This is a genomic window from Bradyrhizobium sp. HKCCYLS3070 (genome assembly GCF_051167575.1).
In the GTDB taxonomy this organism is placed as follows: Bacteria; Pseudomonadota; Alphaproteobacteria; order Rhizobiales; family Xanthobacteraceae; genus Bradyrhizobium.
The window spans coordinates 791,737-848,884 of record NZ_JBNPTI010000002.1; the positions used below are offsets into that span (position 1 = coordinate 791,737).

At 65.7% G+C, this 57,148-nt stretch carries 48 protein-coding genes and 1 pseudogene (2 of these 49 running past the window's edge); 32 read left to right on the forward strand and 17 right to left on the reverse strand.

Features of this window, described 5'->3' with window-relative positions:
* A protein-coding gene (locus ACQR03_RS12295; RefSeq protein ID WP_316171358.1) for a hypothetical protein crosses the window boundary here: on the reverse strand, positions 1–603 show its 5' portion. The gene continues 219 nt to the left of window position 1, outside the view; 603 of the gene's 822 nt are visible here — the first part of the coding sequence; it begins with the start codon at positions 601–603; its stop codon lies off the left edge, out of view.
* A 283-nt stretch (positions 604–886) separates the two neighbouring features.
* Between ACQR03_RS12295 and ACQR03_RS12300 the strand changes: the two genes are divergently transcribed.
* From ACQR03_RS12300 to ACQR03_RS12325, 6 genes are all read left to right on the forward strand, one after another.
* Positions 887–1,432, forward strand: coding sequence for a hypothetical protein (locus ACQR03_RS12300; protein ID WP_316171359.1), 546 nt, complete (start codon positions 887–889; stop codon positions 1,430–1,432).
* 108 nt (positions 1,433–1,540) lie between these two features.
* A complete protein-coding gene (locus ACQR03_RS12305) occupies positions 1,541–1,864 on the forward strand; it encodes a hypothetical protein (protein WP_316171360.1) in 324 nt (107 codons plus the stop codon).
* 870 nt (positions 1,865–2,734) lie between these two features.
* Positions 2,735–3,355 carry a glutathione S-transferase family protein gene (locus ACQR03_RS12310; RefSeq protein WP_434841389.1) on the forward strand — a complete coding sequence of 207 codons (621 nt, stop codon included), beginning with the start codon at positions 2,735–2,737 and terminating at the stop codon, positions 3,353–3,355.
* A 161-nt stretch (positions 3,356–3,516) separates the two neighbouring features.
* Positions 3,517–4,110: a biliverdin-producing heme oxygenase gene (locus tag ACQR03_RS12315; RefSeq protein WP_434841228.1), complete on the forward strand. Its 594-nt coding sequence runs from the start codon at positions 3,517–3,519 to the stop codon at positions 4,108–4,110.
* A complete protein-coding gene (locus tag ACQR03_RS12320; protein ID WP_434841227.1) occupies positions 4,107–6,638 on the forward strand; it encodes an HWE histidine kinase domain-containing protein in 2,532 nt (843 codons plus the stop codon). The genes ACQR03_RS12315 and ACQR03_RS12320 overlap by 4 nt, the downstream gene beginning before the upstream one ends.
* 295 nt (positions 6,639–6,933) lie before the next feature.
* A complete protein-coding gene (locus ACQR03_RS12325) occupies positions 6,934–7,962 on the forward strand; it encodes a hypothetical protein (protein ID WP_434841226.1) in 1,029 nt (342 codons plus the stop codon).
* A gap of 3 nt (positions 7,963–7,965) precedes the next feature.
* Here the strand turns inward: ACQR03_RS12325 and ACQR03_RS12330 are convergent, their stop codons facing one another.
* On the reverse strand, positions 7,966–9,099 hold the full coding sequence (locus ACQR03_RS12330) for a site-specific DNA-methyltransferase (protein ID WP_434841225.1): 1,134 nt from the start codon (positions 9,097–9,099) through the stop codon (positions 7,966–7,968).
* Positions 9,100–9,483: 384 nt separating this feature from the next.
* On the opposite strand from ACQR03_RS12330, the gene ypfJ reads away from it, so the two are divergent.
* Together ypfJ and moaB are read left to right on the forward strand one after the other, a co-directional pair.
* Complete coding sequence (gene ypfJ / locus ACQR03_RS12335; protein ID WP_315717256.1) at positions 9,484–10,404, forward strand: KPN_02809 family neutral zinc metallopeptidase; 921 nt, start codon at positions 9,484–9,486, stop codon at positions 10,402–10,404.
* 9 nt (positions 10,405–10,413) lie between these two features.
* Positions 10,414–10,977 (forward strand): molybdenum cofactor biosynthesis protein B, encoded by a 564-nt coding sequence (gene moaB, locus ACQR03_RS12340; RefSeq protein ID WP_315739947.1) that lies wholly within the window; start codon positions 10,414–10,416, stop codon positions 10,975–10,977.
* A gap of 40 nt (positions 10,978–11,017) precedes the next feature.
* On the opposite strand, the gene ACQR03_RS12345 is transcribed toward moaB, so the two are convergent.
* From ACQR03_RS12345 to ACQR03_RS12360, 4 genes are all read right to left on the reverse strand, one after another.
* Positions 11,018–11,440 carry a hypothetical protein gene (locus ACQR03_RS12345; RefSeq protein ID WP_316171363.1) on the reverse strand — a complete coding sequence of 141 codons (423 nt, stop codon included), beginning with the start codon at positions 11,438–11,440 and terminating at the stop codon, positions 11,018–11,020.
* A gap of 119 nt (positions 11,441–11,559) precedes the next feature.
* Complete coding sequence (locus tag ACQR03_RS12350) at positions 11,560–12,489, reverse strand: bifunctional helix-turn-helix transcriptional regulator/GNAT family N-acetyltransferase (RefSeq protein WP_316226369.1); 930 nt, start codon at positions 12,487–12,489, stop codon at positions 11,560–11,562.
* A gap of 64 nt (positions 12,490–12,553) precedes the next feature.
* Positions 12,554–13,126, reverse strand: a complete 573-nt coding sequence (locus ACQR03_RS12355) for a glycosyl transferase (protein WP_316167468.1) — start codon at positions 13,124–13,126, stop codon at positions 12,554–12,556.
* A gap of 176 nt (positions 13,127–13,302) precedes the next feature.
* Entirely contained in the window at positions 13,303–15,720 is a 2,418-nt protein-coding gene (locus ACQR03_RS12360) for a phosphoketolase family protein (protein WP_434841224.1), read from the reverse strand.
* Between the two features lie 190 nt (positions 15,721–15,910).
* Between ACQR03_RS12360 and ACQR03_RS12365 the strand changes: the two genes are divergently transcribed.
* The 4 genes from ACQR03_RS12365 to ACQR03_RS12380 all read left to right on the forward strand — a co-directional run bounded on the left by ACQR03_RS12365 (position 15,911) and on the right by ACQR03_RS12380 (position 20,206).
* Positions 15,911–17,089 carry a PA0069 family radical SAM protein gene (locus ACQR03_RS12365; RefSeq protein WP_315717250.1) on the forward strand — a complete coding sequence of 393 codons (1,179 nt, stop codon included), beginning with the start codon at positions 15,911–15,913 and terminating at the stop codon, positions 17,087–17,089.
* A 19-nt stretch (positions 17,090–17,108) separates the two neighbouring features.
* Entirely contained in the window at positions 17,109–17,558 is a 450-nt protein-coding gene (locus ACQR03_RS12370; RefSeq protein ID WP_315826969.1) for a VOC family protein, read from the forward strand.
* Between the two features lie 75 nt (positions 17,559–17,633).
* Entirely contained in the window at positions 17,634–18,488 is an 855-nt protein-coding gene (locus ACQR03_RS12375; protein ID WP_434841223.1) for a ribonuclease HII, read from the forward strand.
* A 209-nt stretch (positions 18,489–18,697) separates the two neighbouring features.
* Positions 18,698–20,206, forward strand: a complete 1,509-nt coding sequence (locus tag ACQR03_RS12380; protein WP_434841222.1) for a glycosyltransferase family 39 protein — start codon at positions 18,698–18,700, stop codon at positions 20,204–20,206.
* 111 nt (positions 20,207–20,317) lie between these two features.
* On the opposite strand, the gene ACQR03_RS12385 is transcribed toward ACQR03_RS12380, so the two are convergent.
* Positions 20,318–21,136: a uracil-DNA glycosylase gene (locus ACQR03_RS12385; RefSeq protein ID WP_434841388.1), complete on the reverse strand. Its 819-nt coding sequence runs from the start codon at positions 21,134–21,136 to the stop codon at positions 20,318–20,320.
* Positions 21,137–21,441: 305 nt separating this feature from the next.
* Here ACQR03_RS12385 and ACQR03_RS12390 point away from each other — a divergent pair, with 305 nt between their 5' ends.
* The 3 genes from ACQR03_RS12390 (at position 21,442) to ACQR03_RS12400 (ending at position 26,203) form a co-directional block, all read left to right on the forward strand.
* Complete coding sequence (locus ACQR03_RS12390) at positions 21,442–23,100, forward strand: electron transfer flavoprotein-ubiquinone oxidoreductase (RefSeq protein ID WP_316200693.1); 1,659 nt, start codon at positions 21,442–21,444, stop codon at positions 23,098–23,100.
* A 241-nt stretch (positions 23,101–23,341) separates the two neighbouring features.
* A complete protein-coding gene (locus tag ACQR03_RS12395) occupies positions 23,342–25,138 on the forward strand; it encodes a tetratricopeptide repeat protein (protein WP_434841221.1) in 1,797 nt (598 codons plus the stop codon).
* A 162-nt stretch (positions 25,139–25,300) separates the two neighbouring features.
* On the forward strand, positions 25,301–26,203 hold the full coding sequence (locus ACQR03_RS12400; protein WP_315810694.1) for a 4-(cytidine 5'-diphospho)-2-C-methyl-D-erythritol kinase: 903 nt from the start codon (positions 25,301–25,303) through the stop codon (positions 26,201–26,203).
* A 189-nt stretch (positions 26,204–26,392) separates the two neighbouring features.
* Here ACQR03_RS12400 and ACQR03_RS12405 read toward each other — a convergent pair whose 3' ends face one another.
* The gene (locus ACQR03_RS12405) at positions 26,393–27,403 is read right to left on the reverse strand and encodes a polyprenyl synthetase family protein (protein WP_315717243.1); all 1,011 of its coding nucleotides are present in this window, start codon (positions 27,401–27,403) and stop codon (positions 26,393–26,395) included.
* Between the two features lie 151 nt (positions 27,404–27,554).
* Between ACQR03_RS12405 and ACQR03_RS12410 the strand changes: the two genes are divergently transcribed.
* The 8 genes from ACQR03_RS12410 (at position 27,555) to ACQR03_RS12445 (ending at position 34,693) form a co-directional block, all read left to right on the forward strand.
* A complete protein-coding gene (locus ACQR03_RS12410; protein ID WP_006613556.1) occupies positions 27,555–27,782 on the forward strand; it encodes a DUF2007 domain-containing protein in 228 nt (75 codons plus the stop codon).
* The gene (locus ACQR03_RS12415) at positions 27,775–28,539 is read left to right on the forward strand and encodes a tRNA1(Val) (adenine(37)-N6)-methyltransferase (RefSeq protein WP_315750427.1); all 765 of its coding nucleotides are present in this window, start codon (positions 27,775–27,777) and stop codon (positions 28,537–28,539) included. The genes ACQR03_RS12410 and ACQR03_RS12415 overlap by 8 nt, the downstream gene beginning before the upstream one ends.
* Before the next feature lie 242 nt (positions 28,540–28,781).
* Entirely contained in the window at positions 28,782–29,684 is a 903-nt protein-coding gene (locus tag ACQR03_RS12420) for a S49 family peptidase (protein ID WP_315717239.1), read from the forward strand.
* A gap of 105 nt (positions 29,685–29,789) precedes the next feature.
* Positions 29,790–29,981, forward strand: coding sequence for a hypothetical protein (locus ACQR03_RS12425; RefSeq protein ID WP_315717238.1), 192 nt, complete (start codon positions 29,790–29,792; stop codon positions 29,979–29,981).
* 128 nt (positions 29,982–30,109) lie between these two features.
* Positions 30,110–31,057, forward strand: coding sequence for a glycine--tRNA ligase subunit alpha (locus tag ACQR03_RS12430; protein ID WP_315810692.1), 948 nt, complete (start codon positions 30,110–30,112; stop codon positions 31,055–31,057).
* A 286-nt stretch (positions 31,058–31,343) separates the two neighbouring features.
* Positions 31,344–31,775: an endonuclease domain-containing protein gene (locus ACQR03_RS12435; RefSeq protein ID WP_315826963.1), complete on the forward strand. Its 432-nt coding sequence runs from the start codon at positions 31,344–31,346 to the stop codon at positions 31,773–31,775.
* A gap of 3 nt (positions 31,776–31,778) precedes the next feature.
* Positions 31,779–34,097, forward strand: a complete 2,319-nt coding sequence (glyS, locus tag ACQR03_RS12440; RefSeq protein WP_316193410.1) for a glycine--tRNA ligase subunit beta — start codon at positions 31,779–31,781, stop codon at positions 34,095–34,097.
* A gap of 2 nt (positions 34,098–34,099) precedes the next feature.
* Positions 34,100–34,693, forward strand: a complete 594-nt coding sequence (locus tag ACQR03_RS12445; RefSeq protein WP_316193409.1) for a class I SAM-dependent methyltransferase — start codon at positions 34,100–34,102, stop codon at positions 34,691–34,693.
* Positions 34,694–34,864: 171 nt separating this feature from the next.
* On the opposite strand, the gene ACQR03_RS12450 is transcribed toward ACQR03_RS12445, so the two are convergent.
* Positions 34,865–35,218, reverse strand: a complete 354-nt coding sequence (locus ACQR03_RS12450; protein ID WP_315717233.1) for a DUF1236 domain-containing protein — start codon at positions 35,216–35,218, stop codon at positions 34,865–34,867.
* Positions 35,219–35,466: 248 nt separating this feature from the next.
* Between ACQR03_RS12450 and ACQR03_RS12455 the strand changes: the two genes are divergently transcribed.
* The 3 genes from ACQR03_RS12455 to ACQR03_RS12465 all read left to right on the forward strand — a co-directional run bounded on the left by ACQR03_RS12455 (position 35,467) and on the right by ACQR03_RS12465 (position 40,612).
* Positions 35,467–35,622, forward strand: a complete 156-nt coding sequence (locus tag ACQR03_RS12455) for a DUF3096 domain-containing protein (RefSeq protein WP_012042558.1) — start codon at positions 35,467–35,469, stop codon at positions 35,620–35,622.
* 106 nt (positions 35,623–35,728) lie between these two features.
* Positions 35,729–38,692, forward strand: a complete 2,964-nt coding sequence (gene ppdK / locus ACQR03_RS12460) for a pyruvate, phosphate dikinase (protein WP_315717231.1) — start codon at positions 35,729–35,731, stop codon at positions 38,690–38,692.
* Between the two features lie 438 nt (positions 38,693–39,130).
* A complete protein-coding gene (locus ACQR03_RS12465) occupies positions 39,131–40,612 on the forward strand; it encodes a cell wall hydrolase (protein ID WP_434841220.1) in 1,482 nt (493 codons plus the stop codon).
* A 4-nt stretch (positions 40,613–40,616) separates the two neighbouring features.
* Here the strand turns inward: ACQR03_RS12465 and ACQR03_RS12470 are convergent, their stop codons facing one another.
* Both ACQR03_RS12470 and ACQR03_RS12475 read right to left on the reverse strand, forming a co-directional pair.
* Entirely contained in the window at positions 40,617–42,962 is a 2,346-nt protein-coding gene (locus ACQR03_RS12470; RefSeq protein WP_434841387.1) for an ABC transporter substrate-binding protein, read from the reverse strand.
* A gap of 152 nt (positions 42,963–43,114) precedes the next feature.
* Positions 43,115–44,008 carry a hypothetical protein gene (locus tag ACQR03_RS12475; RefSeq protein WP_315826958.1) on the reverse strand — a complete coding sequence of 298 codons (894 nt, stop codon included), beginning with the start codon at positions 44,006–44,008 and terminating at the stop codon, positions 43,115–43,117.
* A 334-nt stretch (positions 44,009–44,342) separates the two neighbouring features.
* Between ACQR03_RS12475 and ACQR03_RS12480 the strand changes: the two are divergent.
* Positions 44,343–44,584, forward strand: a pseudogene (locus ACQR03_RS12480) (IS630 family transposase); the annotation flags it as partial.
* Positions 44,585–44,840: 256 nt separating this feature from the next.
* On the opposite strand, the gene ACQR03_RS12485 reads toward ACQR03_RS12480, so the two are convergent.
* Entirely contained in the window at positions 44,841–46,439 is a 1,599-nt protein-coding gene (locus ACQR03_RS12485; protein ID WP_315826957.1) for an L-aspartate oxidase, read from the reverse strand.
* Between the two features lie 358 nt (positions 46,440–46,797).
* Between ACQR03_RS12485 and ACQR03_RS12490 the strand changes: the two genes are divergently transcribed.
* From ACQR03_RS12490 to ACQR03_RS12510, 5 genes are all read left to right on the forward strand, one after another.
* A complete protein-coding gene (locus ACQR03_RS12490; protein ID WP_316183778.1) occupies positions 46,798–48,045 on the forward strand; it encodes an MFS transporter in 1,248 nt (415 codons plus the stop codon).
* Between the two features lie 64 nt (positions 48,046–48,109).
* Entirely contained in the window at positions 48,110–49,096 is a 987-nt protein-coding gene (gene acuI / locus ACQR03_RS12495; protein WP_434841219.1) for an acrylyl-CoA reductase (NADPH), read from the forward strand.
* 114 nt (positions 49,097–49,210) lie between these two features.
* Complete coding sequence (locus ACQR03_RS12500; RefSeq protein ID WP_315826955.1) at positions 49,211–49,879, forward strand: hypothetical protein; 669 nt, start codon at positions 49,211–49,213, stop codon at positions 49,877–49,879.
* Positions 49,880–50,055: 176 nt separating this feature from the next.
* Entirely contained in the window at positions 50,056–50,289 is a 234-nt protein-coding gene (locus ACQR03_RS12505; RefSeq protein WP_315717224.1) for a DUF6894 family protein, read from the forward strand.
* Between the two features lie 650 nt (positions 50,290–50,939).
* Positions 50,940–52,628, forward strand: a complete 1,689-nt coding sequence (locus ACQR03_RS12510) for a methyl-accepting chemotaxis protein (protein WP_316167488.1) — start codon at positions 50,940–50,942, stop codon at positions 52,626–52,628.
* 12 nt (positions 52,629–52,640) lie between these two features.
* Here the strand turns inward: ACQR03_RS12510 and ACQR03_RS12515 are convergent, their stop codons facing one another.
* From ACQR03_RS12515 to ACQR03_RS12535, 5 genes are all read right to left on the reverse strand, one after another.
* A complete protein-coding gene (locus tag ACQR03_RS12515; RefSeq protein WP_434841218.1) occupies positions 52,641–55,322 on the reverse strand; it encodes a DUF2339 domain-containing protein in 2,682 nt (893 codons plus the stop codon).
* A gap of 188 nt (positions 55,323–55,510) precedes the next feature.
* Positions 55,511–56,017 carry a tyrosine phosphatase family protein gene (locus ACQR03_RS12520; RefSeq protein ID WP_315717221.1) on the reverse strand — a complete coding sequence of 169 codons (507 nt, stop codon included), beginning with the start codon at positions 56,015–56,017 and terminating at the stop codon, positions 55,511–55,513.
* Positions 56,018–56,118: 101 nt separating this feature from the next.
* Positions 56,119–56,343 carry a hypothetical protein gene (locus ACQR03_RS12525; protein WP_315717220.1) on the reverse strand — a complete coding sequence of 75 codons (225 nt, stop codon included), beginning with the start codon at positions 56,341–56,343 and terminating at the stop codon, positions 56,119–56,121.
* Positions 56,340–56,579 carry a hypothetical protein gene (locus ACQR03_RS12530; protein WP_315717219.1) on the reverse strand — a complete coding sequence of 80 codons (240 nt, stop codon included), beginning with the start codon at positions 56,577–56,579 and terminating at the stop codon, positions 56,340–56,342. Before ACQR03_RS12530 ends, ACQR03_RS12525 begins: the two co-directional genes overlap by 4 nt.
* A gap of 1 nt (position 56,580) precedes the next feature.
* Positions 56,581–57,148: the 3' portion of an HD family hydrolase gene (locus ACQR03_RS12535; protein WP_315717218.1), read on the reverse strand. 50 nt of this gene lie beyond the right edge of the window; only the last 568 of its 618 coding nucleotides appear in the window; its start codon lies off the right edge, out of view; its stop codon occupies positions 56,581–56,583.

The following is a 57,148-nucleotide window of genomic DNA, read 5'->3' on the forward strand; positions in this document are numbered from 1 at the left end:
GATCACCACGAACTTGACGTGATAGGACAGCACGTCTTGCTTGAACGTGTCGCCGGCGTCCTTGGGCAATGCCGAGGACGGGAGCGCTAGTTCGGATTGCAGCCGGTCGCGCAGCCATTCCGAGATGCCCAATTGGCTCTCGAGGAGGAAGGACGAACCGTGAAATGATGGACGGTCTTGAGCGCACGTGCCGCCGGGAAAATTCCGAAGCTTGTCGAGATTCCAGTAGTTTCCAAATTTGTCTTCGCGCGTACCTTGGGAAGAGAGCGTACCGCCGAGGCCGAGCGAACGTGATTGACTGTCCGCGAGAGGTTCGATGAAGGAAATTCCGGGGTTCAGGGCGCCGGTCTCGTCCACCTGAAGATCCACCGTTGTCTGCACACCCCATCGACTAGGCAGCAGTGAATCGTTGTCGTGCACTGCTTGAACGATATCGCAGTAGATTTTCTCGCGAATTTTAAATTCAAGATCGCCGCCTGCGGTAAGCACGGGCGTACGCGAAGTTTCCCAAGCCTCCTGCATTTGCGGTATGTAAGTTCCGCAGCCGGCCAAGCTCATGGACAATGCTGCCGCCACCACAGCGGTCATGCTCGTTCGCTTCATGATGTCTGCTCCGCGTCACTGCTGTTGCTGCGACTTCTTCAGTGCATCAAGGAGCGATTGAAGAGGGACACCGTTGATACTGAAATTATCGAAGCGCGCAGCGCAAGTCCAAAGACACGACGTACGGCCGTTGTCGGAGTTTTTGGCGACATTGCAGAATGACCGTTCGCAGTTCATCTCTTGAGCGGGAAGAATGTCTTGGCAGGTCGGCTCCTTTTGCCGGGGACAGAGGATCGTGTCGCTACGAGCCGAATTTGAAAGGCTACACATCAGAACGGCAGTAATGACTAAGGAACGAAACATTTTAGACCCCCATCTAAAAATACAATTGAAAATTGCCGCACATCGGCGTAACAATCAAGCTGCCAATAGTCGCGATCAGCGCCGAAATTTTTCTCTGCGCTCGTCGGCGGCCAATCGATTCCTGTCGGACGCCGCGATGGCGTCTTCGTTCGACGAAAACTCCCAAACATTCCTTAGCGGAGGGAAGCCGGTCCAAACGTCCGTCTATCGGATGTTTCCCGGGTCGAAATCGGTCGTAACGGGTACGGATGAGGACGGAGATGTTGCGGATTTGAACAAGTCCATGACGTCGCTGTTCGTGCAAAATGCTCCCAACGACCCGCGACGCAATTATCGGCTCGTGGGCGCGATCTGGATGGATAAGCCCAAGCTCCTGACTGCGAACATGCCGATTGCAAATCCGGCTGGTATGGATACGGACGATCCCGCCGCAATCGTCGCGGGCGAAGACGGGCTCTCCAGCATGGCCATGGAGTCGTTCACGCAGAATAGCTTCGTCAACTGCTTTAGCTGTCACGATACGTAGGCGGTGACGGATGCCGCCGACAATGTCGTTCTGCGACCAAAGAAGCTGAACCTCAGCCACATATTTTCGAAGTTTGTCATCGATTCGAAATGACGAAAGGAGGCAAAAATGGGCTTTGAACAAGTCAAAGACATTCTTGAGCAAGGCATGGCGACCTGGGTGCAGGCCAAAGGCAGACCGGCCCATCTGAAGGGCCACGGCGCGACCTTCAAATGGGACACCAAGGCGAACCTTCTCGCGGCATCGGGTCACGGAAAGCATCTCATTCAACCGGAAGTCATCGGTCAAAACGGAGCCGCCGCGAATCTGGTGGTCGACCTCCGGACAGGCATCGACAGTCCTGCGTTACGCATGCCGAAAGGAGGCCCTTTCATACCGGATGATCAGATCCAGATCATCGAGGATTGGATCACTCAAGGGGGCCCCGACTGACTTTCCCAACTCCAGGATTACGCAGTATTACGGTGACCGTGCATAAAATCTTCGGTAGCGAGCAGCACCGACGAGAGGCTGCGTCGTGCAGGTCGGTGCTGATCGCATCAACGCGCAGAATGTGCTGACCTTGCCCGCCATTCCCGATGCCGTTTCGTCCCGTCCCAAGGCTCGACTTCCGTTTTTCAGAATATTTCTTGACTCCACCCCCAAATCAGGTGTCTTATCCATGCCGTTCCGTCCCGGCAGGAGGGGCGTACGCGTCGTCACGACACGCGGGGCGGGATGCGGTGGCTGCGACGGCGTCGTCAGGACGAGCGACGTCGACCGGCCTCGTGCAGAGCTGCGGCGGCTTGCCGTCGTGGTTCGGGTGCGGGGCCTTTCGCGGACGTTGAAATCGTGTGGTCCTGGCATCCCGATGCTGATGCCAAGCGGGCGGTGATGATGATCCGCCGGTGACGGGGGCAAGACAGCCGGTCCCCGGGGAGATCACGTATAAAACGGAAGCCCATCGCGCAGGGAATGCCGGATGACCGGCTGGACCTGTGGTGACTGCCGCCTGCTTATCTTTCTGCAGGCGGGCCATGGGTTGCGGCCAGCGCCCGGCATTCCCTGCGCCCTCCTCATTTGCGAGGGTCCTTCTCGGCAACACCTCGGGCGCGGCGCGCCGCGAGAGGGTGAGCTCATGTCCTTCATCGGGATGTCTGTCGTCGCATCGCCATCGATCGGCATGGGTCGTGTCCGGATCCGTGCGGGTCGAGCACGCGGCCCGCAGAATGCAGATCGCCCATGACGGCGCACGCGGGCGGCCAGGGGTGGACGGTCCGGACCGGTGCAGATAGGGTCGGATATCATCTGTCAGGGATCACCATGCTCAAGCTCTATGTCGCGCCGGGCACCTGCGCGCTCGCTTCACACATCGCGCTGGCCGAGACCGGCGCCGACTACGTCGCCGAGAAGCTCAGCTTCAAGACCAACCAGCAGAACAGCCCGGACTATCTCGCGATCAATCCCAAGGGGCGCGTTCCGGCGCTGGTGACGGAGCAGGGCGTTCTGACCGAGACGCCGGCGATGCTCGCCTATATCGCGCAGCGCTTTCCGGAAGCGCGGCTTGCGCCGCTCGACGACGTCTTCGCCTTTGCCGAGGTGCAGTCCTTCAACAGCTATCTCTGCTCGACGGTCCACATCGCCCACGCGCACAAGATGCGGGGCTATCGCTGGGCCACCGAAGAGTCCTCCTTCGCCGACATGAAGAAGAAGGTGCCGGAGACGATGGGCGCCTGCTTCGCGCTGATCGAGCAGAAGATGCTGCGCGGCCCGTGGGTGATGGGCGAGCAGTACACGATCTGCGATCCCTATCTTTTCACGATCGCGCAATGGCTCGAAGGCGACGGCGTCGACATCAACGCCTTCCCGAAGGTCGCCGACCATTTTGGCCGCATGTCCGGGCGGTCGGCCGTCAAGAAGGCGCTGGCCGAGCTGGCGGGCTGACGGCCATCCTCGAGGCCATGGCGTCGGAACAGCGCCCGCCAGCATGGCGCATCGGGAGAGCGGAAAAAATAGCCGCGCGAAGCCGGAACCCAGCTCCGGCCATCGACGTTGCAGGAGGCCGTGGCGCGCCTGCGACCGATCTCCTTTTCTGGGACCCCTTGATGTTGCCGGCTGCCGTTTCAGATGACCGTTTGCGCGCGACCGGCACCGAGGGCATCCGTGAGAGACTGAAGGCGGCAACGGCCTCGGCGCACCGCGCGCTGGATGAGGGGCTCGTTCATTTCGATCTCACCACGACGGCTCATTATCGCCGGTTCCTGCAGGCCAGCGCAGCCGCGCTGCTACCGCTGGAGGCGGCGCTCGACCAGGCCGGGGTGGATGATCTGATCGAGGACTGGCCGCAGCGTCGGCGGGCACAGGCGATCGCCGGCGACCTCGCGGATTTCGGTGCCGCGCCGGTTCCGATGGACCTTCCCGCGCCCTCGCTCGACCGTGCGGGCGTATTCGGTACGCTCTACGTACTCGAGGGATCTCGGCTCGGCGCAGCCTATCTGCTGCGCATGGTCGCGGCCTCCGCCGATCCGCGGGTGAGACGCGCGACGCGCTATCTCGGCCATGGCGCGCGGCAGGGCTTGTGGTGCAGCTTCCTGTCGCAACTCGCGCAGGCGCGGACGACGGCCGACGAGGAAGTCAGGATGATCGTGAGTGCGCGCGAAGCGTTCGCGATGTTTGCGAAGGCGATGGCAGCAGCATGAACGAACCGGTCAACCTCACCAATTGCGATCGCGAGCCGATCCATGTTCCCGGGACGGTTCAGCCGTTTGGTTTCCTGCTGGCGCTGGTGTCGGACTTCACCATCTGCATGGCCTCGGAGAACGCGCCGGATTTTCTCGGCGGCGATATCGGCTGGCTGCTGCAGCGGCCGCTCGACGCCGTGCTCTCGGAGGCGGCCGCGGCCGCGATCCGCGCCAGGGTCGACTATCTCAGCGGCCCCGATGCGGTCGAGCGCGTGTTCGGCGTCGATCTGCAGGGCCGTGGCAAGCTTTTCGATCTCGCCATCCACTTTTCCGGTGCGTATCTCGTCGTCGAGGCCGAGCCCAGTCTGATCGAGCCCGGCGTCAATTCCGGCGAACTGGTGCGGTTGATGCTCGGCCGCATCCGCAAGACGACGGGGATGATAGACCTGGCGCAGGAGGCGGCGCGCCAGCTCAAGCTGCTGACCGGCTTCGACCGGGTGATGGTGTATCGGTTTCATCCCGACGGTTCGGGTGAGGTGATCGCCGAGGTCGCGGGCTCCGGCCTGGAGCCGTTCCTCGGGCTGCATTATCCGGCCTCGGACATTCCCAAGCAGGCGCGGCAGCTCTATCAGCGCAACTGGCTGCGGATCATCGCCGACATCAACGCCGCGCCGGCGCCGCTGCTGTCGACGCCGACGCACAATGCCGGACTGCTCGACCTGTCGATGAGCGTGCTGCGCGCGGTCTCCCCCATTCACATCGAGTATCTCCGCAACATGGGCGTCGCCGCGTCGATGTCGGTCTCGATTCTGCGCGAAGGCAAGCTGTGGGGCCTGTTCGCCTGCCATCATTATGCGCCGCATCACCTGTCGTTCGAGAAGCGCACTGCGGCCGAGCTGTTCGGTCAGATGTACTCCTGGCTGCTCGAGGCGCGCGAGCGCGAGACCGACATCGCCTACGAGACGCGCGCGCATCAGATCCAGGAGCGGCTGATCGAGCGCGCGGCCGCGCAGGCCCACAGCAAGCGCGCGATCCTGGAGTTCGTCGCCGACTATCGCCAGATGATCGAGTGCGACGGCATCGCCGTGTGGTCCGATGACGAGATCACGCTCGACGGCGAGACGCCGACCGAAGAGGAGGTGCAGGACCTCATCGGCTTCATCAACCGGACCTCCCCCGGCCGCATCTGCGCCAGCGCCGAGATTGCCAAGGTGTACGCGGCGGGCGAGGCATTTCGCGATCGCGCCGCCGGCTTCCTCGCCATTCCGATCTCGCGCACGCCGCGCGACTGCCTGATCTTCTTCCGCCGCGAGGTGCTGCGCGCGGTCAACTGGGCGGGCGATCCGAACAAGAGCTATGCCGAGGGCCCGAACGGTTCCCGCCTGACGCCGCGCAAGAGCTTCGAGCTGTGGCAGCAGACGGTGGCCGGCCAGTCGAAGCCGTGGACGGCGGCGGATTTGCGCATCGCCGAGAGCCTGCGCGTCACGCTGCTCGAAGTGATCCTGCAACTCTCCGAGCTCGCCGCGCGCGAGCGCCGCGGCGCGCAGGAGCGGCAGGAGCTGATGATCGCCGAGCTCAATCATCGCGTCCGCAACATCCTCAGTCTCGTGCGCGGCCTCGTCGCGCAGAGCAAGGACACGGCGACCTCGGTGGAGGAGTTCGCGTCCGTGCTCGGCGGCCGCATCCAGGCGTTGGCGCGGGCGCACGACCAGATCACCAACCTGAATTGGGCCCCGGTCGCGCTCCGCCATCTGCTCGAATCGGAGGCTGGCGCCTATCTCGGCTCAAGGGCCGGACGGGTGCGCATGGAAGGTCCTGAGGTCGCGCTCGACCCCAAGGCGTTCGCAACGCTCGCGCTCGTCGTGCACGAGATGATGACCAACTCAGCGAAATACGGCGCGCTCGCCGACTCCACAGGACAGGTGCAGGTGATCTGGCGGCTCGATCCCGGGGCGAGCCTGGTCATCGACTGGAAGGAGAGCGGCGGGCCGCCGGTGCAGCCGCCGTCGCGGCGCGGCTTCGGCACCACCATCATCGAGCGTTCGGTGCCGTTCGACCTCAAGGGCGACGCCGAGATCCGCTTCGACCTGCTCGGCGTGCAGGCGCGCTTCGTGATCCCTGCCAATTTCGTCCAGATGGTGCCGGCGATGACGGGGGCACCCTCCAGGCACCAGCGCAAGGAAGAGGACACGCCGCGCCTGTCCGGTACGGTGCTGATCGTCGAGGACAATCTGATCATCGCGATGGGCGCCGAAGTGATTCTGCTCGAGCTGGGAGCGCGGCACATCGACACCGCGGCGTCGGTCAGTCAGGCGCTGAAGTCGATCGAGCGCGCGGTGCCGAGCTTCGCACTGCTCGACATCAACCTCGGCGCGGAAAGCAGCCTGCCTGTCGGGCACCGGCTGAAGGAACTCGGTGTGCCCTTCATGTTCGCGACCGGCTATGGCGAGCGTGCGCCGATTCCGGCGGAGCTGTCCGACATGCCGGTGATTCAGAAGCCGTACACGCGCGAAGTCGTCGAGAAGGCATTGACGAAGATCAAATGAGTCGCACGCGCATCAAGGTCGGCTTTGCGCGTCGCGGTGATTGGCATTCATGATTGCAGTCTTGGGTTTTCTCACATCCGCGTGTTGCACATGAGCGCGACAACGCACGACGGGAGACAGATCATCGACTATTCCCACTGTTGCTGCGACAAAACAGCCCAAAAATATTAGAACGCATCCAAAGGACACCGCTGTTCTAACATTGTTTCGACAAATGGAACCTCCGCAGCCTTATTCCGAACGAAGTCATCGCCGAAACGGCGCAGCGGGGGCGCGTTGAATCGTCGGAGGTCTGATGACGAATCGAACGACGAGTTTGTTGCCGTGCGTTGCTGTCGCCGTGCTGGCGGGAGCGGCTGCGACGACAATCGAGTTTACACCGGCATCGGCTGCAGACGAATGCCTTGCAAAGCCTGCGGGGACGCCGGCGGGGAAGCACTGGTTCTATCGCATCGATCGCGCGACCAAGAAGCAGTGCTGGTATCTGCGCGACGACGATCGCGAAGCGAAGGGCGCGTCGCTGGTCACGCGCAAGCTCGCCTCGCAGAAGGAACGGGCTCAGCTCTCGTCGACCGCGGCAAATGCACGTGCCGAGATCCAATCGTCGTCCAAGGACGCCGCCGATGAGGTGAAGGTCGTGTCCTCGACACCGACCGTGGCGGCGACGTCTGCCTTTCCGTCGGCTGCTGCATTTCCGGCTGCGTCTGCACCGGTCGTCGCGCCGGCGCCCGTGGCGTCAGCGCCGGCGGCGGCTGCGCCCGACCCGGTCGGTGCGGCAGTGAACGAATCTGCTGTTGCGACGCGTTGGCCCGACCAGTCCGGCACGCTGCAGGCAGCGGCGCAGCCCGCCGCGCCCCGCGCGTCCTCCTACACGCTCGCGGCCGCCAGCGACACCAACGCCGCGGAAGTGGCTGCTCCCGCGACGCCGGCGCTGGCCGCTGCGGATGCGTCGCCGGCCGTGACGATCGGCATGTCCGGGGATGATGCGTCCAAGACGCGGATGTTTGCTTTCCTGGGCGCAGTCGCGATCGCGGGCTTCTCGATCAGCGTGCTGTTTGCGCGCGCCCGGAGCAGGCGGCAGCTTCGCATCGAGCCGGTGGCCGCCCGGCGCGTCACGCGTTGGCCGGCGGAGCCCGAGCTCGATCGCATGCACCTGCCGCCGGTGGACAGCTACTATCCGGCGCTGGCGGGACGCCGGGGTAAATCGTCGCAGTCGACAGCGCAGGTCTCGGTCGTGCCGCGCGACGACGCTCGCTACGATGAGCAGTACGAGGTCGAAGACCTGCTGGCGCGCTATTCCGGACAGGAACGCCGGAATTCCTGAGCGTCAGGCGGCGGACATCTCGGAGCGGATCTCTGCGCGCAATTCGTCGATCAGCCTGAGGCCGCCCTTGGTCTCGACATGCCAGAAGGTCCAGCCGTTACAGGCCGGCAGGCCTTGCGCCACCGCGCCGATGCGGTGGATCGAGCCGACCTTGTCACCCAGCATGATGGCCCCATCGGCGCGCACCAGCGCGCCGTGGCGGCGCTTGGAGTCGACGAGCTTGGTGCCGGGCGCGATCATGCCGCGTTCGATCAGCTCCGAGAAGGCGACGCGCGGCGCTTCGCGCGCCGTCACGAACGGTGCGAGCGTTGCCTCCGGCAGCGGCTCGACCGCGGCGATGCGCCGCTCTGCCGCCTTCGCATAGACCTTGTCGCGCTCGAAGCCGATGTAGCGGCGGCCGAGGCGTTTTGCCACGGCTCCGGTCGTGCCGGTGCCGTTGAACGGATCGATCACCAGATCGCCGGGTTTCGAGGATGACAGCAGCACCCGCGCCAGCAGGCCTTCCGGCTTCTGCGTCGGATGGATCTTCTTGCCGTCGCCGTCCTTCAGCCGTTCCTCGCCCGTGCACAGCGGAATCAGCCAGTCCGAGCGCGCCTGGACGTCCTCGTTGGCGGCCTTCAGCACTTCGTAGTTGAACGTGTAGCCCTTCGCCTTCTCGTCCCGCGCGGCCCAGATCATGGTCTCGTGCGCGTTGGTGAAGCGGCGGCCGCGGAAGTTCGGCATCGGGTTGGACTTGCGCCAGACGATGTCGTTGAGGATCCAGAAGCCGAGATCCTGCATGATCGCGCCGACGCGGAAGATGTTGTGATAGGAGCCGATCACCCAGATCGTCGCGCTCGGCTTCATCAGGCGGCGCGCGGCGAGCAGCCAGGCGCGCGTGAAGTCGTCATAGGCGGAGAACGAGGAGAACTTGTCCCAATCGTCGTCGACCGCATCGACCTGCGATTCGTCGGGACGCTTGAGCTCACCCTTGAGCTGCAGATTGTAGGGAGGATCTGCAAACACCAGGTCGACCGATGCGCCTGGCAGTTTCGACATCTCGGCGACGCAGTCGCCGACGATGATTCGTTGCTCTTCGAGGGTCTGAAATTTAGTGCGGGGCGCCCTTGCAGACGCCCCGCGACGCGACTCTACCATGACTCAAGAACTCTGACTCAGGCGACGCTGTCGGCGACGCGGGACCTAACAACCGACTGCCCACACATTGACCCGGCAAAGTAAAAATGGACTTAACCCGGAAAATTATTCGCATCGATGCGCACGCATTCATCACGCGCACCGGCGACGAATTCCGTTCGTCGATACACGATGGTCTCTGCGCAAGACGCCGATTGCGATGGGTTTTTCGCGCCGGTCGAGCGCGAGCGCAGCCGATCGAGGTTCGGCGCGGGCCAGTTTTTTCGGCGGCGCTAGGCAAAATTTGCCGGCCGGGTTATTGATTAACACAGTGGAAATTTTACCTGTTTGCCGCGTTAGGCATTTCGCGCAGAGCCGCGCAAGAATCGTGAGGAAAGGCCGCCCATGCGTTACGATGATTTCCGTCGCAGCGACGACATCGATGACCGTCGCGACGAAGGCGGCGGGATGGGCGGTGGTATGGGTCTGCCGATCGGCGGCGGCGGGCTGGGCATCGGCACCATCATCGTTCTCGGCCTGATCGGCTACGCCTTCGGCATCGATCCGCGCATCCTGATCGGCGGCGCTGAGATGCTCAGCCACGGCGGCGCACCGACCCAGCAGGCCGATCGGCGCTCGCCCGGCAAGACCGGCGCGCCGAAGGACGAGATGGGCGACATGATCGCCGGCGTGCTCGGCGAGATCGACGACCGCTGGAGCGAGATCTTCCAGGCCAGCGGCCAGAATTACACCGGGCCCAAGATCGTGCTGTTTCGCAACAGCACCAATGGCGGCCGCTGCGGCATGGCGCAGTCGGCGATGGGGCCGTTCTACTGTCCGCCGGACCGGCAGATCTTCCTCGACACCAACTTCTTCCGCGAGGTCGAGACGCGCTTCCGGGGCTGCTCGGGCAGCGCCTGCAAGTTCACCGCGGCCTACATCATTGCGCACGAGGCCGGGCACCACATCCAGAACCTGCTCGGCATCCTGCCGCGCGTGACGCGGATGCAGCAGCAGTCGGACAACAAGGCCGAAGCCAACGCGCTGCAGGTCAAGGTCGAACTGCAGGCCGACTGCCTGTCCGGGGTCTGGGTCAATCGCGAGGCCAAGAAGCGTCCGGGCTTCCTCGAGGAGGGCGACATCGACGCCGCGCTGACGACGGCCTCGGCGATCGGCGACGACACCTTGCAGCGGAAGGCGACCGGACGCGTGGTGCCGGATTCGTTCACCCATGGCTCCGCCGCGCAGCGCAAACGCTGGTTCATGATCGGCTACCAGCAGGGCACGGTGCAGGCCTGCAATACGTTCAGCGCCAGTTCGCTGTAGGGAGACGCGATGATGGCGATCGACGAGAGCAAGAGCTTCATTCCCCTCAACATCGCCGTGCTGACGGTGTCCGACACGCGTTCGCTTGCCGACGACAAGTCCGGTACCACCCTGAGTGACCGCCTGACCGCTGCCGGCCACAGGCTCGCGGCGCGCGAGATCGTCACCGACGACGTCGAGAAGATTCGCGCGGTGGTGAAGTCGTGGATCGCCGATCCCGGCGTCGACGTCGTCATCACCACCGGCGGCACCGGCTTCACCGGCCGTGACGTCACGCCGGAAGCGATCGAGCCGCTGTTCGAGAAGCGCATGGACGGCTTCTCGATCGCCTTCCACATGCTGAGCCACGCCAAGATCGGGACGTCGACGATCCAGAGCCGGGCCACGGCCGGCGTCGCCGGCGCGACATACATCTTCTGCCTGCCGGGATCACCGGGGGCCTGCCGTGACGGCTGGGACGGCATCCTCGCCGCCCAGCTCGACTACCGCACGCGACCCTGCAACTTCGTCGAGATCATGCCGCGGCTCGACGAGCATCTGCGCCGGCCCAAGGCGCAGGGCGCGACGGCATAGGGCCACGGGACGACGACGCGGCGCGCGTCCATCGCGCGTCTCACTTCGTGGGTACGATCTCGAAAGCGCCGCCGCCTTCGATGGCCGCGCCAATGAGGCCGCCCATCATGCTGGCCGCGAAATTCTGGCCGCGCGGTCCCACGACCATCCGGTAGGTCTTGCCAGGCACGGCGGTGAAACGAATGTTCGACGAGCCCGGCGAGGACCATGTCGACACTGTGATCGTGGTGGCGCCGGGCGCAATCGAGCCGCTGTAGCTCTCGCCGCGGCCAAGGCTCGCCACCTTGGCGCCGTTGATCTCGATCGCCGCTGGAGCCGCCAGATAGAGGAAGTCCGTCGTGCGCGTAATCGCGACCGTTGCGCGCCCTTTGGGCGCGGCGCGAGCCGCCGTCCCGGCCTCGACCCCAAACAGGCCCGCGAGCGCGACAAGCGCCGCAAGCTTCGATCGCACCATCGATTCCATCACTGCTCCCGCCCTGTTTGGCGGGATAGTACCGGCGCGCGGGAACTTCGCAATCGGCATGCGCAGCCTGTTGTGGAGGTGATCTCGGCCTACCGGCGGTTGCTGCACGAGCTGCCCGGCTACAACTCGAGCCGCCATGTCTCGCCGGTCAGCGGGACGCCGAACATGGCGTGCGGCTCCTCGGCGATCTTGCGAAACCCGGCGCGGGCATAGATGTCGCGCGCGGCGGTGAGAATACTTTGCGTCCACAGCTCGATCATCCTGTAGTTCTTCTCGCGCGCGAAGCGGATGCATTGTTCGGTCAGGGCCCGGCCGACGCCGAGACCGCGGGCCTTCTTCTCGACCAGCAGCAGCCGCAGCTTGGCGACCTCGTCGCTGCCCTTGACCAGGAAGATCGAGCCGACCGGCTCGCCCGCAAGCTCGGCGATCCAGCAGTGCTCGCGCGCCGGGTCGTAGCTCCTGATGAACTGTGCGCCGATCTCGGCGACCAACGCCTCGAACGAGACGTCCCAACCATATTCCTCGGCGTAGACGGCGCCGTGCCGTGAAACCACCCAGCCGATGTCGCCCGGGCGATGGCTGCGCAGCAGCACTGGGGAGCGGCCCGGCTGCTGCGGCTCCAGGGCGGTCTCGATCGTCGTCATTGCACCGACCAGCCGGTCGCGCACGGATGGCGCCAGCGGCGCCAGCATGGCCGCGATCTCCTTCTGCGAGCTGCGGTCGAGCTTGGCATAGGCCTGCCGGCCTCTTGCGGTCAGGCCGAGCTGCTGCTGCCTGCGATCGGTTGGCAAAGGCGTGCGGGTGATCAGCCCCTGCTCGTCGAAGCTCTGGACGATGCGGCTGAGATAGCCGGCATCGAGGCCGAGCGAGAGACCGATCTCCTTGGCCGAGATGGCGTCGTACTGTGCGAGTTCATAGAGCACACGCGCCTCGGCCAGAGAAAACGGACTGTCGAGCAGATGCTGGTCCAGCGCGCCGAGCTTCCTCGTGTAGAAACGGTTGAACGCGCGGATGGCGGCGACCTGGCCGTCGGCTGGGGCGGAATTCATGGGGCACCTCCAATATTTGCCATTGTCAACCAATTGATTGACTTTGGCAAGTATTGTCGTGCCGCTACACCATCACGATCCGGCTGCGCAGCATCGTCCGCGAGGAACGGCCGAGCTGACGCAGCAGCCGCGTTTCGGCGCGCTTGTGGTCGGGCTTGTATCCGCCGAGCTGCCGGTAGTGATCCCTGGCGATCAAGAGACCCTGGTCGCCGAGCGGCCCGACCAGGACCCGCGCAACCGCGCGCAGCCGGTCGCGCAGGCTGATTGCGGCATAGGGAGACCGGGCATAGCGGAAGACGCCAGCGCGCGGCCGGCCGGCGGTGGCGACGCTCTGGACGAACTGCATGGTTTCATCGATCCAGCCGGGATCGAGCATCGCGCCGGCGGGCAGAAACATCAGCCAGGGCGCACGCGCGCTGGCGGCCCCTGCAGCCAGGGCCGCGGCCTGGGAGCCCTCGAACTTCATGAAGTGGCAGCCAGCGACGTCCGCGACCCGCTCGATCACGCTGGAATCGGGCGAGCGATCGACCAGCAGCACCTCGGTGACGACACCGGCCGCGGCGCCCGGCACCAGCGCGGACAGGGTGGCCACGGCGGTCTGCTCGACACCTTCGGTCGGAATGATCACGCTCAGCATGAAACTGGCATCGCTATCTGTCGCGCCTCCGGCTTGACTGTTATCATCTTGTCATAGCCAAATCAGCCCGCTGCGCTGCGGAATTTTGCAGCACGCACCTGGCCGCGCCGTTCGGGGCCGCGCCCGAACGGTGCTATTTCAAGGTGCCGTGTTGCTGAAGCTCGCGCTTGACTGGCTCAGTCGCCTGCCTGCGTCGGCGTGGTGCCGCCGGCGCTGTTCGGCCACACCCAGTCGCGGATCGGCGGCATGTCCTCGCCATGCGCGCGGATGTAGCGGGCATGCTCGATCAGCGCATCGCGGAATTTCTGCTTCACATGGGCCGCCGACACGCTGAGGCCGGGCACGCGTTCGATCGCCTCGATGGCGAGGTGGAAACGGTCGAGCTCGTTGAGCACGACCATGTCGAACGGAGTCGTCGTGGTGCCTTCCTCGATGAAGCCGCGCACATGCATGCCGGCATGGTTGGTGCGGCTGTAGGTGAGGCGATGGATCAGATACGGATAGCCGTGATAGGCGAAGATCACCGGCTTGTTGGTGGTGAACAGGCTGTCGAAGTCGCGGTCGCTGAGGCCGTGCGGATGGTCCTGCTTCGGCTGCAGGGTCATGAGGTCGACGACGTTGACCACACGGATCTTCAGGTCGGGCAATTCCTTGCGCAGCAGGTCGACGGCTGCGAGCGTCTCCAGGGTCGGGACATCTCCGGCGCAGGCCATCACCACGTCGGGCTCCTCGTCGGCGGGCTCGGTGCCGGCCCAAGACCAGATGCCGATGCCGGCGTCGCAATGCGTCGCCGCCTCCTGCATCGACAGCCATTGCGGCGCCGGCTGCTTGCCGGCAACGATGACGTTGATGCGGTCGTAGGTGCGCAGGCAGTGGTCCGCGATCCACAACAGCGTATTGGCGTCCGGCGGGAAGTAGATGCGGACGATGTCCGCCTTCTTGTTGGCAACGAGGTCGACGAAGCCGGGGTCCTGATGGCTGAAGCCGTTATGGTCCTGCCGCCAGACATGCGAGGTCAGGAGATAGTTCAGCGACGCGATCGGGCGCCGCCACGGCAGCTCGCGTGACACCTTCAGCCATTTGGCGTGCTGGTTGAACATCGAATCGACGATGTGGATGAACGCCTCGTAGCAGGAGAACAGGCCGTGGCGGCCGGTGAGCAGATAGCCCTCCAGCCAGCCCTGGCAAAGATGCTCGCTCAGCACCTCCATCACGCGGCCGTCATGGGCGAGGTGGACATCGTAGGGCTCGATGCCTTCCATCCACACCCGCTCGGTGACCTCGAATACGGCATCGAGCCGGTTCGAGGCGGTCTCGTCCGGGCCCATGATGCGGAAGTTGCGTGTCTCTGCATTCAGCGTGATCACGTCGCGCAGGAACTTGCCGAGCTCGCGCGTGGCTTCAGCCATGGTCTGGCCCGGAGAGGACACCTCGACCGCAAAATGCTGGTAGTCTGGGAGCCTGAGCTCGCGCTTGAGCAGACCGCCATTGGCATGCGGGTTGGCGCCCATGCGCCGCGTGCCCTTCGGCGCCAGTGCCTGCAGCTCCGGCACGAGCCGGCCGTGGCCGTCGAACAGCGTTTCCGGCTCGTAGCTTTTCATCCACGCTTCGAGCAGCGCGAGATGCTCGGGCTTGCCGCGCGGATTGGTGATCGGCACCTGATGGGCGCGCCAGAAGCCTTCGACCTTGAGGCCGTCGACCTCCTTCGGCCCGGTCCAGCCCTTCGGGCTGCGCAGCACGATCATCGGCCAGCGCGGCCGTTGGATCGTTGCATCCGACTGACGCGCATTCTGCTGGATCGAGCGGATGCTCGCGAGCGCGACATCGAGCGCGTCCGCCATCTGGCGATGCATCGCCTTCGGCTCCGCGCCTTCGACGAACAGCGGCTCGTAGCCGTAACCTTCGAACAGGCATTTGATCTCGGCATCGCCCATGCGGCCGAGCACGGTCGGATTGGCGATCTTGTAGCCGTTGAGATGCAAAATCGGCAGCACCGCGCCGTCATGGGCCGGGTTCAGGAACTTGTTCGAATGCCAGGATGCGGCGAGGGGCCCGGTCTCGGCTTCGCCGTCGCCGACCACGCAGGCCACGATCAGATCGGGATTGTCGAACGCCGCACCATAGGCGTGCACCAGCGCGTAGCCGAGCTCGCCGCCTTCGTGGATCGAGCCCGGCGTCTCGGGCGCGGCATGGCTCGGGATGCCGCCAGGGAAGGAGAACTGCCGGAACAGCTTGCGCAGGCCATCGGCATCGCGCGTGATGTCCGGATAGATCTCGCTGTAGCTGCCTTCGAGATAGGTGTTGGCGACCATGCCGGGGCCGCCATGGCCGGGACCGCACACGTAGATGACGTCGAGATCCTGCGCCTGGATGGCGCGATTGAGATGGGCGTAGATGAAATTCAGTCCGGGCGTCGTCCCCCAGTGGCCGAGCAGGCGCGGCTTGACGTGCTCCGCTTTCAACGGCTCGCGCAGCAGCGGGTTGTCCAGCAGATAGATCTGCCCGACCGAGAGATAGTTCGCCGCGCGCCAATAGCGATCGAGCAGGTCGAGATCGTCGGCCGTTTTGGTCTGATGGGAAGACGTGATGTTCATGGAACCTCGCTTGCCGTCCGCTTCGCGCTTGCGGGAAGTGCATTAGAGTAACGCCGCACCATTCCGTTCCAGTGCGCTGCGAAGGATAGAACGGGAATGTGATGGTTGGCCTTGCGTGGCTCCAGAACCGTTCCGAGACATTGTTCTCTTTTGTTCTTGTATTGTTCTTTTTGTGTGCTATGTCTTGGCCATGAGCCGAGCATCTTCACATGCCCTCAAGCGCCCGCCGGTCCCGGTGCCCTCCGAGCCGGTGGGCGCGCCTTCATCTGGCCCGGAAAACGACTTCCCCGAACTCGCGGTCGCCATCGAACGGGGCCGGCGCCGCGGCCGGGGTGCACAATCCAATGCGAGCGGCCGCTACGAAGCGGAGGCTCGCGTCGTCTTCGACGATGGCTGGCAGAGTCTCGAGGATTTGCCGCCATTCAAGACCACGGTCGCGACCGATACCTCGCGCAAGGTCATCACCCGCAACGACTCGCCGGACATCGGTTTCGATCGCTCGATCAACCCGTATCGCGGCTGCGAGCACGGCTGTGTCTACTGCTTCGCGCGGCCGACCCATGCGTTTCTCGGGCTGTCGCCTGGTCTCGATTTCGAATCCAAGCTGTTCGTGAAGCCGGATGCGCCCGCGCTCCTGGAAAAGGAGCTCGCGGCCAGCGGCTACGAGCCGCGGATGATCGCGATCGGAACCAACACCGATCCCTATCAGCCGATCGAGCGCGAGCGGAAGATCATGCGCGGCATCCTCGAGGTGCTGGAAAAGGTTGGCCATCCCGTCGGGATCGTGACCAAGTCGGCGCTGGTGATGCGTGATGCCGACATCCTGGCGCGGATGGCCAAGAGGAACCTGGCGAAGGTCGCGATCTCCGTGACCACGCTGGATCCGAAGCTGGCGCGCACCATGGAGCCGCGGGCCTCGACACCGTCGAAGCGGCTGGAGGCGCTGCAGGCGCTGTCGAGGGCCGGCATTCCGACCACGGTGATGGTGGCGCCGGTGATCCCGGCGCTGAACGACAGCGAGATCGAGCGCATCCTCGATGCCGCCGCCCATGCCGGCGTCAAGGAGGCGGCCTATGTGCTGCTGCGCCTGCCGCTGGAGGTGCGCGACCTGTTCCGCGAGTGGTTGCTCGAGCATTATCCGGACCGCTACCGCCACGTCTTCACCCTGATCCGCGACATGCGCGGCGGCCGCGATTACGACTCGCAATGGGGCACGCGAATGAAGGGGACGGGCCCGATGGCCTGGATGATCGGCCGCCGCTTCGAGATCGCCTGCGAAAAGCTCGGCCTGAACAAGCGCCGGACCAAGTTGACGACCGATCATTTCGTCCGGCCGAAGGGCGGCGGGCAGCAACTCAGCCTGTTCTGAAGCGTGCGGAGAGCAGTTGATGAGCGCACAAGCGAGCGTTCCGCGGTTCACCGTCATCACACTCGGTGTATCCGAGATGCGGCGGAGCATCGCCTTCTATACGTCGCTCGGCTTCGCCCGAAAATTCCGCGCGACCGGCGAGGCCGTGGCATTCTTCGAGACCGGCGGGACGGTGCTGGCGCTGTACCCGTGGGGCGCGCTCGCCGATGATGCGGGCGTGCCGGACGCACCGCGCCCCCAGGCGTTCCGCGGCGTGACGCTGGCATGGAACTGCCGCTCGGAGGCCGAGGTCGATGCGGCGCTCGCGTCGGCGGTGGAGAAAGGCGCGATGCTGCTGAAGCCGGCGCAACGAACCGACTATGGCGGTTACAGCGGCTACTTCTCCGATCCGGACGGTCATGTCTGGGAAGTGGTGATCGCGCCGGGGATTGATGTCGGCGAGGATGATCGAGTGCATCTGCCGTCGTAGTCGGTCGCCGGCAAGGGGCGAATAGCGGGAAATGAGGTCCGTTCGGGGTTGCGCCGCCGCGGGCCGTTTCGCACCATGCCGGCCATGATTCGCGATCAGTCAAAGAAGCCGGGCAGGGCGAAGGCGACGAGCGGCGCCGTGGCGAAGAGCGCACCTGCAAAGGCCGGAACCAAGCCTGTCGCTCCGAATGCTGCCGGCAGGTCGGCCGCCAAGCTCGGCAAGGGCGTCATCGCGGTGGCGCCGCCGAGCTTCCGGCGGGAGCGCGCGCTGCTCAAGCAGGGCATCTGGCCGGTCGCCGGTTGCGACGAGGCGGGACGGGGGCCGCTGGCCGGTCCGGTGGTCGCCGCGGCCGTGATTCTCGATCCCGCGCGCATCCCGAAAGGCCTCGATGACTCCAAGCGGCTGAGCGCGGAGCAGCGCGAGGCGCTGTTCGACAAGATCTGCAAGACGTCGGCGTTCGCAGTGGCTGTCGCCTCGCCGGCGCGAATCGATCGCGACAACATCCTGCGGGCCTCGCTGTGGGCGCTGTCGCGCGCCGTGAGGGCGTTGCCGGAGGCGCCGAAGCACGTCTTCGTCGACGGCCGCGACCGCATCGACGTCGATTGCGGCTGCGAGGCGGTGATCGGCGGCGATGGCCTGGTGATGTCGATTGCGGCCGCCTCGATCGTCGCCAAGGTCACGCGCGACCGGCTGATGTGCGCGCTGGCGCAGGATTGCCCCGGCTACGGCTTCGAGCAGCACAAGGGGTATGCCGTGCCGGAGCACCTCGCTGCGCTGGACCGGCTCGGACCGTCGGTGCATCATCGCAGCCTGTTCGCACCCGTCGTGGCCGCACGGCGCAAGCATCAGCCGTGGACCGACGTCCCGGAGCCGGATTTGTTTGCCGAGGTGACCGTGGTGACATCCACTGAAATCTCGGTCGGGGTCTGATGCAGGTTGCCTCGCGGTCGCCGCGGTCTTAATAGTTTTGGTCAGCCAGCCAGCACGAAGTGTCACTCCTCGCAGCAGGGGCGGTGTTGTGCGCCCCGATCGTACGGTATCGATTGCGGGCGTCGGACAGCGAGGCTGCTGCGGATGAGCGACGGTCCTGCCGGCCTCCTCGACGTCCTCAGCGATTCAGCCAAGCGATCCAGCCGTTCATGCGTTTCACGTCCCTGGTTGTCGAACTGATCCGCGCAAGGCCGCGGCTGGTCGTCGTCATCGTGGTGCTGTGCCAGGCCCTGATGTGGCTCGGCGTGGCCATGCTGTTCTATCGCAGCCCGCCCGGCCAGCTTGCCACCACCATCGCGTTTGGACGCGAGTACCAGGTCGGCACCGATCTCGGGCCGCCGCTGTCGTTCTGGCTGTCGGACGTCGCCTATCGCCTTGCCGGCAATCATCTGCTCGGCGTCTACGTGCTGGCCGTGCTGTGCTCGGCGCTCAGTCTGTGGGTGATGTATCTCCTGGCGGCGGCGATCGTCGGCGGCCAGCAGGCGGTGCTTGCCGTGCTGCTGACCATCACCATCACCGCGTTCGGTGCGCCCACGCTGGAATTCGGTCCGGAGGTGCTGGCGCGTCCGCTCTGGGCGCTGCTGCTGCTCCATAGCTGGCGGATTCTCGGCGAGGGCCGGCGCAACGCCTGGTTTGCCTGGTCGATCGAGGCCGGCCTGCTGCTGCTGACCACGCCGGCCGCCACCGGCCTGCTGCTGCTGATCGCGGGCTTCGTGGTCTCGACCGCGCAGGGCCGCCGCGTGCTGCGCTCGTTCGATCCGCTGTTCGCGCTGCTCGTGGTGGTGGCGCTGGCGCTGCCTTATCTCATTTTCGTGCTGCGCTCCGACAGTGTCGGCTTACCAGCGCTGCCCGTTCTCGCCGAGCTCTCGGCGCGCGCTTGGCATTGGCTCGCGCTGGCGGGGGGGCTGCTGCTGGCGATCTCGGCCGCGCTGCTGCTGGTGCTGCTCGACGCCGGCTGGATCAATCGCGGCGAGACCGATGCGCCGATCATCTATCGCCGCTCGGTGCCGCCGCTCGCGCGCGACTTCGTCTATTGCTTCGCGATTGCACCGGCGCTGGCCGGCAGTCTGATCGCAGGCCTGTTCGGCCTCTCGACCGTGTTCGGCGGCACTGCCGTGACCCTGACCATGGTCGGCCTTGCCCTGGTGGTCGCGTCGGGTGATCTGATCTATCTGCGGCGGCAGCGGCTGCTGCGCCTGGTCTGGGCGGTCGCGATCGCCGCGCCCGCCATCCTCGCGGCGGGCAGCGCCGTGGTGCTGCCGTTGCTCGGCGACCGCGAGGTCGCGACGGCGATGCCGGCCCGCGACATCTCCCGTTTCTTCGTCGAGAGTTTTGAGCGCCGTACCAACCAGCCGCTGCAGGCGGTCGCCGGCGATCCGCAGCTCGCCAGCCTGGTCGCGCTCGGCCGCCGCCGCGCGCATCTGTTCCTCGACGCCACCCCGCAGCGGACGCCATGGGTCACGCCGGCCAAATTCGCCGAGAGCGGCGGCGTCGTGGTATGGCGCGCCTCCGACACGGTCGGCACCCCACCGCCGGAGATCGCCCAGCGCTTTCCTGGGCTGGTGCCGGAGGTGCCGCGCAGCTTCGACTGGCTGATCAATGGCCGCCAGCCGGTGCTGCGCATCGGCTGGGCCATCGTGCGGCCGAAGGGACCGTAGCGCTTTCCATAAGCCGTCATTGCGAGGAGCGAAGCGACGAAGCAATCCAGAGGCTTGGGCGGGATTCTGGATTGCTTCGCTTCGCTCGCAATGACGCGGAGAGAGTTCGGCTCAGACCGCCATCACCTTCGCGATCGCGCGCAGGTCCTGCCAGGACAGCCGCTTGTAGGACGGCGAGCGCAACAGATAGGCCGGGTGGAAGGTGGCGATCGCGCGGATGGTGCGCTTGCCGGTGTCGTAGTCGCGCCATTTGCCGCGCGTGCGCATGATGCCCTCGGTGGTGCCGAGCAGCGCCTGGGTCGACGGGTTGCCGAGCGTCACCAGCACGTCCGGATCGACCAGCTCGATCTGGCGGCGGATGAACGGCAGGCAGATCTGCGTCTCCTGCGGCGTCGGCGTACGGTTGCCGGGCGGGCGCCAGGGAATGACGTTGGCGATGTAGACCTTGCTGCGGTCGAGCCCGATCGCGGCGATCATGCGGTCGAGCAGCTTGCCGGAGCGGCCGACGAATGGCAGGCCCTCGATGTCCTCGTCGCGGCCGGGCGCCTCGCCGACCAGCATGATGCGCGCCTGCGGATTGCCGTCGGCGAATACCAGTCGCGATGCCGTCTGCTTCAGTGCGCAACCGTCGAAAGTCTCCAGGAGCTCGCGCAGCGCCTCTAGGGTCGGCGCTGTCAGCGCCGCCTCGCGGGCCGAGGCGACGGCCGCTTCCGGCGGAGGCGGCGGTTCGCCGCGCGGCGCAATGATCGCCGGCGCGGATAGCCGGCCGGCTTGCGGCGCCGCCGCCGGACGGGCGGCAGGAGCGGCAGAGGATGCGGCCTCAGGCTCCACCAGCCGGTTGATCGGCTCGTCGGCCAAGGCGCAATCGACCCCGGCCTCCAGATAGAAGGCGAGCAGTTGGCGGACGTCGGGGAGGGGCTCGGGGGTCATCATGATCGATCGTGGCAACAATGTACGCCGCCTCGGCGCATGGCGGAATGCATTTCGGTGGTTGTCCTGCCCCGAAAAATCGGAAACAAGAGCTTGGAATAACCCAAAAAAGGGACGGAACGCCCTAGTGTTCCGGCGCCAGCGTTCGCTCCCCCTCAGGACCAGCCCATCAGCGAACCGCCGGCGCCTCCAGGAACCCTAGTTAAGTCATTGTTGCTGTTGCAGCTCCGGGTTTGACCTTTGCACGCGCCAGGGGGATGCAAAGGTCAAATCCACTGCACCGGCCGGGCCTGAGATTGAGAGACATGAGCACCGAAGAGTTACCTCCGCGCGAATCCATGGAGTTCGACGTCGTCATCGTCGGCGCCGGCCCGTCGGGCCTGACTGCCGCGATCCGGCTGAAGCAGCTCAATGCCGACCTCAACATCGTCGTGGTCGAGAAGGGCTCCGAGGTCGGCGCGCACATTTTGTCTGGTGCGGTGATCGATCCGGCGGCGCTGGACAAGCTCATCCCCGACTGGCGGTCGGACGAGGATTGCCCGCTGAAGACCCAGGTCAAGGTCGACAAGTTCTTCTGGATGACCGAGAGCAGCGCGATCTCGCTGCCGGGCTTCGCGATGCCGCCCTTGATGGACAACCATCATTGCTACATCGGCTCGCTCGGAAATGTCTGCCGCTGGCTGTCGCGCAAGGCCGAGGCGCTCGGCGTCGAGATCTATCCGGGCTTCGCGGCCACCGAGGTGCTGTATGACGAGCAGGGCGCGGTGCGCGGCATCGCCACCGGCGACATGGGCATCGGCAAGGACGGCAAGCCGAAAGCCTCGTTCACGCGCGGCATGGAGCTGCTCGGCAAGTACACGCTGTTCGCCGAGGGTGCGCGCGGCAGCCTGTCCAAGCAGCTGATTTCGAAGTTCGCATTGGACGCCAAGAGCGAGCCGGCGAAGTTCGGCATCGGCCTCAAGGAAGTCTGGCAGATCGATCCGGCCAAGCACCAGAAGGGCCTGATCCAGCACTCGTTCGGCTGGCCGCTCGACATGAAGACCGGCGGCGGCTCGTTCCTGTATCACTACGACGACAATCTCGTCGCGGTCGGCTTCGTCGTCCACCTGAACTACGACGATCCTTATCTGTCGCCGTTCGAGGAATTCCAGCGCTTCAAGACCCATCCCTCGATCCGCGGCGTGTTCGAGGGTGGCAAGCGGCTAGCCTACGGCGCGCGCGCGATCACCGAGGGCGGCTACCAGTCGGTGCCGCGGCTGTCGTTCGCCGGCGGCGCGCTGATCGGCTGCGCCGCGGGCTTCGTCAACGTGCCGCGCATCAAGGGCGTGCACAACGCGATGGGCAGCGCGATGCTCGCGGCCGAGCACGTCAATGCCGCGCTCGCATCCGGCCGCGCCAATGACGAACTGGTCAGTTACGAGAACGCCTGGCGCGGTTCGCCAGTCGGCGAGGATCTGTTCAAGGTCCGCAACGTCAAGCCGCTATGGTCGAAGTTCGGCACGGTGCTCGGCGTCGCGCTCGGCGGCTTCGACATGTGGTGCAACACGCTCGGTTTCTCGTTGTTCGGCACCCAGTCGCACGTCAAGCCCGATCGCGCCACGCTCGATCCCGCCAAGGCGCACCAGCCGAAGCCGGCGATGAAGCCGGACGGTAAGTTGACCTTCGACCGGCTGTCCTCGGTGTTCCTGTCGAACACCAATCACGAGGAAGACCAGCCGGTGCATCTGAAGGTCGCCGACATGGCGCTGCAGAAGAGCTCCGAGCACGACGTCTATGCCGGGCCGTCCAACCGCTATTGCCCGGCGGGCGTCTACGAATGGGTCGAGGAGGGCACCAGCCCGCGCTTCGTGATCAACGCGCAGAACTGCGTCCACTGCAAGACCTGCGACGTCAAGGATCCCAACGGCAACATCACCTGGGTTCCTCCGGAAGGCGGCGGTGGGCCGAACTACGAGGCGATGTAGCCTCGCATAACGCACGATTGCGTGAGTCGGCTGCTCCGGGGAGGGCAGCCGGCCACGATACGGCCATACTGGCGCGGTTTGACGCAGGTCACCTTCGCCAAAGGGGCTCCCGGCTGACCCGAATATCCTGCAAATCCTTGCGGTTGGCCGTCAAACGCGGCATTGTCGGCGCCTTGAAGAGCTGCCGATCGGGTTCGTGTCCGTACCGATCCGTCATTTCCAACAACCAGAGCGCACCGTGATGTTGTCAATTCGCAATCGCTGGACCGCAATTGCCGTTTCTGCCTTGCTGATCCCCGGTGCCGTCCTGGCCCAGACGCCGGATCATCCTGCGGACAACGCCGCAAAATTTCCGACCGGCGTCGATCTGAAGTCGCTCACCACATCGGGCAGCTATCTGGCGGCCCGCCACGCCAGCGTCGAGCGCGACGCTGCCTCGGCGGCGGCGTTCTACCGCTCGGCGCTACGCAGCGACCCGAAGAACAACGAGCTGCTTGACCGCGCCTTCATCTCCTCGGTCGCCGATGGCGACATCGACGAGGCCGTGAAGCTGGCCGAGCGCGTGCTCACGATCGACAAGTCCAACCGCATCGCGCGTCTGGTGGTCGGCGTGCAGGACATCAAGCAGAAGAAATACGCGGCCGCCCAGACCAACATCAACCAGTCGGTGCGCGGGCCGATCACCGATCTCGTCGCCACCTTGCTGTCGGCGTGGGCCGCGGCGGGCGCGGGCGATTCGAAGGCCGCCGTCGCCAATATCGACAAGCTGACCGGTCCCGAATGGTATCCGCTGTTCAAGGATCTTCATGCCGGCATGATCCTGGAGCTGGCCGGCAAGGAGAAGGACGCCGGCACGCGGTTCGAGCGCGCCTACAAGCTCGACGATTCGATGCTGCGCATCACCGAGGCCTATGCGCATTGGCTGTCGCGCAACAAGGATGCGGCGGCAGCAACGGCGATCTATGAGGCCTTCGACAAGAAGCTCGCGCGCCACCCGCTGGTGCAGGAGGGGCTGCGCGACACCAAGGCCGGCAAGAAGCTGCCCTCGCTGGTCGATTCGCCGCAGGCTGGCGCCGCCGAGGCGCTGTACGGCATCGGCGCGACGCTGAGCCGCCGCGGCGGCGAGGATCTGGCGCTGGTCTATCTACAGCTCGCGCTGCACCTGCAGCCGAGTCATCCGCTGGCGCTGCTGTCGCTCGCCGATCTCTATGAGACGGTGAAGAAGCCGCAGATGGCGATCAAGGTCTATGAGCGGGTGCCGGCGAGCTCGCCGCTGAAGCGCAATGCGCAGATCCAGTTGGCGACCGATCTCGACAGCGCCGACCGCAGCGACGAGGCGATCAAGATCCTCAAGGACGTGATTGCACAGGATCCGAAGGACCTGGAGGCGATCATGGCGCTCGGCAACATCGAGCGCGGCCGCAAGAAGTTCGCCGATTGCGCCAAGACCTATTCGCTCGGCGTCGATTCGCTGCCCGCCAACAACGACAAGGCCAACAGCGTCTATTACTATTATCGCGGCATCTGTCTCGAGCGCTCCAAGCAGTGGCCGAAGGCCGAGGCCGACATGCGCAAGGCGCTCGAGCTGCAGCCCGACCAGCCGCACGTGCTGAACTATCTCGGCTATTCGTGGATCGACCAGGGCGTCAATCTCGACGAAGGCATGAAGATGATCAAGCGCGCGGTCGAACAGCGCCCGGACGACGGCTACATCGTCGATTCGCTCGGGTGGGCCTATTTCCGCATCGGCAACTACGAAGAGGCGGTGAAGAACCTCGAGCGCGCGATCGATCTGAAGCCCGAGGATCCGACCATCAACGACCATCTCGGCGACGCCTATTGGAAGATCGGCCGCAAGCTGGAAGCAAAGTTCCAGTGGGCTCATGCCCGCGACCTGAAGCCGGAGGCCGAGGAGCTGCCGAAGATCGAGGCCAAGATCCAGAACGGCCTGACCGACGATCCGGCGCCGGCCGCGGCGAGCAACGACAGCAAGGACACGCCGTCTGACGCCAAGAAGGACGACGGCAAGGGCGGCTAGGTCGCCCTGATCACGAGGTGAGAGCCATCACGGGCTCCTCGGCTTGCCGGGGAGCCCGGATGATTTTGATGAAGCGTGTGGCGGTGCCGGCCACGTTCGTTTCGGCCGCTGGCCGAGCGCGATACCGGATCCGCCACCGAACATGCTGGGGGCATTGCGCCGATGTTGGCGTCCACGGTCACCGGCGCGCTGCAGGAGCAGGGGCGCGCCAAGGTCAATCTGACCCTGCGGGTCGTCGGCCGCAGGGTCGACGGCTACCATGATCTCGAAAGCGTCGTTGCTTTCGCCGACTGCGCGGACCAGCTTACGCTGGTGCCGGGCCCGGAGCTGAGGCTGACGACGACCGGGCCGCTCGCGGAGGCCTGCGGCGAGACCACGGACAATCTGGTGCTGAAGGCGGCGCGGCTGCTGGCGGAGGCCGTTCCGGGCCTGAAGCTTGGCGCCTTCACGCTGGAGAAGGTGCTGCCGGTCGCCGCCGGTATCGGCGGCGGCTCGGCCGATGCCGCAGCGGCGCTGCGGCTGCTGGCGAAGCTGAATGGCCTGTCGCTGGACGACCCGCGCCTCACTGCGGTCGCCTTGAAGACCGGCGCCGACGTGCCGGTTTGCGTGCCCTCGCGCGCCTGCACCATGACCGGCGTCGGCGAGAACCTGCAGCCGCTCGCGCTTCCCGTCCTGCCCTGCGTGATGATCAATCCGCGCGTGCCGGTGGCGACCAAGGACGTGTTCCAGGCGCTCGGCCTCAAGCCGGGCGATCTGCTGGTCGGCGTGACGGATGTTCTCACGGCGCCGTCCTGGCCGAAGGCCGGTGCCACCATCGCCCATTGGGTCGCCGCGCTCGACCAGGTGAAGAACGATCTCGAGCCGCCAGCCTTGAAGGTGCAGCCGATCATCGGCGCCGTGCTCGACGCTCTCCGTGCGAGCTCAGGCGTGCTGCTGGCGCGGATGTCGGGCTCCGGCGCGACGTGCTTTGCGATCTACGGCAGCGAGGTCGACGCGAAGGCCGCCGGCGCAGAGATCGCCGTCGCGCACCCCGAATGGTGGGTGCATGCGGGGACATTGAGTTAGTCGTAAACTACTTACTAGCGGCGAGCGGCTTCCCGATACAGCGCCCTCCGCTTGCTGAGGCATACCCCTCACCCAAGCGAGCGTGTTGCCCTGTCCTGCATGCCCTCTCCCACAAGGGGCGAGGGCGCATTAATGCACACCGCCTGCGCCGGGGCATGACATCACGAAGGGCAGGCCCAGGTTCGCCAACTAATGCGACCGCGCCAAACAGAACGCCACCACCTGCTCGAGCGCGGTCTTCATCGGTGACGCCGGAAACAGCGCCAGCGCGTCGACGGCCATGGCGCCGTAGTGATGCGCGCGGCTGATCGTGTCCTCCAAGGCGCGATGCTTGTTCATCAGCCCGATTGCATGGTCGAGATCGTGATCGCTGATCTCGCCGCGCTCCAGCGCCTTGATCCAGAAGGCACGCTCGCTGTCGCTGCCGCGGCGGAACGCGAGCACCACCGGCAGCGTGATCTTGCCCTCGCGGAAATCGTCGCCGACATTCTTTCCGAGCTTGGCGGCCTTGCCGCCATAGTCGAGCACGTCGTCGACGAGCTGGAAGGCGATGCCGAGATTCATGCCGAAGGACCGCGAGGCGGTCTGCTCGGCCTTGGGCCGATCGGCGAGCACCGGCCCGACCTCGCAGGCCGCGGCGAACAGCTCGGCGGTCTTGCCGCGGATCACGGCGAGATATTCGTCCTCGGTGGTTGCGGTGTTCTTGGCGGCGGCAAGCTGCATCACCTCGCCCTCGGCAATCGTGGCGGCGGCGGCCGAGAGAATGTCGAGCGCGCGCAGCGAGCCGACCTCGACCATCATGCGGAACGCCTGGCCGAGCAGGAAGTCACCGACCAGCACGCTGGCCTCGTTGCCCCACAGCATGCGCGCCGACAATTTGCCGCGGCGCATTTCGCTCTCGTCAACCACGTCGTCATGGAGCAGCGTCGCCGTGTGCATGAACTCGACGGCCGCGGCGAGCTTGACGTGACCGTCGCCGGTGTAGTCGGTGAGATGCGCCATCGCCAGCGTCAGCATCGGCCGCAACCGCTTGCCGCCGGAGGAGATCAGGTGGTTTGCAACCTCCGGGATCATCGTGACGTCCGAGCCAGTGCGCGACAAAATCGTAGCGTTGACCCGTTCCATGTCGGCTGCGACCAGCGCGACCAGCCCATCGATGGAGGCTCCCGATGGACTCTCGAAAGGTACGATAACCGCCACTCTGGTCTCCGATTTTGCTATGCTCGAAACGACAATAGAAACTGCGGCCGCAGGCGGCAAGGGCAGACACGGAACCTTGACCCGAGCCTTCTTGACCAAGCCTGGTTGACCGAAGCCCTTCTTGACCCAAGCCCGCATGGAGACATAACGATTGAAGGAATTGGTTCGGACCAATGATATCGTGCTGGTTTCGGCGATCGGGGCGCTGCTCGATGGCGCCGACATCCATCACCTCGTGCTCGATCAGAACATGAGCATCATCGAGGGCTCGCTCGGCATCCTGCCGCGCCGGATCCTCGTGCATGAGGACGACAATCTCCAGGCCCGGCGGCTTCTCACCGACGCCGGGCTGGCGCATGAGCTGCGCCCTGATGAGTGACGCTGTCGACATCTCCGAGGACGCCGTGCTCGGCGGCCAATTGCGGCTGCGGCAGCCCACGACGGGCCATCGCGCCGGCCACGACGCAATCCTGCTGGCGGCGGCGACGGCCGCGCGTTCGGGCGAGCGGGTGGTCGATCTCGGTGCCGGCGTGGGGACGGCCGGGCTGGCCTTGGCCCGGCGCGTGGGCGGTCTCGGCTTGACGCTGGTCGAGCGCGAGCCGGATCTGGCGCGCCTCGCGCGCGACAACGCACGCGCCAATGCCTTGCCCGCGGAGGTCGTGGTGCTGGACGTCGCCGCGGACGCGGCTGCTTTCGCGGCCGCAGGGCTCGGGCCCGACAGTGTCGACGTCGTGCTGATGAATCCGCCGTTCCACGATGCCGCGCGTCACCGTGCCTCGCCCGACGCCGCGCGCGCGACCGCGCACATGGCAACGGCGACGACGTTGGAGATCTGGACGCATGCCGCGCGGCGGATGCTGAAATCCGGTGGCGTGCTGACCTTGATCTGGCGGGCCGATGGTTTGAGCGGGGTTGTCGCGGCGCTGGCGCGCGGCTTCGGCAGTCTTGCCGTTCAACCGGTTCACGGCCAAGCGGGCAAGCCGGCGATCCGTATCCTGGTCAGGGCCGTTAAGGGAGGGCGGGCGCCGACCCAGCTTCTCGCCGGAGTGGTGCTGAATGAGGCGGCAGGCGTGCCGAATGACGAGGCCGTGCGGGTGCTGTCGGGGCAGGGGGCGCTGGCCTTGAGCACCCCCTGAACGGTTGGTCGTGGTCGGGCGTTATTGCGTCTGAGCTTCGGACTGGCGTTCGGTTACCGTCGTGAACCGGATCGCAGTCAATAGAGTACCGATCAGCAGCATCAACAGGTAGACCTTCATGTATTCCTCCGCCGCACTCTGCACCTTGGCTCGCCGTGCGATTGCCCAGGAGATTGCAAGGCTCGTTCCAGCCCTTTGAATGGCAGCGGCGCGATAAAAAGTGGTTAATCCGAGGTAACAGGATGGTGGACAATTTGACACAACCCAGCGATGCAGCCGGGCTCTTCGATCGGCTGAAGGCGCTGCTTCCGGCGCGGCTGCGCGGCGTACCGGTGGTACCGGTCGTCCGCCTGTCCGGCGTGATCGGCGCGGTGACGCCGCTGCGGCCGGGCCTGACGCTTGCGGGCGTCGCCAAGGTGCTGGAGCGCGCCTTCTCCATGCGCAACGCCAAGGCGGTGGCGCTGGTGATCAATTCGCCCGGCGGCTCGCCGGTGCAGTCGCGCCAGATCTACTTGCGCATCCGTCAGCTCGCGGCGGAGAAGAAGCTGCCGGTGCTCGTGTTCGTCGAGGATGTCGCGGCCTCCGGCGGCTACATGATCGCCTGCGCCGGCGACGAGATCTTCTGCGATCCGTCCTCGATCCTCGGTTCGATCGGCGTGGTCGGCGGCTCGTTCGGGCTGCAGGACCTGATCAAGAAGATCGGCATCGAGCGCCGGCTGTATACGGCCGGCGAGCACAAGGCGATGCTCGATCCGTTCCTGCCGGAGAATCCCGACGACGTGGCGCGGCTGAAGAAGATCCAGCGCGAGATCCACGCGCTGTTCATCTCGCTGGTCAAGGAGAGCCGCGCGACCCGGCTGAAGGGCGCCGACGATGTGCTGTTCACCGGCGAGTACTGGGCCGGCGACAGCGCCGTCACGCTGGGGCTGGCGGACGCCATCGGCGACCTCCGCGCCGTCCTGCGCACCCGCTTCGGCGACAAGGTTGCAACGCCTGTCGTGGCGCCGGCGTCCGGCCTGTTGTCGGGTCTGCTCGGCCGCCGCGCCGCGGGCGCCGGCAGCCTGGGATTCGGCTGGACGGGGCTGGCCGAGGAGGTGATCTCCGCGGCCGAAACCCGGGCGATCTGGGCCCGCTTTGGGTTCTAGACTGGGGGCGCGCCATTTCGCCCCTCGCAATCCGGATTGCGGGGGGAACCGGGATCGGCGACAATGGGATTCGGGGTGGCTCTGTTCATGAACGAGGATCGACCAATGCCGCCGTTCGTTGCTTTCGCGGGTATGCTGGGCGGGCTTGCCGTGGTTCGCTGGGCCTACAAGGCCGCGCAGAAGATCAACCGCGAGCTCGAAGAGGCGCGGCTGTCGCGCGTCGCCGAGGCCGCACAGGCCGCTGAGATCAAGACTCTGCGCCGCGATCCCGTCACGGGCGCCTACCGGCCGGGCTGACGCGAGCCGCTGATCTTCGAACGACGGCACGTCGCCGCCGTTCGGAGACCCTATTGCCTTGATTCCTGATGGTCCCGCCGATACGGTCCGCGCGCTTTTCCGACGCCTGCGAAAGACCGATATCGACGATGGACTCGCTGCCTCCGCACATGCGCCCCGAACGTTCGTTCCAGGGCTTCATCCTGGCCCTGCAACGGTTCTGGGCCGAGCAGGGCTGCGTGATCCTGCAGCCCTACGACATGGAGATGGGGGCAGGCACCTTCCACCCGGCGACGACCTTGCGCGCGCTCGGGCCGAAACCGTGGAATGCCGCCTACGTGCAGCCGTCGCGGCGGCCGAAGGACGGCCGCTACGGCGAGAACCCCAACCGGATGCAGCACTACTACCAGTTCCAGGTGATCATGAAGCCATCGCCGCCGAACCTTCAGGAGCTGTACCTGAAGTCGCTCGGCGCGATCGGCATCGACGCCGCCGTGCACGACATCCGTTTCGTCGAGGACGATTGGGAGAGCCCGACGCTGGGCGCGTGGGGGCTCGGCTGGGAGTGCTGGTGCGACGGCATGGAGGTGTCGCAGTTCACGTATTTCCAGCAGGTCGCGGGCTTCGAATGCGCGCCGGTCGCGGGCGAGCTCACCTACGGCCTCGAGCGCCTGGCGATGTACGTCCAGGGCGTCGACCGCGTCTATGACCTCAACTTCAACGGCCGCGACGGCGACGCCAAGGTCACCTATGGCGACGTCTTCCTGCAGGCCGAGCAGGAATATTCGCGGCACAATTTCGAGCATGCCGACACCGACATGCTGTTCGAGCAGTTCAAGATGGCCGAGGGCGCGTGCCGCAAATATCTCGCCGCCGGCTGGCAAGAAAATGCAAAGCTGGGCAATCGCCGGGAACATCAGATGGCGCTGCCGGCCTACGACCAGTGCATCAAGGCCAGCCACGTCTTCAACCTGCTCGACGCCCGCGGCGTCATCTCGGTCACCGAGCGCCAGAGCTACATCCTGCGCGTCCGCGAGCTCGCCAAGGCCTGCGGCGAGGCCTGGCTGCATACGGAGGCCGGCGGGGCGGGAGTTTGAGTCAATATCGACGCGGGAAGTGACTCTTCGACCCTCCCCTGGAGGGGGAGGGTCGGCACGCGATCGAGCGAAGCGAGATGCGTGCCGGGGTGGGGTGATCTCTCGGCTCGGGCACTGTTGATGATGGATAGACTGTCACCCCACCCCGATTGCTCATGCTTGCGCATGAGCAATCGACCCTCCCCCTCCAGGGGAGGGTGGCACTGCGCTGGTGGGTGGAAGATGTGATCACCCTCACTTGGTGGAGGATTGATCGCAGGCGAGCGGAGTGGGGTGAAGGTGCCAGATGGGCAAACGGCCGATCAGCGACTTCAAACGCCGAACCGCGAAACGGCTGCGCGAAAACACGACGGCGGCCGAAGACATTCTGTGGCGTCACCTGCGGCGCCTCGAGATCGAAGGGACCCATTTCAGGCGACAGGTCGTCATCGGTCCCTACGTTGCAGATTTTGCCTGCCTGGCTCGTCGCCTCATCATCGAGGTGGACGGCTCGCAGCACGGAGAGGATGCGAACATCCAGCGCGACGAGGCCCGGACGCGTTGGCTCAACTCGGAAGGCTATCGCGTTTTGCGATTTTGGAACAACGACGTTATGACCAGGACTGAGGCGGTGCTCGAAGCCATTCACACGGAGATCGCGGTCACCCCACCCCGCCTGCCCTTGGCAGGCGACCCTCCCCCTCCAGGGGAGGGTGGTTCTTCGTGCAGAGAGACTTGAGATATGCCTGATCTTCTCCTCGAACTGTTCTCCGAAGAAATCCCCGCGCGGATGCAGGCCAAGGCGGCCGACGATCTGCGCCGCATGGTGACCGACAAGCTCGTCGCCGAGGGCCTCGTCTATGAGGGCGCCAAGGCGTTCGCGACGCCGCGGCGGCTGGCGCTGACCGTGCACGGCATCCCGGCGCGGCAGGCTGATCTCAAGGAGGAGCGCAAGGGCCCGCGCGTCGGCGGCGCGGATGCCGCGATCCAAGGCTTCCTCAAGGCCACCGGCCTGTCCTCGATCGAGGAGGCCACGATCCAGCGCGATCCGAAGAAGGGCGACTTCTACGTCGCGCTGATCGAGAAGCCCGGCCGCGCCACGCTCGACGTGCTCGCCGAGATGCTGCCGGTGATCGTCAGGACCTTCCCCTGGCCGAAATCGATGCGCTGGGGCAAGCGCTCGGAGCGACCGGGCGCGCTCAACTGGGTGCGGCCGCTGCACGCGATCACTGCCACGTTCGGCCTGGAGACCGAGGAGCCGGACGTCGTCAGCTTCGCCGTCGACGGTATCGAGGCGGGCCAGACAACATTCGGCCACCGCTTCATGTCGCCGTCGCCGATTTCGGTGCGCCGCCTCGAGGACTATGAGGCCAAGCTGCTCGACGCCAAGGTCGTGCTCGATCCTGACCGGCGCAAGGACACCATCGTTACCGACGCCAAGCAGCTCGCTTTTGCGCAAGGCTATGAGCTGGTCGAGGACCCCGTGCTGCTCGACGAAGTCGCGGGCCTGGTCGAATGGCCGGTGGTGCTGATGGGCTCGTTCGATCCGGAGTATCTGAAGGTCCCCGGCGAGGTGATCCGCGCCACCATCCGCAACAACCAGAAATGCTTCGTGGTGCGCGACCCCAAGACCGGCGGGCTGGCGCCAAAGTTCATCCTGACCGCGAACATCGAGGCGACCGACGGCGGCAAGACCATCATCGCCGGCAACGAGCGCGTCATCCGCGCCCGGCTGTCGGACGCGAAGTTCTTCTATGAGACGGATCTGAAGACGAGGCTCGAGGACCGCCTGCCGAAGTTCGAGCAGATCGTGTTCCACGAGAAGCTCGGCACACAGGCCGAACGCATCGCCCGCATCGAGAAGCTCGCCGCTGAGATCGCGCCGCTGGTCGGCGCCGATGCTGCGAAGACCGCGCGCGCCGCCAAGCTCGCCAAGGCCGACCTGCTCACCGAGGTCGTCGGTGAGTTCCCGGAAGTGCAGGGGCTGATGGGCAAGTACTACGCGCTGGCCCAGGGCGAGGACGCCTCCGTCGCCGCAGCCTGCGAGGAGCACTACAAGCCGCAGGGACCTGGTGATCGCGTGCCGACCGACCCGGTATCGGTGGCCGTGGCGCTCGCCGACAAGCTCGACACGCTGGTCGGATTCTGGGCGATCAAAGAAAAGCCGACGGGATCGAAGGACCCGTATGCGCTGCGTCGCGCGGCTTTAGGTGTGATCCGGATCATCTTGGAAAATAATCTCCGACTTCACCTCGCTAGTATCTGCGGGCCTTGGTTTTTCCAACTGGCTACGGCAATTCGCGCGCGCGAAGTGGGGAACGAAGTGAAGCAGGTGGAGAGTAGTGAGAAGCCTGGGTTCACTACGTTTGTTGTGCGGGTGGATGCGGAAACGTTTGGTAGACGCAGCGTCCCAGTGGCAGTTGTCGATCTCATCTCATTCTTCGCCGACCGTCTGAAAGTGCAACTTCGTGAGCAAGGCGCCCGGCACGATCTTGTCGATGCCGTTTTCGCGACATCACCTTCCCCTTGGTGGCGGTCGGATGCCGTGAGAAGTGGTGCAGCCAAACTTGATCTCATCGAAGCAGCCGGCAGCCAGGAGGCCCTGGATCGTGAGCCTCCGCCGGAAGAGGAGATGAAGGATGACCTGCTGATGGTCGTGCGCCGCGTTGAGGCGCTCGGAAAATTCCTCGACAGCGACGACGGCAAGAACCTGCTTGCCGGCACCAAGCGCGCGTCCAATATCCTCGCGATCGAGGAGAAGAAGGACAAGCGCAAGTTCGACGGCGCGCCGGATGCTGCGCTGTACAAGCTCGATGAGGAGAAGGCGCTGGCGAAGGCGATCGGCGAGGTCGCTGCGGAAGCGGGTGCTGCCGTCGCCAAGGAGGACTTTGCCGCCGCGATGCGCGCGATGGCGAAGCTGCGCCCGGCGGTGGATGCCTTCTTCGACAGGGTGAAGGTCAACGACGACGATCCAAAGATCCGCGAGAACCGGCTCAGGCTGCTGAACGAAATCCGCAGCGCCACGCGTGCGGTCGCGGACTTCTCCAAGATCGAGGGCTGAGAGTGGACCGGCCGACGCTCGCCGCCTATGACCGTGAGGCGGCGGTGTTCGCGGCCGACTGGCATGCGCAGCCGGCGTCGGCCGATCTCCACGACATCGTCAGGCGCTTCTTCGTGTTCGGTGGCCGCACCGCGGACATCGGCTGCGGCAGCGGCCGCGAGGTCGGCTGGCTGAATGCCAACGGGTATCCTGCGGAAGGTTTCGACGCGTCGGAGGGACTGCTGGCTGAAGCGCGCACGCGCTATTCGAACGCGTCGTTCACGCGTGCCGAACTGCCCGCTCTCGCCAACATCGCGGATGCAAGCTTCGACAACGTGCTGTGCGAGACCGTGCTGATGCATCTCGATCGCAGCGACGTGGTGCCGTCGGTGCGGCGGATGCGCGCGATCACGAAGCCCGGTGGCGTCCTGTATCTGAGCTGGCGGGTGACGGAGCAGGCCGATCAGCGCGATGCCCACGGCCGGCTCTATGCGGTGGTCGACCTCGCAACCATCCGCGCACTCTTTGAAGCTGATACGAGCCTGCTCGATGAGGAGGTGGTCAGTGCCTCCTCGGGCAAGGTCATCCATCGCCTGGTGGTGAAGACGGCTGCCTGAGCGCAAAGTGCGCCCTGGCTCACAGCAGGCGTCGTCGGTCGCCCCTGGATCGCGTCGCGACGCTTGCGATGACGGCGAAAAAAGTAAGCCCCACCCGGCGGGGGGAACCGGGCAGGGCCTTTCACATCTGGCCGCTTGCGGGGGCGTTGGCGACCAAATGCAGCTCTATAACTACTCAACAACCTGAATGATCCGCCGGGATCGCGGTTCGACCAGAACAGTTTCGCCGTTGACCACGGTGTAACGGTAAGGTGTCGCACCGAAGCGCTGAGGAACGTCGTAATATGTAACACCGGACTCTGGCAGCACGGTGCCAACAACGACGCGATCGGGGATCACATAGTTGGGAACACGCTCGCGGACGACATATTCGCGAAACTCCGGCCGTCGCTCGACCGTGATCACTGGAGCGTCCTCCTCGACCACGACGCTGCGGCCGACGCCCGTGGTGTAGGATTGCGCCTGTGCGGCCGCCGGAATCACGAGTGCGGCCACGAGGGCGGCAAGGGTGAGATGGGTTCGCATGGACGGGACTCCTGAGCTGTTGATCGCTGAGAGAGACCGGCGCGCGCCGGCATCTGCTCCCAATGCCGGCAACAGGTCATCGTTCCGCGCAACGCCACGTGGAACCGGCGGCATTTTTGCGGCAGATCCAGCGGTGGGGGAACCGGAACTCGTGCCGTGCGTCTCCTATTCCGCCACGATGGGCCAGGATAAAGTCCGGCCAAATCGAATCGCCCCAGCCTCGTCCTTCAATCATTCAGAGCTCGTCGATGACCCTGACCGTTGCCCATATCTCGCCGATCATGTCCGTGATCGCCGGCGTCCTGATCCTGATCATGCCGCGCCTCTTGAACCTGATCGTCGCGATCTTCCTCATCCTGAACGGCCTGATCGGCATGGGCCTGCTGAAGTGGCTCCACTTCTAGTCCCAGGTTCTAGTCCCAAGGTCGGGAACCCCCGAGCTTGCGCCGCAGCGCCCAAAGTGGTGTAAGGCGCGCGATTTCTCCTCCCATTTGCGGATCGAAGCACCTCATGGCCAAAGCGGTAGCGAAGTCTAAGAAAGTTACAGCGAAATCAAAGCCTTCCAAGCCCGGCAAGGCCAAGACCGCAGCACTCGCTCCACCGCGCAAGGCGCTCAAGACGGCGTCGAAGCCCGTGGCCAAGGCCCCGGCCAAGGTCGCGCCCAGGTCTGTACCGAAAGCGCCAGTGAAAACCGCTCCGAAGAAGCCGGCCAAAACGGCTGCCAAGCCGGTCGCCAAGGCCGCGAAGGCGTCGGCTGCCAGGGCCCCGGCCAAGAGCGCGGTCACCGCGATCAAGCCGAACAAGTGGGTCTACACCTTCGGTGACGGCAAGGCCGAAGGTAAGGCCGGCCTGCGCGACCTGCTCGGCGGCAAGGGCGCCAATCTGGCCGAGATGGCCAATCTCGGCCTGCCGGTGCCTCCGGGCTTCACCATTCCCACCTCGGTCTGCACCTACTTCTACGCCAACGACAAGACCTACCCGAAGGAGCTGCAGTCGCAGGTCGACAAGGCGCTCGACTACATCGGCAAATTGACCGGCAAGAAATTCGGCGATCCGGAGAACCCGCTGCTGGTCTCGGTGCGCTCCGGCGCCCGCGCCTCGATGCCGGGCATGATGGACACCGTGCTCAATCTCGGCCTCAACGACCAGACGGTGGAAGCGCTGGCACAGCTGTCCGGCGACCGCCGCTTCGCCTTCGACAGCTATCGCCGTTTCATCACGATGTATTCGGATGTCGTGCTCGGCTTCGAGCACCATCATTTCGAGGACATCCTCGACAGCTTCAAGGACACCCAGGGCTATCAGCTCGACACCGACCTCTCCTCCGAGGACTGGGAGATGCTGGTCGGCAAGTACAAGGACGCCGTCGCCCACGAGACCGGCAAGGACTTCCCGCAGGACCCGCACGACCAGCTGTGGGGTGCCATCGGCGCGGTGTTCTCATCCTGGATGAACGCGCGCGCGGTGACCTATCGCAAGCTGCACGACATCCCGGAATCCTGGGGCACCGCCGTCAACGTCCAGGCCATGGTGTTCGGCAACATGGGCGACACCTCGGCCACCGGCGTCGCCTTCACCCGCAATCCCTCGACCGGCGAGAGCAAGCTCTACGGCGAGTTCCTGATCAACGCGCAGGGCGAGGACGTCGTCGCCGGCATCCGCACCCCGCAGGACATCACCGAGGACGCCCGCGTCGAGTCCGGCTCCGACAAGCCGTCGATGGAAGTCGCGATGCCCGACGCGTTCAAGGAGCTGACGCGGATCTACACGCTGCTCGAGAAGCACTACCGTGACATGCAGGACATGGAGTTCACGGTCGAGCGCGGCAAGCTGTGGATGCTGCAGACCCGCAGCGGCAAGCGCACCGCCAAGGCGGCGCTGCGCATCGCGGTCGAACTCGCCAATGAGGGCCTGATCTCGGAGAACGACGCCGTGCTCCGCGTCGACCCGGCCTCGCTCGATCAGCTCCTGCACCCGACCATCGATCCCGCCGCCAAGCGCGATGTGGTCGCGACCGGCCTGCCGGCCTCGCCCGGTGCGGCATCGGGCGAGATCGTGTTCTCCTCGGACGAGGCCACCAAGCTGCAGGCCGACGGTCGCAAGGTGATCCTGGTCCGCATCGAGACTTCGCCGGAGGACATCCACGGCATGCATGCTGCCGAGGGCATCCTGACCACGCGCGGCGGCATGACCTCGCACGCCGCCGTGGTCGCGCGCGGCATGGGCAAGCCCTGCGTCTCCGGCTGCGGCACCATCCGCGTCGACTACGGCCGTGGCACGATGAGCATCGGCGGGCGCACCTTCAAGACCGGCGACGTCATCACCATCGACGGCTCCGTCGGCCAGGTGCTGGCCGGCCGCATGCCGATGATCGAGCCGGAGCTGTCCGGTGAGTTCGGCACCCTGATGGGCTGGGCGGACGCCGTGCGCGAGACCGGCGTGCGCGTCAACGCCGACACGCCGGAGGATGCGCGCACCGCCATCAAGTTCGGCGCCGAGGGCATCGGCCTGTGCCGCACCGAGCACATGTTCTTCGAGGAGACCCGCATCCGCACTGTGCGTGAGATGATTCTCTCCGAGGATGAGCAGGAGCGTCGCGCCGCGCTCGCCAAGCTCTTGCCGATGCAGCGCGCCGACTTCGTCGAGCTGTTTGAGATCATGAAGGGGCTTCCCGTCACGATCCGTCTGCTCGATCCGCCGCTGCACGAGTTCCTGCCGCACACCCAGGCCGAGGTCGAGGAAGTCGCGCGCGCGATGAACACCGATCCGCGCCGCCTGGCCGATCGCGCCCGCGAGCTGTCGGAGTTCAACCCGATGCTCGGCTTCCGCGGCTGCCGTCTCGCGATCGCCTATCCGGAGATCGCCGAGATGCAGGCGCGCGCGATCTTCGAGGCGGCGGTCGAGGCCGAGAAGCGCACCGGCGAGGCCGTCGGCCTCGAGGTGATGGTGCCGCTGATCGCGACCAAGGCCGAGTTCGACCTGGTCAAGGCGCGCATCGACGCGATGGCGCAGGCCGTGATCCGCGAGACCGGCGCCAAGCTGGAGTACCAGGTCGGCACCATGATCGAGCTGCCGCGCGCAGCCCTGATGGCCGGCCAGATCGCCGAGGCCGCCGAGTTCTTCTCGTTCGGCACCAACGATCTGACGCAGACGACCTACGGTATCAGCCGCGACGACGCCGGCAGCTTCCTCGGCGCTTACGTCGCCAAGGGCATCCTCGAGATCGATCCGTTCATCTCGATCGACCGCGAGGGCGTTGGCGAGCTGGTCAAGATCGGCGTCGAGCGCGGCCGTGCCACCCGACCCAACCTCAAGGTCGGTATCTGCGGCGAGCATGGCGGCGATCCCGCCTCGGTGGCGTTCTGCCACAAGGTCGGCATGAACTATGTGTCGTGCTCGCCCTACCGCGTGCCGATCGCCCGCCTGGCCGCTGCGCAATCCGCGCTCGGCAAGGAGATCGCGAGCCAAGCCTGATCCTGCTGCGATCGATCTGATCTGACGAAGGCCGGCACATGTTGCCGGCCTTTTTCATTGGTGAGGGTTCGTCGCGATGCGGCGCGCACGTGACGCAAGGTGCACTTCTTCTCCACCACTGCCGTCATTCCGGGGGCGCTCCGGAATGACGAGTGGAGAGAGCGAACGTCGCAGGCCGATGGAACACTCCGCCTCATGATGTGCAGATGATTTTCATTCACCGCATCTGTTGACTGAATGTTCACCCGTTCTCGTCGGTGCGCCGTTTACCAAGCATCTCGATCGCTCGGCGCTCTGCAACTTCCCCGCTTGCCTGTTTCACAATTGCAACGCGGATTAACTCCTCGGCAACCTAAACCCGATACGAAGAGAGAAGATCGAATTGCACGGAAGCACTGTCGTTCGGTCGATCCAGTAAGCGTTGCGTTGAGCGTATCGATGTTAGTTCTGCGTCCCGATCCGAAGGGCGCGCGATTTGCGTCCTTCGGACTCGGTCTCTGCGTCTTCGCTCTGATGCCGACAGAGACCGGGTATCAAGACATCGCTTCTCTGCTCGCCCGCCAGCCGGGCGTCGCCGAACGCTGGCAGAAGCGTGTGTTCTCGGCTGCGGCCTCCATTCAGCTCGCCACCTATAGTTTCAGTCGTCCGATCGGAACCTCGGCGCCGCAGGCGGTGAGCATCCGCCTCGCAAGCCTCGATGGGCGCGATCTCGACATCACCGGATCGACGCCGCGCAATCCGGCGCTGCAGGTTCCGCCGCGCTATCAGGCCTCCGACTTTCCCAAGGTCGATCGCACACTGAAGGGCGATCGTCTCGTCGTGCGTCCCCCGACGCCGTCGGCGCAGCCGACCGAATCGGCCGCGCCCGTCGAGCCGGCGCCCTCCGAGCCCGCACCCACGCCATCGACACAACCGGATTCGAATTCCTCGGTGTTCGGCGCCAAGACGACGGAAGCGCCGCCGCAGGCGCCGCTCTCGCAGCGTTCTGCACTCGATCCCGAATTGCAGGAGGCGCTGAGCGCGCCGCCGCTCGTGCAGTACGACGCGGCGAAGTCCGAGATCCAGACATCGGGCGAGCTGAAGCCTGCAGCCGATCAAATCCTGGTGGACGGCGCCGTCAGCTATGACGGCCTCAACATCAAGACGTCCAACCTCTATTTCGGCACGTCGTCGCTGGGCGGTGCCGCCGGCACCATGGAGACATGGCTGCCGGGCGAGGCGCCACTGATCGTGATGCCGGATCCGGACCTCAAGCCGATGGCGGTGCTGTCACATCCGGCCGACGATGCTGCCAAGGCCGGTGATGGCGGCGAGAGCATCGCGCCGAAGGGCGAGGTCAATGCCGACAATCAGCGCGACAGGACTCCGGCCGAACGGTTGGGGCTCACGGACGAGAAGGCGCGCTTCAAGTCCGAGAAGTGTCTTGCCGAAGCAGTCTATTTCGAATCCCGCGGCGAGGCGGTGCGCGGCCAGATGGCCGTGGCGCAGGTCGTGCTGAACCGAGCGTTCTCCGGCTATTATCCGACGACGGTGTGCGGCGTCGTCTACCAGAACAAATACCGCCACTTCGCCTGCCAGTTCACCTTCGCCTGCGACAACAATCCGGATGTGATCCGCGAGCCCGAGATGTGGGATCGCGCCAGGAAGATCGCGAAGGCCATGCTGGACGGGCTGATCTGGTTGCCGGAGGTGGGCAAGTCGACCCACTATCATGCCTATTGGGTGCGGCCGTCCTGGGTCGCCGAGATGAAGCGCATGTACAAGTTCGGCGTTCACACCTTCTATCGGCCGAAGAAGTGGGGCGACGGCAGCGACGCGCCGAGCTGGGGCACGCCGCAGCAGACCGCGATCATTTCGGCCGAGCTCACCGAGGCCGCCAAGAGCGAGGCCGAGAGCAATCCGAACTGGACGCGGCGCTAATCATCTAGCGACGCGTCGCATTCCACTCGAGAAAGCGGCGATACAACTCGGTCTGGCGCGCCTGGTCCGGCGGCGTTGCGGCTGCCGGCTTTGCCGTGACAGGAATGCGCGGGGACGGTGCGGCGGCCGCGACCGGCTTCGACGGTCTAACGGTGGCCGTAGTGGCCGCCGGAATCCGTGTCGTCCCATCGAGCCATTCCTGCGCGGCCCGGAACCTGGTCCAGCCGGCGACCGGCGCGCGCGGCGCCATCTCCTGCCATTTCGGATGGAAGGGAGGCCGCTGCAGCTGCGACATGCGTGAGAACAGCGACTCGACCAGCAGCGACAGCCGGCGATCGCGGTCGCTTCCCGGCTGCCAATTATACGACGCCAGGATTGCCTCTGCTGCGATCGTTTCCACCGACTCGGAATTGGAGATCAGGTTGGGGTAGTCGTCCGCGGTGAGCTTGGATGGAAGGTAATCCTCGCGCAAGGTCTTGTCGTAGCCGACCGGGACGAGATGCAGATTGGCATCCGTGATCTGGCTGAGCCAGGGCACCGGCTTGCCGTCGACCGCAATCATCGCGTCGATCTCCCCCTTGCGCAACATTTCGAGCGCGATGCGCGGCTCGATATAGAGCAGATGCGGCTTGATCGCGAGCCGCTCGAACACGTTGATCGCGGTCACGAAGGTGCTGCCGTCCGGCAGGTCGACCGCAACGGTCTTGCCGTCGAGCTCCCGCATGGTGCGGATCGATCGCGGTGCCAGAACATGCATTTCCTCGTTGAACATCTTGGTGACGTAGACGAGCTGATTGCGGATGTTGCTCGCGAAGTCCTTGCGTTCGAGATAGGACAGCGTGTCCTTGCGCACGATTCCCACGTCGACGCCCTTGAGCATGAGGATGTCGGCCACCGCCTGAACCGAGCCGCTGCCGAGGACCGGCATGACCCGCAGGTTGATGCCGTCATTGAGGACCGAGGCGACGTCGGCGCCCATCTGCGAATAGGTGCTGCCATACGAGCCCGTCATCAGGCTCACCGTATTGGCGTTGAGCTGGCTCGCGAGATCGCGCTTGGCCGAGGCATAGCGGAAGATCGCCTTGAAGGAATCGCTGACCGCACCCGGGTCGATTCCGCTGCGCACAGGCCCGAACCGTTCCCAATGGCCATCGACGAAACGCTTCATCTGCATCTGCTCGATCGGCGCGTGGTCGCTGGCGCTGGTATTGGCGACGATCCCGGGAATCAACATGGGAATTGGCGTCCCCTTCAAGGAACGCGCCTGCCTCATGATGTTGTCGCGGGAGAAGTCGTCGCCGCAATTGCGCAGGACCGCAACCATCAGGTTGGCAAGCGCGTAGCCCACGATTCCCAAGCTGTTGTTCTTGCTGATCGCAGGCGCGTAGCGATCCATGAACGCGGACCACTCGGCGAAGCCGGGATCGCCGCCCTGCACACCGCCCTCGTACAGGATGGTGGCGGAAAGCAGTCCTTCCGCGTTCTGCAGGCCTGCAGGCTGCAGCACGGTGGCAACCGAATCCGAAACCGTGGGGATGATGTGCTCGGGTCTCCAGCCGAGCTCGGCGAGGCGGCGGATCGCGAGCACCGTGAATTTCGGGGTGCTGACGTCGACCAGGATGTTGGCTCCGGCGGTCTTCAGCTTCGCGATCTGCTGATTGATGTCGGCATCGGTGACCGCGTAAGCCGCTTCCGCGACGATCGGCAGCTTGCCGCCGAGCCCGTCCTTCAAACCCTTCAGATAGTCCTTGCCGAACTCGTCGTCTTGATAAAGCACACCGATGCGCGCGCCACCGGCATGTTGCTCGAGCAGATATTGCGCGTGAATATGAGCTTCAATCTGGTAGCTGGGTTGCGCTCCCATGGTCCAAGGATAGTCGCGAGGCTGATCCCAGATCGAGGCGCCGGAGCCGACGAACAATTGCGGTATCCTGTTCGCGTTGAGATAAGGCCGCACCGCCGCGCTGGTCGCTGTTCCAACGCTCGCAAAGATGACGTCGACCTTGTCTTCCTCCGCCAGCCGTCGTGTCAGCTCCATCGTCTTCTGCGGATTATAGCCGTCGTCATAGGAGATGTAGGTGATCTTGCGGCCCCTGATCCCGCCCTCGTCATTCACCTTCTGGAAATAGGCGGAGATGACCTTGCTCACGCTGCCGTAGGCGGCCGCCGGCCCGCTGTAGGGCGTCGTATTGCCGATCCGGATCTCGCCCTCGGCAGCACGCGCCAGGCCTGGCACGGCGGCAAGCACGAGGAGCAACGCCACGGTCGGAGAACCCGGCGCGCCAAGCAGCCAAGGACCACGGGGCGCCGACGACAAGGCCGATTGCAACAGACGATCAAACATTCCCATCATGGACCTCATCACGCAACACAACACTTTGCGGGGACGCGCGTCGCCCGCACGACACCATCGACCAGGATCCGGCGGTCCGCGCCCCGCCGCAATTCCTGCGCAGCGACCGGCGTGAGACCGCGCTGGATCACCCGGTTTCGAAGCCCGGGTCACTCGAGCCGCCGTCGAGCCTCGAGTGACCCGAGTTCGGCGGCTCTCGCGTACCAGGCGCGGGCCTTGGCCGGATCGGGCGCGACGCCAACGGCTTTCAGGTTGGACAAGATCGCGGGGTCATAGGTGCCGGCCAGCGTCAGTGATGCTTCGGCGTCCGCTTCCGCGACATGCGCCAGGATCAGGCGGGCACTCGCAACGTCGCCCGCGCCGATGAGATCGCGTCCGCGCTTCAGCATTTCGCTGATCTCGTTCTTGGTCAGCGCAGACGCGGCCGCCGGTGCAGGGCTCCTGGTCGCGATGGTCCGAGATGCTTTCGGCGGAATTGACTGCGGGGTCTCGCCTCCGCCCGGAGCCGGCTTGACGATCGGGACCGACGCCAAGATCGAATCGGCCCGTCCGATCGTGTGCGCCGCGGCGTCCAGCGATGCTTGGCCGTCATCGGATTTCGATTTCCCCGCTGTCCCGAGGTTTCGGGGAGACGATGAAGCGGTCGCTTCAGACTTCGTAACTGTTTCAATGTCCGGAGCCTGCATGATGCGCACCGCAAAGAACGCGAGGCACGCAAGCGCGGCCGCTGCGGCACCGAACCGGAAAACAGAATCGAATTCGAGCCGTTCGGGCGGAGGTGGAGGCATCACGACGGGATCGAGTGAAGGGATCTGCCAGGATCGGTCCGCTTCTGCTGGCGCCATTGGCATCGGCGCATCGTCAACCGCTGAAGCGGTTTGCCACCACGGCCGGGAGAGATCGGTGGCCGCATCCTCATCAGGCTCAGACGTCGCATGCGCGAGGCTGTTGGACAAAGCGGCAGGCTTTGCCGGGCGCCAACGTTCGCTCTGCGCATCACCCACGGTGATCCGCGATCCGCTACTCCGCAATAAGGAACTCATCCTCAACTACTCCTGCGGACACGCGCCATCGCGTCGCCCCGCAACACTCCCTGGACCGTTTGGCGCCTTTCTGCTCGGCGACTCGGCTTCCAAACCGGCGGCGAGACCGATGACCGAATCTAGGGCCATGCCAAGCGGTGAATCGGCGATCTGGCAGCCGTGAATTCCATTTCCTCGTCAGCAGGACGGACAAAACGCGCGCTACTACTTGAGCACCGCTAAATTTCGACCATCTCTTCTTCTTATTTGTACAGGTTCCGCGGTTCTTTTGCCGAAATCATGGCGAACCTGTCCAGCCATTTAGTTGGTGCTGGTAAATGCCGGCGGCGCCGGGGCGCACGAGATAGTGCGGCGGCGTCTGGCCGAGAACGATCTGAAGCCATGGCGAAGGGGCATGTGGCGTATCCCCACAGATCGATGCGAATTAGTCGCGCGCGTAGAGGATGTGCTCGATCCGTGCGGCGAGTTGCAGCTGCTTCGACGAAAGGCCTCGTCCAACTCATTGGCGAGGGCCGCTCAGATCGTGCGCGTGATGACTACGAGCACCAGCGCAACGGTACGGCCGATTTGTTCGTCCAGCGCCCGCGGATCAATGGATGCACGCGGCCGACACGGCACGCACTAATTACATCGTGCCTGCCCCCAAATACCGGCGAGGCAGCAAATAACAACGAGTCGTAATATCTGTATTGGACGACGATGGCTGCTTCGTCATGAGCACCGTCATTCCGGGACAAGGCCGCAGGCCCTGAACCCGGAATGACGGTGATCACGAATGACGGTGAAAACGCGACTGCCGAGCTCCGTCGTGACGCAGTCGGATCAGCTCTTGCTACGCGCTCAACGGCCGCGACTGCCGCGCCGTCGGCCGTGCCGCGAGCTCGTCGGCGATCTCGCGGGCAGCGGCCAATGTGGTCATCGTCCGCTGCGCGAAACTCGGATTCTCCGCGGGGCAGTCGGCGCGGCAATGCGCGCCGCGGCTCTCGCGCCGGCTCCAGGCCGCGGTGGCGATCAGCAGCGCGGCGCTCGCCATGTTGCGCAGCCTCGGGCTGCCGGCGTCGCGCTCCATCCTGGCAATCGCGGCGATGGCCTCGGCGAGCCGCTCCTCGTCGCGGATGACACCGAGCTGGCTCGTCATCATCTCGCGCAGCGACACCTGCGCTGCGCCCGCGCAGGATCCGGCCGGATCGGCGAATGCAACGTGCTGCAGGGTGGAGGACGCGGTCAACGTCCGGCCGGAGATGTCGTCGGCAATCCGCCGGGCGAACACCAGCGCCGCGAGCAGCGCGTTGCCGGCGATGTGGTTGGCGCCATCCGTTGCCGTCGCGGCGACTTCACCTGCCGCCCAGAGCCCCTCGATCGAGCTGCGGCCCTGCGCGTCGACCGCGATCCCGCCCATGTGGAAATGCGCCGCCGGCGCGACTGGAATCGGCTGGCGGGTCGGATCGAGCCCCGCGGCGACGCAGGCCCGGTGCAGCATCGGATAGCGCTCGGCGACGTCGTCATCGAGCACGTCGCGCGCATCGAGAAAGGCGCCGCGTCCAGCGATGATCTCGGCCATGACGCCGCGGGCCACCGTGTCGCGCGGGGCAAGATCGACCAGCGGATGGCGCGGCAGCATGAAACGCTGGCCGCGCCGGTTGATCAGGATCGCGCCGGCGCCGCGCAGACTCTCGCTCACAACCGGCGCCGGATCGTGACCGGCCATCATCGCGGTCGGATGAAACTGCACGAACTCCGGATCGGCAATCACCGCGCCAGCGCGGGCGGCGATGGCGAGGCCGATGCCGGTGGCGTGCGGCGGATTCGTGGTCGCCGCGAACAGCCGGCCGATGCCGCCGGTGGCCAGCACGATTGCCGGCGCCGCGATCAGCATCGGCGCGGCCGCGTCGTCATCGGTCGGCCGCAGTTGCAGGCCACGCACCGCGCCGTCTTCCGTCAGCAGCGCGTCGGCGACATGGCCCTCGATGATGCGGATCGAGGGCGTCGCGCGCACGGCTTGCGACAGCGCGGTGATGATCGCCTGTCCGGTGAAGTCTCCGCGAACGCTGAGAATTCGTCGCGCGGCGTGCGCAGCCGCACGAGACGTCGCCAGCCTGCCGCCGTGATCACGATCGAATGCCACGCCGAGACGGACCAGGTCCTCGATTGCAGCCGAGGCATCGCGCGCGAGCGCCAGCGCCGCCGTCGCGTCGACCAGGCCGCCACCCGCAGCGATCATGTCGGCGGCATGGGTATCGGGGCTGTCGCCGGATGACACCGCTGCCGCGATGTCGGCCTGCATCGTCGTGCCGAACGAGGCCTCACCCAATGAGGTCGCGGAGATCAACGTGACCGGCTGCGGGGCGAGCTTCAGCGCGCAGAACAGTCCGGCAACTCCGGCACCGACGATCACGACGTGGCCGGATGTCTCGATCTGATCGTGGTCCATGTGCTGTCCAAATTCCACATTCCGTGCGCATGTGTACCGCGGTACCTGTTAGTTCTTCTTCAGAGACTTCCTTCGCTGTTTATCGGTGTTTGGCGACAAATAGCGGCCGTTCTGAAGGTCGCTCCCGCACAGGATGAATCGTCGTTTGCGACTCGCGCATCAGGACGTTTTCGCGCGGGGACAAAGACGCATGAGCGAGTTCCGGTGCCGGAACTCGCTTCGGATGAGACCTGCTCATGGCTGGCCCCCGCATCGAAATTTTTCATGACTGGGTTCCGCTTTTGAGCTTGGGAGTTCAATGCAAATGCATTAACCGGAGAGGCGCGGCGGACAGCGACCGCGGCATGGGAGGACACTGATGTCGGTACAGGCAGGCGATCTCGGTATGGTGTCCCGCAATCAGGGCTGGCGCACGCCGGTGGTCATCATCGTGTGCGGCTGCGCCATTGCGCTGCTGAGCTTCGGTCCGCGCTCCAGCCTCGGCTTCTTCGTGCAGCCGATGAGCCGTGAATTCGCCTGGGGACGCGACGTGTTCGCCCTCGCGGTGGCGGTGCAGAACCTGTTGTGGGGACTCGGTCAGCCGCTCGCCGGCGCGATCGCCGATCGTTTCGGCGTGATGCGCGTCATCTGTGTCGGCGCGCTGCTCTATGCCGGCGGCCTGCTGATGATGCGCTATTCCAGCTCGCCGCTGTCGCTGAACATCGGCGCCGGCGTGCTGGTCGGCTTCGGCCTGTCGGGCTGCTCGTTCAATCTCATCCTGTCGGCCTTCAGCAAGCTGCTGCCGCCGGAGCGCCGCGGCATCGCGCTCGGCGCCGGCACCGCGGCCGGCTCGCTCGGCCAGTTCCTGTTCGCTCCGTTCGGCGTCGCGCTGATCGACCAGTTCGGCTGGCAGAGCGCGCTGATGGTGTTCGCAACGCTGATGCTGTTCATCGTGCCGCTGTCGCTCGCCGTGGCGACGCCGCCGGCAGCCGAGGCCAAGCCGTCGGAGGCCGAGCAGCAGTCGTTCACGACCGCGCTGATGGAGGCGTTTGGCCACCGCTCCTACGTGCTGCTGGTGCTCGGGTTCTTCACCTGCGGCTTCCAGCTCGCCTTCATCACCGTGCACCTGCCGGCGTTCCTGGTCGATCGCGGCCTGTCGGCGCAGGTTGGCGGCTGGGTGATCGCGGCGATCGGCCTGTTCAACATCATCGGCTCGCTCAGTGTCGGCTGGCTGCAGAGCCGGCTGCCGAAGCGCTACATCCTGTCCTTCATCTATTTCACGCGTGCGCTGGCGACGCTCGCCTTCATCTCGTTCCCGGTCACGGCGGCTTCCGCGATCGCCTTCGGCGCGGTTTCCGGGCTCGCCTGGCTCTCCACGGTGCCGCCGACCTCGTCGCTGGTCGCGATCATGTTCGGCACCCGCTGGCTCGCCACGCTCTATGGCTTCGCCTTCGTCAGCCACCAGGTGGGCGGCTTCCTCGGCGTCTGGCTCGGCGGCATCGTGTTCGAGCGCTACGGCTCGTACACGCCGATCTGGTGGCTGTCGATCCTGTTCGGCGTGTTGTCGGCGCTGATCAACCTGCCGATCGTCGAGAAGCCGGTGGCGCGCGCCGTTCCCGCGACGTGAGTTGCGCGGCCGATCCGATCGGCTAAACATGGCGTGAGACGAAGAAAGTGCAGGGAGTGCGGCTGTGGGAACGTTCAAGGCGATCCGGATCGACAAGGCGGACAAGGGAACGACCGCGACGCTGACGCAGTTCGATGAAGCCGAACTGATGGACGGCGACGTCACCGTGAAGGTCGAGTGGTCGGCGCTGAATTACAAGGATGGGCTGGCGCTGACCGGCAAGGCGCCGGTGGTGCGCCGCTTCCCGATGATCGCGGGGATCGATCTCGCCGGCACGGTCGAGCAGTCCAGCCATCCCGACTGGAAGCCGGGAGATGCCGTGATCTGCACCGGCTGGGGCATGGGCGAGACCCATCTCGGCGCCTATGCCGAGAGGGCGCGGGTCAAGGGCGACTGGCTGGTCGGCCTGCCGCAGGGGCTGTCAGCCCGGGACGCGATGGCGATCGGCACCGCCGGCTTCACCGCGATGCTTGCGGTGCTCGCCCTGGAGAAGCACGGGCTGACGCCGGCGAGCGGGCCGGTGGTGGTGACGGGCGCGGCCGGCGGCGTCGGCTCGGTGGCGACGGCTGTGCTCGCCAAGCTCGGCTACCATGTGATCGCCTCGACCGGCCGCTTGGCCGAGGCCGACTATCTCAAGTCGCTCGGTGCCGCCGAGATCATCGACCGCAACGAGCTGTCCGGGCCGGCCAAGCCGCTGGCGAAGGAGCGCTGGGCGGGCGGCATCGACAGCGTCGGCTCCAATACGCTCGCCAACCTGCTGGCGATGACCAAATATGGTGGCGCCATCGCCGCCTGCGGCCTCGCTGCCGGCATGGATTTGCCAACGTCGGTGGCGCCGTTCATTTTGCGCGGCGTGTGCCTCCTCGGCGTCGATTCGGTGATGTGCCCGCTGCCGGCGCGCAAGGCGGCCTGGCAGCGCCTCGCGACCGATCTGGATCGTGCAAAACTAGCTGAAATCACTCACGAAATCGCCTTGGACCAGGTGGCGTCGCTGGGGCCGCAGATCCTCGCGGGCCAGGTCCGCGGCCGTACGGTGGTAAGAATATCCTGAGGACGTTCAGACTTTTCAAACCATGCTGCTCCATTGTTGCCATGGTTGGTATGGTAAGCATGGGGTAAAGATACCGCCTTACCCGCTGCGTGGGGTTAAGTGGGAGTTTGATGCATGCTCGCGCGTATATTGCTGGGGACCGTGACTGCCGGTGCCGTGATTGCTCCTGCGATGGCGGGTTCGATGACAGCCGACGAGGCCCGCAAATTCGTCGCCGGAAAGGTGTTCGCCTTCACCTGCGTCGACGGCACCCGTGGCGCGGGCCGCATCCTCGACGACATGGGCGCGGCCGGTGCGGTGCAGTTCTCCGGCTCGGGGCCGGTGCGTCACATCCGCCTGCCGGGCAATACCCTGCAGATTCGCGGCCAGAATGTCTGCGCTGCCATCAAGGGCATGCCGTTCGAACCGTGCTTCAACCTCGACAAGAAGGACGATCGCAGCTTCCGCGGTTCGGTCTCCGGGCTCGGCGCCTTCGCCTATTGCGACTTCCAGCACCAGGGCGGAGCCACCATGCTGATGGCGCGCGCCGTGGCGCGGCCGCGCGCCGCACGCGCTGCTGGACCTGCGGCTGACGGCTCCCACACCGAAGTAGCGGCACGGGTCGAGACCCCGCGGGTGGAACGCAGCAAGGTGGAACCCTTGAAGGCAGATGCTGCGAAGGCCGCCAAGGCGGAAAGTTCCAAGACGGAGAACATGAAGGCCGAAAACGCGAAGACTGAAATTACCAAATCCGATAACGCGAAGTCGGATGCGGCGCCGGAGCTGCGTCGCTCGACCGATTAGTTGTTAGTTCACCGATCATTGAAAAACCGGTTCCCTATTATCATAGAGTAATTTTTTAAGCTGACCGCACGTTAGTGGTCATTGCGCCGTAGTCGTACGGAATCTCAAATTCATGCCTCGGTAGCGACTCGTGTGCAGTTTGCAACCAGGGGGGTGGCCCACGAGAAAGGGTCGTTATGTCGCTTTATTTCTTCCGGATCAGCCAGGGCCGCTATTCTGGCGCGGCTGATCAGCCTTATGAATTCGCCAACCGGGAAACCGCCTGGAACGAGCTGACGGCTGTCTGCTCCGACCTGATCGGCGGGATCTCGAGGTCGTTGCAGCAGGGGGCCGAGTGGCAGATGGAGCTGCTCGACGAAGCCAAGCAGCCGGTGTTCCGGATTCGCCTGGTGTCCGAAGCGGTCGGCTGAGGTCTAGCTGTCCGGGGTGATTGCGCCGCTGGCCGTCGGATTCGAGTCCGGTTTGCCGTGGCTGCAATCGTCTGCGCGCAGGCGCCTTTTGATGAAGTCCGCGTCCACCTCGGGCGCGTCAGTCGGGATTGATGGAGTTCGGCCTAGGCTCCGCGTCGTGCCCCGGCGCCGCCGATCTCCGTCACGCTCTCGTGCTCAGTCGCTTGTGATGCTGTCGGACGTCGGTCCTGGCCCGGCCACCTCATCTCCGGATTCATCCGCGCGGTGATCAGCGTCTTCCGGTTGCTGCGGCGCAGGTCGTGGCGGCAATCGTCCTTTGCCCCGTGCGCGTTCCAAAGGTCTTGCTTCGACGCGATCCTTTAGCGGTATCGGGAGACCAGGTGTAGCGGCAGACGGTTTCAGGGTACCGTGTCATCCCTGAGCGCCATCATTTTATGGGCATTGTCAGTAATCTTACGGTTCCAGCATTAACCTCTGATAAGCCTGTTTCGCGCCCAATGAGGTCGGCAGAGACGACATGCGGGTTCGGAATTTTCGGAGCCCTCTGATCCTCTGACCTCGACCGCGCAGCGCAGCGTAGACCTGGATCTTCGGGCCGTCTTTGGCGCTGGCAGAACGCGGCCGAACCACGCAGTCAGCTGGGGTCCTCCGTGTCAAAGATGTCCATCCGTACGAAGATCATATCGGTCATCGCCTTCATGCTCGTCACCATGTGCGGGCTCGGCGTGCTCGCCGTCACCAGCATGCAGTCGATCAATGCCAACACGGTCGACATCGCCACCAATTGGCTGCCGAGCGTGCGCGCGATCGGCGAGCTGCGCGCCGACATCAATCTGCTGCGCATCGCCTTGCGCGCGCATGTGATGTCGGAGACGGCCGAGGCCAAGCAGGGCGCGGAGAAGCGCGTCAACGGAATCCTCGAGACGATCAACAAGGACCGCAAGACCTACGAGCCGATGATCACCTCGGCCGAGGAACGGGCGATCTACAACAACTGGGTGCAGTCCTGGGAGAAGTACGTCGTCGCGGTCAAGCAGGTGATGGACGAATCCAACAAGAGCGTCGGAAAGATCCCGCGCGAAGCCACCGAAATGCTGGAAAAATCGGCCGCGGCGATCGCGCGCGACGCCGACAAGTATTTCATCCAGGACATCGAGTTCAACAACAAGGGTGCCGACAACGCGACGCGGCAGGCCGCGGAGAGCTTCACGCGTGCGATCTGGCTGGTGATGTCGATCATTGCCGCGGCCGTCATTGCCGGCGTCGCCGTCGGTTTCTATCTCGTGCAGAACGTCTCGTCCGGCATTGCGTCGATCATCAAGCCGATGCAGGAGCTCGCCAAGGGCGATCTCGGCGCGGAGGTGACGCATCGCGGCGAGCCGACCGAGATCGGCGCCATGGCCGATACGCTGCAGGTGTTCAAGGAGGCGCTGATCGCCAAGAAGGAGGCCGACGAACTCGCGGCCCACGATGCCGAGGCCAAGATCGAACGCGGCCGGCGCGTCGACAACATCACCCGCCAGTTCGAGGCGACGATCGGCGAGATCGTGCAGACGGTGTCGTCGGCCTCGACCGAGCTCGAGCATTCCGCCGGCGCGCTGTCATCCACCGCGACGCGCTCGCAGGAGATCTCGACCGCGGTTGCGGCTGCTTCGGAGGAGGCTTCGACCAACGTACAGTCGGTCGCTTCCGCGACGGAGGAGCTATCGTCGTCGATCACCGAGATCAGCCGCCAGGTGCAGGAATCCGCCCGCATGGCCACCGAGGCCGTCGACCAGGCGCGCATGACCAATGATCGCGTGAGCGAGCTGAGCAAGGCGGCGGCGCGCATCGGCGACGTGGTCGAGCTGATCAACACGATCGCCGGCCAGACCAACCTGCTGGCGCTGAATGCGACCATCGAGGCGGCGCGCGCCGGCGAAGCCGGTCGCGGCTTCGCGGTCGTCGCCTCCGAGGTGAAGGCGCTGGCCGAGCAGACCGCCAAGGCGACCGACGAGATCGGCCAGCAGGTGTCCGGCATCCAGGCCGCGACGCAGGAATCGGTCGGCGCCATCCGGGCGATCTCCACGACCATCGAGCGGCTGTCGGAAATCTCGTCGGCGATCGCGGCGGCCGTGGAGGAGCAGGGCGCCGCCACGCAGGAGATCTCGCGCAACGTCCAGCAGGCATCGGAGGGCACGCAGCAGGTTTCCGTGAACGTCGTCGACGTGCAGCGCGGCGCGACCGAGACTGGTACGGCTTCCACGCACGTGCTGGCCGCGGCGCAGTCGCTGGCCTCGGACAGCGACCGGCTGAAGCGTGAGGTGGCGTCGTTCCTGGAGTCGGTGCGCGCGGCCTAATCCGACATGGCGCTACGCTGCCGGCTGAGCCGGCGGCGCCTGCTGCTGCCGTCGGAACAGCACCTTCTGGTACAGCCAGCCGATCGCGACCAGCACCAGGCCGAGCCCGATGAACGACAGGGCGCGCCACACGCCGGTCAGCGCCGACATGTCGATCAGGAAGGCCTTCAGGATCGTCAGCGCGATCACGATCGCGGATGCCAGACGCGCGCGCTGCGACTGCACGATGATTCCGATCCCGAGCAGCATCACGCCGAAGGCGAGCCAGGCGATCGAATAGGTGTACTGCTCGGCGGCGCTGGTCGGTCCTGCCGTCAGATCGGGGCCGTGATAGATCCGGCGGATCTCGAGGCTGACATAGGACAGCGCCAGGATCAGTGCGCCCGCGGCCAGCGTATTGCCATAGGCTGGCGGACGGTGGCCTGCGACCGCGTAGGACAACAGCAGCATCAGTACCGCCGGGAACGCATAGGCCAGGATCAGGATGTTGAGCAGGCCGCCCTTGATCGCGACGTCCGAGATCATCGGGTTTTCGAACAGCAGCAGGCCGAGCACGGTGGCGCCGCCGGCGAATCCGGTGAGGATCACGGCGCTGATGTTGTGCACGATGCTGCCGCTGCGCTCCCGCAGCCGCTCCAGCCCGATCGCCAGCGCCAGGGCCACGCAGACGTCGAGTCCCACTTCGGCGAGCGACGGCACCGCCAGCATGTCGCCGTCGTTGACGGCGTGGCGGATCTCCAGGAAGGCGAGCAGGGTCGTGAACAGGATCGCGGCGGCCTCCACCGCGCGCAGCGGCGCGTCGTCGCCATGGCGGCGCATCAGATAGCTCGCGCCCCAGAACGACGCCGCCGGCACGCCATAGCCCCACAGCAGCCAGTTGAAGATCGGCGTGGTGCCGACATCGGCGCCGACGATGCGCGGATCATGGCCGATGCGCAGCACCACGAGCCCGGCAAAGACGGCCGCGAGCGTGCGCAGGAACGGGATCGGCCGGCTCTCGAAGATCCAGGCGGTGCCGAGCGACATCAGCGCCAGCGCGATCGTCAGCCAGCCCTTCTCAAGCGCGAAGGTCAGGGCCAGCGCCAGCGCGGCCAGCGTGCCGGTCGCGAACAGCGCGATCGAGGCACTGAGGCCGGGACGTTCCTCGCGCCGCGTCAGCGCCTCGGTGGCGACGGCAAAGCCGGCGGCGAGCACGACGGCGAGGATCGCGAACGGGATCGAGCGGTCGAGATGGGCGATGCGCGCATAGAGCGCGACCAGCAGCGCCAGCGGCGTGAACACGCCGGCCGCCGACCACACCACCGGCACGACGGCGTTGTGCGCGCGCCCCTGCGCCAGGAGGCCGGCGCCGCCGAAGCCCAGCGCGAAGATCGCGGCCGTCACCAGATGCGACGTGACCGACGCGCCGAGCGGGTTCGGCCCCATCCCGGGCAGCGCGCCGCCGGGCAGCACCAGCAGGTCCGGATTGTCGCGCAGCGCCCATTCGGCGAACACGAGGAACACGGTCGCAGCGGCGGCGGCCACCGCGCCGACGGCGCTCGGCGCGCGCCAGGCGACCGCCAGCGTCGCCGCGACCAGCACCGTGAAACCGATCAGCGCCAGGCCGTCATGGAAGCTCGCCAGCACGACCAGCATGGCGCCGAGCAGATAAACCGCCAGGCCGACGGATGAGATCGGCTCGACCTCGTCGTTCTCGGCGGCGGGTCCGAACATGAAGCCGCAGACCACGATCAGCGCGGCGAGCGCGAAACCAACCGCGACGTGGAAGACATGCGGCGCCACCGTCTCGACGCCCGCGTCGAGCCCGGGCAAGGTCCACAGGAACGACAGCCCGATCGTGGTCATCGCGAGCCAGCGCCACAGCCGCACGCGTGCCAGCGCGAACGCGGCGGCGGTGACGATGGCGAGGTAGATGTACAGCGCCCAGTAGTTCGGCTCGCCGGTCGACACCAGCACCGGCGTCGTGAACGCCGCGACGATGCCGAGCCCGGCGAGCGCCGGGCCGTGCAGCAGCGCCGCCGCCAGCGTGCCCAGCGCGACGATGCCGAGCAGCACGAAGGCGATCGCGGGCGGCAGGAAGTCGTACAGCGCGTAGGCCGCGTAGATGGTGGCGAAGGCGACCGCCGTGCCGGCCGCGGTGAGCATCGCCGGAATGTTGGCGATCGGCAGCGCCGCGATCTGCGAGATGCTCTCCTTGCGCCGTGTCCATTCGCCGGCCGCGAGCAGCGCGGCGGCGAACAGCGCGCCGAGCGCGACGCGCACCTCGGGGCCGACGAGGCCGGCCTCGATCGAGTAGCGCACCATGAAGAAGCCGCCGAGCGCCAGGGTCAGCCCGCCGATCCACACCACCCAGCGGGTGCCGATGCGCTCCTCGAAGCCGGCCGCGGGTTGCGGCACGGGTGGCGGCGACGCGAGCGGCGGCTGTTCGGCCGCTGCATCGCTCGCCATCGCCGCCGGCTGCAGGGCAGCCTCGGTCACCTCCGGCAATGGGGGCGGCATTGGCGGGGCTTCAGCGGGCTCCTGAAGCGGGCTGAGCGGCGGCGCGACCACCGGCGCGGCCGCGATCGGGCGTGCCGCCTCGAGCTTGGCCAGCCGTGCCTGCACCTCGGCCAATCGGTCGGAGGTCCGGCGCGCGAAGGCGAGCGCCGCGAACGCCACCAGCAGGGCGATCCAATCCAGGGGCCAATCGAACATCACGCGGGAATCCTGAAATCGATGCCGCCGGGAGGCGTCACGGGTGGAGGGAAGCTGCGAGCCCTTGCGGACCCCGGCGAATCGGCCAACCGCTCCGTCGGGCCGCACGATGGCCGTCGTTCCCTCTGTGTCAAACCGTGGAACATAAGTTCAAAGCGCACCGGTACGCGGCTACGTAGCGCCGCAACTCAGTCCAGATCGATCCGGAACGGCGCGCTGTCGACCATCATGGCGCCGGGCCCGATCGCGTCCAGCGCGCGCACCATGCGCCCCTGGCGGCCCAGTGCCCTGTCGGCCAGGCTGACGATCAGCCGGTTCGGCGAGGCGATCGGCGAGGCCTGGCGGATCGCCCAGGCGATATCGAGCTCGTCGCGATTGGGGTTGAGCGCGCAGGCCGCGGCGAAGGCGCTCGCGGTGGAGCGGCTGATGCCGGCATAGCAGTGGATCACCAGCGGCGCCGCACGATCCCAGCCGCGCACGAACTCCAGCACCTGGGCGACGTGATCCTCGCTCGGCGCCATGAAGCCAGGAAGCTGCTCGGTGATGTCGTCGACCGAGACCCGCAGATGGTTCTCGGGGCGGATCGTCTCCGGTCGCCGCACCTGCTCGACATTGGCCATGATGGTCAGCACGTGGCTGGCGCCGGTCAGGCGCACGGTCTCGGGCAGGGCGGCGAGTGAGCAGACGTGGATCATGGCGAGCCTTTGAACGCCCGATTATACGAATGGGGGCACAAGGGCAAAAGCGCGTTTTGGATGTCAGCCGTCGGGCTGGCGCATGTGTGCGCCGACGGCCCTCAGCGCGTGTTCTTGAGCTGCCGCAGCTCCTGGCGGACCAGATGGGCCTTGCCCTCGATCTCGGCGTTGAGCCGCTCGAGATGATCGAGCACCCGCTCACGGTTCTGAGGGGCGATCTCGACCGGTTTCTCGGACCAGGGACGGCGCACGAACAGGGCCACAATGGCGACGGCCAAGGCGGTCAGGAGCGGAAAGCTCAGGGCAACGAACTGGTGCGTGGTCATCGAAGACCTCCCAGGATCCACTGACCGAGCAAATGTATGAGCACTCCGGTGATAATGCAAACGACCCCCGACCCGTAGATCAGGCCCGCGGGGGTGCTGGGCGGCAGCACCCCATAGACGAACTGGGCAAGCGGCACGAACGTCCCGGCAGTGACGATGGCCGTCGCCAGCGTGTTGACCCAGTTGGCGGCCAGCTTCAGCCGTTCGTTGCGGCGCTCGTCCGGCGTCAGCGGCATCTCAGCACGCCCCCAGCACCGCGTTGAAGCGGGTCAGGAACTGCTTCTCGGCCTTGGCCGCGCTCCAGGGCGTCAGATAATCCGTCACGGTGGCGTCCGGCAGGCCGGGGTCGCGGCCGAACAGCTTCTTCGCCTCGCTTTCCGAGAAGCCGGCCAGCCGGGTCGCCTCCAGAAAGGCGGCGCCGCGGTCGGCCGCCTTGATCTGGCGCTCGATCTCCGGAGCAATCTCCGCCGGCAGCCCGAAGCGGATGTGGATCGCCCCGAGCAGCCGCTTCTCGACTGATTTGTAGCCGTCGCCGAGCACCGCCTTGAACGGCGAGATCATGTCGCCGATGACGTATTCCGGTGCATCGTGCAGCAGCGCGGCGAGCCGCAGCTTCGCATCGATGTTGGGTTTGCGCGCGCGCATCACCGTCTCGACCAGCAGCGTGTGCTGCGCGACCGAGAAGATGTGCGCGCCGGTGGTCTGGCCATTCCAGCGCGCGACACGCGCGAGCCCATGGGCGATGTCGGCGATCTCGACATCGAGCGGCGAGGGATCGATGAGGTTGAGCCGCCGGCCGGACAGC

Excerpts from the sequence above, each read along its gene's own strand:
- ACQR03_RS12300 (WP_316171359.1), top strand. The coding sequence starts at position 887 with ATGACTAAGGAACGAAACATTTTAGACCCCCATCTAAAAATACAATTG.
- ACQR03_RS12305 (WP_316171360.1), top strand. The coding sequence starts at position 1,541 with ATGGGCTTTGAACAAGTCAAAGACATTCTTGAGCAAGGCATGGCGACC.
- ACQR03_RS12310 (WP_434841389.1), top strand. The coding sequence starts at position 2,735 with ATGCTCAAGCTCTATGTCGCGCCGGGCACCTGCGCGCTCGCTTCACAC.
- ACQR03_RS12315 (WP_434841228.1), top strand. The coding sequence starts at position 3,517 with ATGTTGCCGGCTGCCGTTTCAGATGACCGTTTGCGCGCGACCGGCACC.
- ACQR03_RS12320 (WP_434841227.1), top strand. The coding sequence starts at position 4,107 with ATGAACGAACCGGTCAACCTCACCAATTGCGATCGCGAGCCGATCCAT.
- ACQR03_RS12325 (WP_434841226.1), top strand. The coding sequence starts at position 6,934 with ATGACGAATCGAACGACGAGTTTGTTGCCGTGCGTTGCTGTCGCCGTG.
- ACQR03_RS12330 (WP_434841225.1), bottom strand. The coding sequence starts at position 9,099 with ATGGTAGAGTCGCGTCGCGGGGCGTCTGCAAGGGCGCCCCGCACTAAA.
- ypfJ (WP_315717256.1), top strand. The coding sequence starts at position 9,484 with ATGCGTTACGATGATTTCCGTCGCAGCGACGACATCGATGACCGTCGC.
- moaB (WP_315739947.1), top strand. The coding sequence starts at position 10,414 with ATGATGGCGATCGACGAGAGCAAGAGCTTCATTCCCCTCAACATCGCC.
- ACQR03_RS12345 (WP_316171363.1), bottom strand. The coding sequence starts at position 11,440 with ATGGAATCGATGGTGCGATCGAAGCTTGCGGCGCTTGTCGCGCTCGCG.
- ACQR03_RS12350 (WP_316226369.1), bottom strand. The coding sequence starts at position 12,489 with ATGAATTCCGCCCCAGCCGACGGCCAGGTCGCCGCCATCCGCGCGTTC.
- ACQR03_RS12355 (WP_316167468.1), bottom strand. The coding sequence starts at position 13,126 with ATGCTGAGCGTGATCATTCCGACCGAAGGTGTCGAGCAGACCGCCGTG.
- ACQR03_RS12360 (WP_434841224.1), bottom strand. The coding sequence starts at position 15,720 with ATGAACATCACGTCTTCCCATCAGACCAAAACGGCCGACGATCTCGAC.
- ACQR03_RS12365 (WP_315717250.1), top strand. The coding sequence starts at position 15,911 with ATGAGCCGAGCATCTTCACATGCCCTCAAGCGCCCGCCGGTCCCGGTG.
- ACQR03_RS12370 (WP_315826969.1), top strand. The coding sequence starts at position 17,109 with ATGAGCGCACAAGCGAGCGTTCCGCGGTTCACCGTCATCACACTCGGT.
- ACQR03_RS12375 (WP_434841223.1), top strand. The coding sequence starts at position 17,634 with ATGCCGGCCATGATTCGCGATCAGTCAAAGAAGCCGGGCAGGGCGAAG.
- ACQR03_RS12380 (WP_434841222.1), top strand. The coding sequence starts at position 18,698 with ATGCGTTTCACGTCCCTGGTTGTCGAACTGATCCGCGCAAGGCCGCGG.
- ACQR03_RS12385 (WP_434841388.1), bottom strand. The coding sequence starts at position 21,136 with ATGACCCCCGAGCCCCTCCCCGACGTCCGCCAACTGCTCGCCTTCTAT.
- ACQR03_RS12390 (WP_316200693.1), top strand. The coding sequence starts at position 21,442 with ATGAGCACCGAAGAGTTACCTCCGCGCGAATCCATGGAGTTCGACGTC.
- ACQR03_RS12395 (WP_434841221.1), top strand. The coding sequence starts at position 23,342 with ATGTTGTCAATTCGCAATCGCTGGACCGCAATTGCCGTTTCTGCCTTG.
- ACQR03_RS12400 (WP_315810694.1), top strand. The coding sequence starts at position 25,301 with ATGTTGGCGTCCACGGTCACCGGCGCGCTGCAGGAGCAGGGGCGCGCC.
- ACQR03_RS12415 (WP_315750427.1), top strand. The coding sequence starts at position 27,775 with ATGAGTGACGCTGTCGACATCTCCGAGGACGCCGTGCTCGGCGGCCAA.
- ACQR03_RS12420 (WP_315717239.1), top strand. The coding sequence starts at position 28,782 with ATGGTGGACAATTTGACACAACCCAGCGATGCAGCCGGGCTCTTCGAT.
- ACQR03_RS12425 (WP_315717238.1), top strand. The coding sequence starts at position 29,790 with ATGCCGCCGTTCGTTGCTTTCGCGGGTATGCTGGGCGGGCTTGCCGTG.
- ACQR03_RS12430 (WP_315810692.1), top strand. The coding sequence starts at position 30,110 with ATGGACTCGCTGCCTCCGCACATGCGCCCCGAACGTTCGTTCCAGGGC.
- ACQR03_RS12435 (WP_315826963.1), top strand. The coding sequence starts at position 31,344 with ATGGGCAAACGGCCGATCAGCGACTTCAAACGCCGAACCGCGAAACGG.
- glyS (WP_316193410.1), top strand. The coding sequence starts at position 31,779 with ATGCCTGATCTTCTCCTCGAACTGTTCTCCGAAGAAATCCCCGCGCGG.
- ACQR03_RS12450 (WP_315717233.1), bottom strand. The coding sequence starts at position 35,218 with ATGCGAACCCATCTCACCCTTGCCGCCCTCGTGGCCGCACTCGTGATT.
- ACQR03_RS12455 (WP_012042558.1), top strand. The coding sequence starts at position 35,467 with ATGACCCTGACCGTTGCCCATATCTCGCCGATCATGTCCGTGATCGCC.
- ppdK (WP_315717231.1), top strand. The coding sequence starts at position 35,729 with ATGGCCAAAGCGGTAGCGAAGTCTAAGAAAGTTACAGCGAAATCAAAG.
- ACQR03_RS12465 (WP_434841220.1), top strand. The coding sequence starts at position 39,131 with ATGTTAGTTCTGCGTCCCGATCCGAAGGGCGCGCGATTTGCGTCCTTC.
- ACQR03_RS12470 (WP_434841387.1), bottom strand. The coding sequence starts at position 42,962 with ATGGGAATGTTTGATCGTCTGTTGCAATCGGCCTTGTCGTCGGCGCCC.
- ACQR03_RS12475 (WP_315826958.1), bottom strand. The coding sequence starts at position 44,008 with ATGAGTTCCTTATTGCGGAGTAGCGGATCGCGGATCACCGTGGGTGAT.
- ACQR03_RS12485 (WP_315826957.1), bottom strand. The coding sequence starts at position 46,439 with ATGGACCACGATCAGATCGAGACATCCGGCCACGTCGTGATCGTCGGT.
- ACQR03_RS12490 (WP_316183778.1), top strand. The coding sequence starts at position 46,798 with ATGTCGGTACAGGCAGGCGATCTCGGTATGGTGTCCCGCAATCAGGGC.
- ACQR03_RS12500 (WP_315826955.1), top strand. The coding sequence starts at position 49,211 with ATGCTCGCGCGTATATTGCTGGGGACCGTGACTGCCGGTGCCGTGATT.
- ACQR03_RS12505 (WP_315717224.1), top strand. The coding sequence starts at position 50,056 with ATGTCGCTTTATTTCTTCCGGATCAGCCAGGGCCGCTATTCTGGCGCG.
- ACQR03_RS12515 (WP_434841218.1), bottom strand. The coding sequence starts at position 55,322 with ATGTTCGATTGGCCCCTGGATTGGATCGCCCTGCTGGTGGCGTTCGCG.
- ACQR03_RS12520 (WP_315717221.1), bottom strand. The coding sequence starts at position 56,017 with ATGATCCACGTCTGCTCACTCGCCGCCCTGCCCGAGACCGTGCGCCTG.
- ACQR03_RS12525 (WP_315717220.1), bottom strand. The coding sequence starts at position 56,343 with ATGACCACGCACCAGTTCGTTGCCCTGAGCTTTCCGCTCCTGACCGCC.
- ACQR03_RS12530 (WP_315717219.1), bottom strand. The coding sequence starts at position 56,579 with ATGCCGCTGACGCCGGACGAGCGCCGCAACGAACGGCTGAAGCTGGCC.